Source organism: Pseudomonas sp. AC211 (genome assembly GCF_979258055.1).
Window position 1 is genome coordinate 571,738 of the sequence record NZ_OZ409830.1, and the last position, 57,671, is coordinate 629,408.

The window sequence follows — 57,671 nt, forward strand, 5'->3', positions numbered from 1 at the left end:
GCGCATCGCGTGCAGCGCGTGCCGGAAACCGAGTCGCAGGGGCGCATTCATACGTCCGCTTGCACCGTCGCGGTGTTGCCGGAGCCGGATGAGCAGCAAGCGATCGAAATCAATCCGGCAGACTTGCGCGTCGACACGTACCGTTCTTCCGGCGCGGGCGGTCAGCACGTAAACAAAACCGACTCGGCGATCCGCATTACCCACCTTCCGTCCGGCATCGTTGTCGAGTGCCAGGAAGAACGGTCGCAGCATAAGAACCGCGCCAAGGCCATGGCCTGGTTGTCGGCCAAGCTCAACGATCAACAGGAAGCCGCGGCGCACAAAGAAATCTCGGACACGCGTCGCTTGCTCGTTGGCTCGGGTGATCGCTCCGAGCGCATCCGTACGTACAACTTTCCCCAGGGGCGCGTCACAGATCACCGTATCAACCTCACGCTCTATAACCTGGACGACGTGTTGGCCGGTGGCGTTGACGCCGTTATCGAACCGTTGCTCAGCGAATACCAGGCCGACCAACTGGCCGCGCTGGGGGACTGACGGTTGAGTGGCCAAGGCGGCGCCTCAAGCATTCAGCACCTGCTGGCCAGCGTGACGTTGCCGGGCTCAGACACCGCGCAATTGGACGTCGAGCTTTTGCTTGCCGCAGCGCTGGGCAAGCCGCGCAGTTACTTGCGCACGTGGCCGGAGCGCGAACTCGATGCTGAGCAATTGCAGCGCTTTCACGCCGCCATTGCCCGCCGCCAGCAAGGCGAACCCGTCGCCTACATTCTTGGCCAGCAAGGCTTCTGGAGCTTGGACCTGGAAGTAGCGCCGCACACCCTGATTCCTCGCCCCGATACCGAACTGCTGGTTGAAACCGCCCTTGAGTTGTTGCCGCATAACCCTATCGCGGCGCTCGATCTAGGCACGGGTACCGGCGCTATCGCCTTGGCCCTCGCGACCGAACGACCGGGCTGGACGGTAACGGGCGTTGATCGCGTGCCCGAAGCGGTGGCGTTGGCCGAGCGCAATCGGCTGCGCCTCAAACTCACCAATGCGGGCTTTCGCCACAGTCACTGGTTCAGCGCCGTCGCTGCTCAGCGCTTCGCCCTGATCGTCAGCAACCCTCCTTATATACGCGCCGACGACCACCATCTGGACGAGGGCGACGTGCGCTTCGAGCCGGCCAGTGCGCTGGTGTCGGGTCAGGATGGGCTGGACGATATTCGCTTGATTATTCAGCACGCCCCCGCGCATTTGGTTGCCGGCGGCTGGCTGTTGTTGGAACACGGTTTTGACCAGGCTGCCGCCGTCCGTGAGCTGCTGGCAGCACAAGGCTTTAATGCCATTGAAAGCCGTCGCGATTTGGGCGGCCATGAACGAATCAGCCTGGGGCGTTACGACAATGCATGACTCGCTTACGGATGAAGAACTGCTGCGCTACAGCCGGCAGATTCTGCTCAGCCAGATCGACATCGACGGCCAGCTACGGCTGAAAAACAGCCGCGCGCTGATCGTAGGGCTAGGTGGCCTCGGTTCGCCGGTGGCGCTTTACCTGGCGGCAGCGGGCGTCGGAGAGCTGCATTTGGCAGACTTCGATACCGTCGACGTCACCAACCTGCAACGCCAGATTGCCCACGACACCGCCAGCGTCGGCCAGAGCAAAGTCGACTCCATGCAATCCCGATTGCGGGCGATCAATCCCCACGTGAGCCTGCACGCACACCGCCGAGCGCTGGATGCCGACAGCATGAGCGCGGCCGTTGCAGCGGTGGATCTGGTGCTGGACTGCTCCGACAATTTCGGCACGCGCGAAGCGGTGAACGCCGCCTGCGTCGCGGCCGGGAAGCCGCTGGTGAGTGGCGCGGCGATCCGTCTTGAGGGCCAGTTGTCGGTGTTCGATCCGCGTCAGACCAGCAGTCCTTGCTACCACTGCCTATACGGGCATGGCAGCGAGGCTGAGCTGACTTGCAGTGAAGCCGGCGTCGTCGGCCCGCTCGTTGGTCTGGTGGGCTCGCTGCAAGCGCTCGAGGCCCTGAAGCTACTCGCCGGCTTTGGTGAGCCGCTGGTGGGTCGACTGTTGCTGATCGATGCCGTGGGCTCGCGTTTTCGCGAGCTACGGGTTAAACGCGACCCCGCCTGCGCGGTGTGCGGGTCTCGCCCATGAGCAAGTCGGCGCCGGTCGGCGTGTTCGATTCGGGCGTTGGCGGGCTCTCTGTGCTGGGCGAGATTCAGCGCCTGTTGCCTAACGAAACCTTGCTGTACGTCGCTGACAGCGGCCACGTTCCCTACGGCGAGAAAACGCCTGAGTTCATCCGTCAGCGCAGCGCCGTCATCACCGACTTTTTAATGGAGCAGGGCGCCAAGGCGCTTGTGGTGGCGTGCAATACCGCCACGGCGGCGGGCATCAACGAGCTGCGCGAGCAATATCCGCAGTTGCCCATCATCGGCATGGAGCCCGCCGTGAAGCCGGCTGCGGCGGCAACGCGAAGCGGCGTGGTCGGTGTGCTGGCCACGACCGGCACCTTGCGGAGCGCCAAGTTCGCCGCCTTGCTCGACCGTTTCGCCAGCGACGTACGGGTTATTACGCGGCCCTGCCCGGGGTTGGTTGAATTGATTGAAGCGGGCGAGCTGCACAGCGAAGTCACTCGTGAGCTGCTGCGCAGTTACGTCGAGCTGCTGCTGGCGCAAGGGTGTGACACGTTGATTCTGGGCTGTACCCATTACCCGTTTATCAAACCCTTATTGCTGGAATTGGTACCGCCCTCGGTGACCCTCATCGACACCGGCATGGCGGTCGCTCGGCAGCTGCAACGGCTGCTCAGCGAACAGAATTTGCTTGCCGATCGCCCCGGTTCCGCCACCCGTTTGTGGTCGAGTGGAAATTTATCGAACCTAATTCAGGTACTGCCGCTCCTAGTTGGCAGAGAGGCCAGCGTTGCGCCGCTAGGGCGGTAGAGTCACCGGCACCTGGAACCGTTTCCCACGAACATGGGTGAGTTTTCAATGCTGTTTAATGCGGGTTGAGTCTTTCGTTTATAGCCAAAATTTCTATAATTCAGCCGTTACGCAGATATCTGTGATCAACCTGATACAAAGGACGTTGCGATGAAGTTGATTTCCTTGGTTGCGTCTGCAGCCCTTTCCCTTGGTTTGTCCCTTTCCGCGCATGCCGCCGATGTCACCGTGGCCATTGGTCAAACAGGTGATTCGACGATGGTTTACCGCTTGGGTACTCAGTTCGATTTCGGCACCAGTTGGTGGCAGAGCGACGTCGGTCGTCTGACCGGCTACTGGGATGCGGGTTACACGTACTGGGATGGTGATAAAACCTCCAGCAACCACAGTGTGTCGTTCGCCCCGGTGTTCGTTTACGAGTTCGCCGGCGAAAACGTTCGCCCGTATGTAGAAGCCGGTATCGGCGTGGCGCTGTTCGCCAACACCGAACTTGAAACCAACGACCTCGGTTCCTCTTTCCAATCCGAAGACCGCCTGGGCTTTGGCCTGCGCTTCGCCGGCCAGGAAGTGGGCCTGCGCGCCATTCACTATTCGAACGCCGGCATCAGCCAGCCGAACGATGGTGTAGAGGCGTACACCGTGCACTACCGCGTCGCCTTCTAAGGCCACGCTGCAGGCATAAAAAAAGCCCGGCTCTTGGCCGGGCTTTTTCGTTTCTGCGCCTTCGTGAATAAAGGCAGCGCTTGAGCTTATTTGCCGTAAACCGGCAGCTTGGCGCAGATGGCTTTGACCTTCTCACGCACGGCGTCGATCACCACTTCGTTGTTCAGGTCCGCCAGGATGTCGCAGATCCAGCCGGCCAACTCGCGGCATTCTGCTTCCTTGAAGCCACGGGTGGTGACGGCCGGGGTCCCGAAGCGCAGACCGGAGGTCACGAACGGCGAGCGTGGATCGTTAGGCACCGAGTTCTTGTTCACGGTGATAAAGGCTTTGCCCAGAGCGGCATCGGCGTCTTTACCGGAAATGTCCTGCTTGATCAGCGACAGCAAGAACAGGTGGTTTTCAGTGCCGCCAGACACCACGTCAAAACCGCGCTCGATAAACACGCCGGCCATGGCTTTGGCGTTTTTCACCACTTGCTGCTGGTAGGTTTTGAATTCCGGTTGCAGCGCTTCTTTGAAGCAGATCGCTTTGGCGGCGATCACGTGCTCCAGCGGGCCGCCTTGGCCGCCCGGGAATACGGCGGAGTTCAGCTTCTTCTCGATTTCGGCGTTGGCCTTGGCCAGGATCAAGCCGCCACGTGGGCCGCGCAGGGTTTTGTGCGTCGTGGTGGTGACCACGTCAGCGAACGGCACCGGGTTGGGGTAAACGCCAGCGGCAACCAGGCCGGCGACGTGGGCCATGTCCACGAACAGGTAGGCGCCCACTTTGTCTGCGATGGCGCGGAAGCGAGCGAAGTCGAGAATTTGCGAGTAAGCCGAGAAGCCGGCCACGATCATTTTTGGCTTGTGCTCAACGGCCAGGCGCTCGACTTCGTCGTAGTCGATCAAGCCGTTGCCGTCGATGCCGTACTGCACGGCGTTGTAGAGCTTGCCCGACGAGCTAACCGACGCACCGTGGGTCAGGTGGCCGCCGTGGGCCAGGCTCATGCCCAGAATGGTGTCGCCTGCATTGAGCAGGGCCAGGTACACGGCGCTGTTGGCCTGCGAACCCGCGTGCGGTTGCACGTTGGCGTAGTCGGCGCCGAACAGCTCCTTGGCGCGGTCGATAGCCAGTTGCTCAACGATATCCACGTACTCGCAGCCACCGTAGTAACGCTTGCCCGGATAGCCTTCGGCGTACTTGTTGGTCAGCACCGAACCTTGCGCTTCCATCACCGCCGGGCTGGTGTAGTTCTCCGAGGCGATCAGCTCGATGTGCTCTTCCTGGCGCTGAGCTTCTTGCTCCATGGCGGCAAAAAGTTCGGCGTCGTAGGTGGCGATAGTCGTGGAACGGCTAAACATGGCGGACTCCTGTAAAGGTCATTAACGATCTTCCGGTCGTCGGCCAAACTGCCTGACCTTAGCCCAGCAGCGGTTGTGCTGGCCCGAAGATTGGAAGCGGGCGATTCTACCGGAAACGTCGGAAACAGGCACATGACGGTCGGTCATGTGCCCGACAAGTGCGGCTCATTGTGCTTTCAAATTTTCGGGCAAGCCCGCAGCAGACCTTTAGCTCAGCATAAACAGTGCGTTGCCGCTGAACTGTGCCGCCAGTTGGTGGGCGGTCATGGGCTTGCCGAGCAGGTAGCCCTGCACTTCGTCGCAGCCATGCTCGCGCAGGAAGTCGAGCTGTTCCTGGGTTTCGACGCCTTCGGCGATCACCGCGAGGTTGAGGCTGTGGGCCATGGCGATAATGGCGCGGGCAATTTGCGCGTCCTGCTCGCCGCTGGGCAGGCCATCGACAAAACTGCGGTCGATTTTCAGCACGTCGATGGGGAACTGCTTGAGGTAATTGAGCGAGGAATAACCGGTGCCGAAGTCGTCCACGGCAATGCTCAGCCCCAGCTGCTTGAAGCCCACCAGCACCTGCATGGTTTCTTCCACGTCGCGCATCAGAATGCTTTCGGTCAGCTCCAACTCCAGGCAGCTCGGGCTCAAGCCACTGGTTTTCAGAATGTGCGCGATGCGTTGGCCGAGCTGGCCTTCGGCGAATTGCCGGGCCGACAGGTTGACCGACACTTTCGGCACCTTCACGCCCTGTGCATGCCAGGCGTTCATTTGTCGGCAGGCTTCCACCAACACCCAGTCGCCCACGTCGACCACCAGGCCCAGTTCTTCGAGCACCGGAATAAATTCATTCGGCGCCACCAGGCCGCGGTGCGGATGCTGCCAGCGCAACAACGCTTCCGCGCCAATAAGCCGTTGGCCGTTGGCGCTGAATTGCGGCTGGTAATAGAGCACGAATTGCTGCTGATCAAGGGCGTGGCGCAGGTCGCTTTCCAGTTCCAGGCGTTCCAGCGCCGTGGCGTTCATGGCGGCCTGATAAAACTGGAAGTTGTTTTTGCCGCGCTCTTTGGCGTGGTACATGGCGGTGTCGGCATTCTTCATCAATTGGCTCAGCTCGTCGCCGTCTTGCGGGCTGAGGGCAATGCCGATACTGGCGGTGACGAAAAACTCGCGCCCTTCAAGAATGAACGGCTGCGACAGGCTGGCCAAAATCTGTTCGGCCACGTGAATGGCGCGGGTGAGGGCGCCGTCGCGGGTGTCGCGTGCGCGCAGCAGCAAGGTGAATTCGTCACCGCCCATACGCGCGACGGTGTCCTCGACCTCCACGCAGGCGGCCAGACGCTGCGCCACGTCTTTGAGCATACGGTCGCCGGCGGCGTGGCCGAGCGAGTCGTTGATGGGCTTGAAGCGGTCGAGGTCGAGGAACATCAGCACCACCCACTCCAGATGCCGCTCGGCATGCTGCAAGGCGGTGTGCAGACGGTCCTGGAACAGCGTGCGGTTGGGCAGGTTGGTCAGCGCGTCGTAATACGCCAGGCGGTGAATGCGTTGCTCGCTGGCTTTACGTTCACTGATATCGCTAAAGAAGCTGACGTAGCTGACCAGGTCGCCTTCATCGTCGTGCACCGCCGTAATGCCCACCCAGGCCGGGAAGTTTTCCTGATTGCGACGTTTGAGCCACACCTCGCCTTCCCAACTGCCGTTCTGCCCGAGCTGACTGAGGATGTACGCCTGGTGGCTGGTCTGTTGCCCATCGGCCATCAACATGCCCGGCTGTTGGTCGAGCACCTGAGCGCTGGTGTAGCCGCTGACCCGACAAAACGCTTCGTTGACCTGCACGATATAGCCGGCCGGGTCGGTGACCAGAATGGCTGCCGTGGAGTGTTCGAACACCGTGGCAGCCATGCGCAAATCTTTCTCGGCGCGGCGCTGCTGGCTGATATTGCGACCCACGCCGAGCATGCCTTCGAAGCGGCCGTCCTGGTCCCACATCAAGGTCAGGCGCATTTCGGTGGGCAGTTTGTGGCCGTCGGCGCGCACGCAATCGACCATAAACAACCGCGTCGCCAATTGCTGACGCAGGTCGCGCAGGCGCTGCGGGTCGCTTAATGCCGCGCGCACCCGCAGCAGCAACTGGTCGACATCGGCCAGCTGGCGCGGGTTGGCCGCCAGCGGGTGGAAGCCGTTGCTGATAATCCATTCCGGCGTATAGCCGAACATGGCCAGCGCCGATGGGCTGACGTAGTCGAGCTGCAGGTTGTTGTCGGTGGTGAAGATAACGTCGCTGATGTTCTCGGCCAGTAAGCGATAACGTCGCTCGTTGTTGCGCATCAGCTCGCTGGCTTCGATCTGATCGGTGACATCTTTGGCCACTCCGATCAGGCGATGCACGCGACCCTCGGGTGTGCGGCTCAGGGCTTGTTCGCGAATATCGAACCAATGCCAACTGCCGTCGCGGTGGCGCCAGCGCAGGTGGCATTGCAGCAAGTGACCGTCGCCCACCACCTGTTGCAGGCTGCGCATGCGCGCGTATTGCTCGGCGTCGTCAGGGTGCAACACCACTTCCCAGAAATGCCCCGGCATTTCGCGCAGCTCTTTGCCGCTGTAGCCCAACTGCTGGCCGAGGCGGTTATTGCTGAACAGAACGCGGCGGTCAGTCATGTCGTGCACGTACAACGTATCGGGCACAGCGCGCGCCACATCCGACCAGAAACGTTCGCGCTCAATCAGCGACAGCTCGATGCGTTTGCGCGCGGTGATGTCGCTCATGCTCACCGTCACCGCATGGAAATCATCGTTCTGCTCGGGCAGACGCAGCACCAACCACAGATGACGCTCGTGGCCTTGCGGCGTAAGAATCTGGCTTTCCATCTCGATTTGCCGCTGCTTGCTCAGCACCGCGCCAATCAATTGGTAGCGCACGTTCTCCGGCACGATGGGGCCCACATCTACCAAGTGATCCCACAGCTCGCGCGTGGACTCGACGCCCAGGAGTTGCTGCGCCACTTGGTTGAGTTCGGTGATATGCAGGTGCTGAATCAGCTCCTCGTGCAAATGAGGGTAGGTCTGCAGCCAGTGGTCGAACTCGCTCAGGCTGTTGATGTTGTGAATGTGCAGATAGGTGCGCAGATCGGCCAGGTCGAGCACGCAGTGGGCCACGCCGCTGCCTTCGAAAATGTCCTGATAACGGCGGCGCGTGTCTTCAAGAATGTGCAGCGCCATCTGCTGCTCGGTGGCATCGCGCAGCACCCACACGTGCCCTGGCTGGCTGTGTTCCTCGCCGTCTTTGAACAGGCTGCGGGTGATGCTGAACACGCGCACCTGGTCGTGCTGCTCCAGCTCAATCCACTCGGGGTTGCCGTCCTCGAACTGCTCAGCGTCTGTCAATAACGCCGGGTCCAGCCCTGGCAGCAGATCGAGCAAATGCCGGCCGCGCGCTTCATACGTTTTCATGCCAAACAGCACGGCCGCTTGTGGGTTCAGGTAGCGCACATGGCCGGTCACGTCCGTCACCACTACGCGTTCTTCAATGGCGCCAAGCGCGGTCGCGGCGTCGCGCAGCTCACGCCGCGAGGCGGTGGTCATTTCCCGCAAGCGCCGCTGTTCGCGCAGCAACCGCACCAGCGCCAGCAAGGCCAGGAAGGCGCACGCCATAAACAGCAGGAACTTGCCGGTGATCGCCGACAATTGTTCCGACCAGCCGAGCTGGCGGTCGAACAGGCTGCGCACCATCAAGTCGGTGCCGGGCAAGGGAACCAGATGCACGGAATCGGCTATTTGCAGCGGGCCAGTCAGCTGCGTACCGCCGCCGCTGGGGATAGGGTGTTCCGCCACGACGCGGTGGCTTTGATGGTCGATCAGCTGCCAGCGGTGCTCGCCGGTGTACAGCTCGCCCAACGTACGGCGTACTTGCTCCAAGCCAATACGAACCACCCAGTCGCCGGAGTCGTCAGCCTTGTGCAAATAGGCGTAGATCATTCCCTCGCCAACCGGGCTGAACACGTATTGATAGGACTGGCCCTGATTGCGCTGGTGCAGAGCGGCAATGAACGCCGCGTCGGTGGCATTGGGCTGAGTATCTGCCAGCGAACGCCCGTCGGCGTCCAACCAGACGATGCTCTGTAACGACGGAAAGATGGCCCGCAGGTTGTCCAACAACTCACCGGTTTGCTCGGGGGCAGGCGGCTGTGCGGCGGTCTGGCTCAGCAACGCGAGGGCAGCGTCGGCGCGCAGTTTAATGTTCAGCCCAATGTGCTCAGCCAACTGCTGGCTGTACTCATGCTCACGCTTTTCACGGTTGTCGGTGCTCTGTTGCACCTCGTGATACAGCTGCCAGAACAGCAGACCCAGCATCAACACAACGAGCGCCACCAATGCGCCCTTTACCGAATTCGGCAAGGAAGCGGCGAGTGGATCGCCGGGGACGCGCTTATGGGTGAGAGATCGAGGCACTGGCGAAAATCCTGCGCTGACGGCTACTACAGATGTAGCAGGTTAACGGCTGCCAACGGCGGCAGGTCGTCCAAAACGGCTAAGAATGCCTACATGTGTGGCAAAGTGCCAGCTATGCCGACGAGTGCCGGTTTGCCCTGTTCGGCACATTACGGTAGCTTTGCGGCACACGCGTGAGCCCGCTCGACCGGTTGCCTTGCAGGCACTTGGCTCTGCGCCCAAGCGATGACTAGGCTGACCTACTTATCGCTGCGCATAAGCCCTTCGGCTTGTGCCTCCCCTTATCAAGACACCTCTCATAGAAGCTGGGTTCCTCATGGCTCAATACGTCTACACCATGCATCGGCTGGGCAAAGTAGTGCCGCCGAAGCGGGAAATTCTTAAGAATATTTCTCTCTCTTTCTTCCCCGGCGCCAAAATCGGCGTGCTCGGCCTCAACGGTTCGGGTAAGTCCACGCTGCTAAAAATCATGGCGGGCGTCGACACCGAATTTAACGGCGAAGCCCGCGCGATGCCGGACCTGAACATTGGCTACCCGCCGCAAGAGCCGCAGCTGGACCCAGAAAAAACCGTCCGCGAAGTCGTCGAAGAAGCCGTGAGCGTGATCAAAAACGCCCAAGCGCGCCTCGACGAGGTATACGCCGCTTACGCCGAGCCAGACGCCGACTTCGACGCCCTTGCCGCGGAACAAGGCAAGCTGGAAGCCATTCTGCAAGCCTCCGACGGCCACAACCTCGAGCGTCAGCTGGAAGTGGCTGCCGACGCCTTGCGTCTGCCGGCCTGGGACGCAAAAGTCGTTCATCTCTCCGGTGGTGAGAAACGTCGCGTCGCCCTGTGCCGCTTGCTGCTGTCCGCGCCGGACATGCTGCTGCTCGACGAACCGACCAACCACCTGGACGCCGACTCGGTGGCTTGGCTGGAGCACTTCCTCCACGACTTCCCTGGCACCGTGGTTGCGATCACGCACGACCGTTACTTCCTCGACAACGTCGCCGGCTGGATTCTGGAACTCGACCGCGGCGCCGGCATTCCGTACGAAGGCAACTATTCCGGCTGGCTGGAGGCTAAGTCCGACCGCTTGGCGCAAGAGTCCAAGCAGCAGTCGGCTCATGAAAAGGCCATGAAAGAAGAACTGGAGTGGGTGCGCAAAGGCGCCAAAGCCCGCCAGTCGAAATCCAAGGCCCGTCTGCAACGCTTCGAAGAAATGCAATCGCAGGAATTCCAGAAGCGCAGCGAAACCAACGAAATCTACATCCCCGCTGGCCCGCGCCTGGGCGACAAGGTCATCGACTTCGTCAACGTCAGCAAAGGCTACGGCGACCGCGCGCTGATCGACAACCTGTCGTTCAGCATGCCCAAAGGCGCCATCGTCGGCGTGATCGGTGGTAACGGTGCCGGTAAGTCGACCCTGTTCCGCATGCTCATGGGCAAGGAAACGCCGGATTCGGGCAGCATCGAAGTAGGCGAAACCGTGAAGCTGGCCTGCGTCGACCAGAGCCGCGACGACCTCGACGGCAACAAAACCGTGTGGGAAATGGTTTCCGACGGCTCCGGACATGATCAAGATCGGCAACTACGAAGTACCGTCGCGTACCTATGTGGGTCGCTTCAACTTCAAAGGCGGCGACCAGCAGAAGTTCGTCAAAGACCTTTCCGGTGGTGAGCGTGGCCGCTTGCATCTGGCGTTGACGCTCAAAGAGGGCGCCAACGTGCTGCTGCTCGACGAACCGTCCAACGACCTCGACGTGGAAACCCTGCGTTCGCTGGAAGAGGCACTGCTCGACTTCCCGGCGCTGCCATTGTGATCTCTCACGATCGGTGGTTCCTGGACCGCGTAGCGACTCACATCCTCGCGTACGAAGACGACTCGCAAGCGGTGTTCTTCGAAGGCAACTACACCGAATACGAAGCCGACCGCAAAAACGCCTCGGCGACGCAGCCGCCCAGCCGCATCGGGTACGGCACAAGAAACTGGCGCAGTAAGCGTTGGGTTGAACAAAAAAACGGAGCCGCGAGGGCTCCCTTTTTAATGTAGGAGCGACCTTGGTCGCGAACCCTGGAAACGGCGATACAGGGGGCAGGTCGCAAAACCATGACGCACATCCAACTCTGGAGATCTGCTCATCGGTCTGCCGCAAACAGCTTCGGGCCTTGGATATACTTCGCACTTATCTAAGCGGCCGGATCGATTGTGCGCGGTTGCTGTCAGAAGCGGTTACGTGCCGCCTGGCGCGATACAGAGGGATCTACACATGAGTCGCATCGCAGCCTCTATGGCAATGCTTCTATTGGGACTATTGGTACAGGGACACGCAATGGCATTTTCCAAGACGCTGTATTTGTTTTCCGAGGTCAACGGCATCGTTCTGCTTGATGGCAAACCCGTGCAAGGGGTTGAAGTGACGCAGGAGTACGACTGGCACTGGAAGGACGAAAAAGGCAGCAAGGTCGCCGTCACCGACGCCGAAGGGCGTTTCCACTTTCCGGTTATTACCGGCAAATCGCTAACCGCCGGCTTGCCGCATCAGCCGGTCATCGAGCAGAAGATGCGCCTGTCTTATCAGGGCAAGGACTACAAAGGCTGGTTGCACGGTAAGGACAACTACGACGAAAACGGCGAACTCAAAGGGCAGCCACTGAATCTGGTGTGCGACCTCAATGATGAGCCAGTCGGCCATCCGGAAATTCGCAGTTTCGGTATTTGCGTGCCGCAAAAATAATCACGGCATTAGTAGCTCGGCTATTAGTGACTTCATTGTTTCAGAGCCAGAAGGGAATCAGGTTTGAGTTCTTTATCTCCTAAACAAGCAGCCAGCGTCGCCTTCCACGTGTATTACGCCAAAGGCATGGGGTCGACGGAAACCCTGCAGGATTACGCCTCGGCCGAGGGCTTGGGCGGCCTGTTCGATTTCAAGAATGCGCAGCAGTCTGCCGGCACCAGTGGCGCGATCATTCGCAAGACCACCGGTTTCACCTATGGCGTTGAAGGCTTGGGCACACGACAAGGCGAAGTGCTGCTGGGCTTTCGCGGTACCGACATCACTCAGGATTGGCTCACCGATGCCAACTGCGGCCTGCAACAGGGCCCAAGCGCCTGGCCGGTGCACGCCGGTTTCAACGAAACCTTCAAATCGTTTCGCGATGACCTCGACCGCTTTATGCGCGGGCGCAAGCCAAGCACCATTCACTGCGTAGGGCACAGCCTGGGCGGCGCGCTCGCCTCATTGGCGGCGGATCACCTCAGTCAGGCCGGCATTGGCAACGTCAGGCTGTACACCTTCGGCGCGCCACGCGTGGGCGTAGCTGGTTTTGCCCGTAACCTGACGAGCAAGTTGGGTTCGGAAAATATCCATCGCGTGTACCACTTGGCCGATCCGGTCAGCATGATTCCCATCTTCCCCTTCGCCCACGCGCCCGATGACGGTCCCGTGTGTCAGCTTCCGTGGGGCAGCTCGTTTTCGTTCGACGCGCACAAAATGCGGCAACTACCGCACCACCATTGGCGATGCGACCTGGAGCGGGCTGCGCCGCGTGCAGCAAACGACCCTGGAACGCGATGTGCAGGCTTGGTTGAAAAACGCCAACGGCAGCGTGCTGATGCTGTCGGCGACGTCGCTGATGATGATTTCCCAGGCCATGCAGTACGTGATCGGCAAGGCGCTCGGTGTGGTCGCCGGCACGGCAATTACCGGGACCATGACGGTGCTCGACCAGATTGCTGGGCTATTGGTTACGGGCGCCAATGCGTGCGCGGCCATTGGCGATTCGCTGAACAGCCTGATCGTGCAGATATTCCGTTTCCTCGGCCGGCCCTTGCCGTCTGCGGCCAACCTGACCGTGGCGTTTTTGCGTTGGGTGCTGGAGCTGCTGAGCACGACCGTGCTTAACCTGGCCCGCCGCGCCATCGACGTGGGTATGCGCCTGTAACAACAGGCGTTAGTGGGAGCGCATCGCCTTGGCCATGGCTTGGTCGGTGTCGTGCTCCCACTTCTCGTCGCGGTCGCTGTTGCGATGCTCCTCATACGCACGCAACTGCGCGCTCTCGGCTTCGGCCTGGCACTGGCGGAAACCATCGGTCCAGCCTTCCGCGTACTGCGCGCTTTTCAGGTAGCGCGGCACGTCTTTTTTAAAGCCACCACTGATAGCGCCCGCCGCTTGACGACCACTGCCGCAGCCGTCGGAATATCCGGCGGCGAACGGCTCGGGGTAGCCCTGGCCGACTAAATAGTCGTAGCTGCTTTGGCAGGCACCGAGCAGCGCCAGAATGGGGATTACCAACAGGAACGGGCGCACGGGAACTCTCCTCAACGGGTAGGGCGAGTGTGCGCGGGGTTCTGTGAGAAAAACGTCAAAACGGCGTAAAGCTTGTGTGGAAGCGGGGGCGCCGTTGGCTTCGCTGGCTCACCGAGCGCGGACCGACCCAACCTACGGATCAGTCGTAGGTTGGGTCGGTCCGCGCTCGGTGAGCGAAGCGAAGCCCAACAAGCGTCAGCCGCCACGCTCAATAGTGGTACCACTTCACTTCCAGGCTCACTTCGTTCTCAGGCGAGGCGAGCTGGCTGAATTCGCGTTTGGCCGATAAGCGCAGGCCCAAATTCGTCGATATTTCCCATTGCTGATTAAGGCTCAGGCTGCGCCGCACCTCGCCATTGGCGAAGTAGTCCCCGCGTGCTTCCACGCTCAGGTTGCCCACCGGGTTGTTCCACAGCAGCCCGGTATTAAAGCCGGCGGCCGGTGACACGAAGGCAGCAAAATCACTGTTGTGCTCGATGCGCACGGTGCCGAGGGCAAAGCCCAGCGTGTCGTCGGTTAACGCCCAGGTGCCGCCCACGCCACCGTTGAGGTGGGTGGACCAGGCGCTCGTCGCCGTCTTCTCCCAGCACCCGCTCAAGCCCGCTCGCCACTTGCCAGGACCACGGCTGCAAAAGCTCGTTGCGCGGCGTCAGCGAGCGGATGTTAGCCAGGTCGAGCCGTTGCAGCTGCCAATGGTTGCCTTCGTACTGGCGCAGTTTGAGTTGCAGAATTTCGATTTGCGCGCCAAGGGGAAATCCATAGAGGTTGTCGTTGAGGTCGTGATAGGCCATGCGCAAGCCGTATTCGGCGAACGCGCGGTCGTCACGGCTGCCGGCGCCCAATTGCCAGGTTCGCGACTCGTGGCCCTGCTCCGGCAAGCCGGGACGGTCGACCGTCAGCGGCGGCGGCGGGTTGCGGTTGATGCTTTTCAACAAGGCATAGCTGCGTTGAGCACTGCCGCTGTCTCGCTCGCCGCTAGCGCTGCGGTAGCGTTGCAGGCGAAAGGCGGCGTCCTGAATCAAGGCCTGGCGATCAATGGCCAGCTGCATGAATGCCGGGCTTTGCAGCTGCGCCGGGTCATCGGCCACTTTCAGGGCCCAGTGTTGTTCGTCGCTACTCAGCGGCTTGGCGCGCTCCAGCAATTCACGCTCTCGCGAAGGGCGATAGTCGATGCTGTTAACTAGGCCGGCGTTTTTTACCGCTCGCACGGTGTCGGTCGGAATGGCGGTGATCGGGAATTGCTCGGTCAGCTCCAGCCCAGGGCGGGCGATTTCCAGCAGTTCGAGCAAGCGGAAGGAGCAGTTTTCGTCGAAGAAAAAGTAGTCGAAGCGGATCTGTTTGAGCTCCCACACATGCTCGACCATGCGCGCGGTTTCGGTGGGCGTCAGGTTCAGCCGGTATTCCCATAAATCACGGTTTTCCAGGCTGCGGTATTCGGCGAGTTTCTCCCGGTAGGGCACCAGCGCGAACAGGCCGGGGTAGCCGCCCATCAGGCCCTTCCAGGCATAGAGAATGCTGTTGTCCATGCCCTCGATAAACGCGCCGAAGTTCAGGGCGTAACTGAGCAGGGCAGTGTTGTCGCTGTCGATGTCGGCCTGGTCGATCCGCAGCAAGGTGTGGCCGAACATGGACGACGGGCTGTTGAGGTACGCCGCCGGAAAAATCAACACAGCGCTGTGCGGGGCGACGTCTTTGAACCAGGCGTTAAATTCGCTGCAATTGGGCGTCGGCAGGTCGTTGAGCTGCAACTGCTCGCGCAGCCACCGGGTGCGTGCCGGGTACACGCACTGCGCATGTTTATCGCCGTTGTCGGGCGCGGCGTAAACAGCCGCCAGGGTGGCGGCCAGCTCGGCGTCCGGGTGGCTCTCGCCGTTGGGCGCGAGGAAGAAATGCGGGTCATCCACATAGCTGCGCCAGCCGCCGAGCTTGCCGGTTTCATAGTGGTTGAGCGCAATCCAGTACGGATCGTTCGCCAGCGTTTGCAGGCGCTGCTGGCGTCAGCGTCGGGGCGGCATGGGCCAGACCTGCGAGGCTTAACGCCAGAGCGAATAAAGTCCGTTTCAAGGTGGTTGTTCTTCTTCTAACGCGGTGCACGGAGCTTTGTAGGGCGGGGCGTTGGTGTCAAGGAAGAACGCCTTGCCAGACAGAATCGGGCGGCGCCAGAATGGCCGCGAACGATGACTGCCCATCTGAACTAAGGATTTTCGATGCCTGATCCCGTTGCCAATGGCTTGCGCTTGGCGCCCGACGCGCTAACCCGTCCCTTCGATGCTAGTCAGTTCAAATTCACCATCACCGACGATCTGGAACCGTTTCGCGGCGTACTCGGCCAGGAACGCGCGGTAGAAGCATTGCAGTTCGGTGTGGCCATGCCGCGCCCCGGTTACAACGTATTTGTTATGGGCGAGCCGGGCACCGGCCGCTTCTCCTTTGTTAAGCGTTACCTCAAGGCTGAAGGCAAGCGTTTGGAAACGCCGTCGGACTGGGTGTACGTCAACCACTTCGATGAAACCCGCGAGCCCCGCGCGCTTGAATTGCCGCCAGGCACCGCCACGGCGTTCATCGCCGATATCGAAGGCCTGATCGACAACCTGATGGCCACCTTTCCGGCCGTGTTTGAGCACCCGGCCTACCAGCAAAAAGAGCGCCATCGACCGCGCCTTCAATCAGCGCTACGACCGTGCGTTGGATGTGATTGAGCGGCTGTCGCTGGAAAAAGAAATCGCCCTGTACCGCGACAGCACCAATATCGCCTTCACCCCAATGAAGGAAGGCAAGGCGCTGGACGAGGCCGAGTTTGCGCAACTGCCTGAAGCCGAACGCGAGCGTTATCACGCCGACATTTCGGCGTTGGAAGAGCGCCTGAACGAAGAGCTGGCCAGTCTGCCGCAGTGGAAGCGTGAGTCGAGCAACCAACTGCGCCAGCTCAATGAAGAAACCATCACCTTGGGCCTGCAGCCGTTGCTGGGGCCGCTGTCGGAGAAGTACGCGGAAAACGCCGGTGTCTGCGCCTATTTGCAAGCAGTGCAAGTCAACCTGCTGAAGACCGTGGTCGAGCAGTTGGTGGATGTGGATAAAGTCGACGCCGAGGCGCGCAAATTCCTGCAAGAGCAGTACCGCCCGAGCCTGGTGGTCGGCCATCACGCCAGCGGCGGCGCGCCGGTAGTGTTCGAGTCGCACCCCACCTACGACAACCTGTTTGGCCGCATCGAATACAGCACCGACCAAGGTGCGCTCTACACCAGCTATCGCCAGTTGCGCCCAGGCGCTTTGCACCGGGCCAACGGCGGTTTTCTGGTGCTGGAAGCCGAAAAGATGCTCGGTGAGCCGTTTGTGTGGGACGTGCTCAAGCGCGCCCTGCATGCGCGCAAATTGAAAATGGAATCGCCGCTCGGTGAACTGGGCCGCCTGGCCACCGTGACGCTGACGCCGCAAGTGATTCCGCTGCACATCAAAGTGGTGATCATCGGCTCCCGCCAGCTGTACTACGCCCTGCAAGACCACGACCCGGACTTCCAAGAGATGTTTCGCGTACTGGTGGATTTCGACGAAGACATTCCCCTGCACGACGACAGCCTCGAGCAGTTTGCCCAGCTGTTGAAAACCCGCACCTCGGAGGAGGGTATGGCGCCGCTGACCGCCGATGCGGTGGCGCGCTTGGCGACCTACAGCGCGCGCCTGGCCGAGCATCAGGGGCGGCTATCGGCGCGCATTGGCGACTTGTTCCAGTTGGTTAGCGAGGCAGACTTTATCCGCCAGCTCGCCAACGACACGGTCACCGACGCCGGCCATATCGAGCGCGCGCTGAAAGCCAGAGCCACGCGCACCGGGCGCGTCTCGGCGCGGATTCTCGATGACATGTTGGCGGGCATCATTCTGATCGACACCGCCGGCGCGGCCGTCGGCAAGTGCAACGGCCTCACCGTGCTGGAAGTGGGCGACTCGGCCTTTGGTGTGCCGGCGCGTATTTCGGCCACGGTGTATCCGGGCAACAGCGGGATTGTCGACATCGAGCGCGAGGTCAATCTCGGTCAGCCGATTCACTCCAAGGGCGTGATGATTCTCACCGGCTACCTCGGCAGCCGCTACGCCCAGGAATTCCCCCTGGCCATTTCCGCGAGCATCGCGCTGGAGCAGTCGGTACGGTTACGTGGACGGCGACAGCGCCTCGCTGGGCGAGGTGTGCACCTTAATTTCCGCGTTGTCGCGCACGCCGCTCAAGCAGTGCTATGCGATCACCGGCTCCATCAACCAGTTCGGCGAAGTGCAGGCGGTCGGCGGCGTTAACGAGAAAATCGAAGGCTTCTTCCGGCTCTGTGAAGCGCGCGGGCTGACGGGCGAGCAGGGCGCGATCATTCCGCACGCCAACGTGGCCACGTTGATGCTCGACGAACGCGTGCTGCAAGCCGTGCGTGCTGGGCTGTTCAACGTGTACGCCGTTCGGCAGGTGGACGAGGCGCTGGGGCTCTTAGTTGGCGAGGCAGTGGGCGTGGCAGACGAGAACGGCGAGTTCCCCGAAGGCAGCGTGAATGCGCGGGTAGTGGAGCGCTTGCGTGAAATTGCGGAAATGGGGCTCGAAGAAGAGGAGGAGAAGAGCGTCGAAGCGGAAGCAGCCGCTGTGTTGACCGGCAAAGCGGGGTCAAAAGCCGACGTCAAATGATCGAATGATCGCCCGATGGCTGGTCAGTCATTGAGCAGTTCGAGCCCGGCCACAGCGGATGGTGGCTGGGCCGGCTTCCCCACGGTCCATCCACAGAGTTATCCACAAGTGGCGGGGATAACCCGCAGGCTTCCCTGAACCGCCGGGCCAGGTGTAGTCTGACCCCACACCACAAGAGGGCCGCCGTGATGCCGCGCCGCCTCTGCCTCACCCGTCATTGTCTTGGCCTGATCACCCGTATCGAATGCGTGATCCGCCCGCTGGCAGGCGAAAACGGGCTGTGGGTTCTCATTTGCGGTGCTGGAATGGCCGCCTCCCAACCTTCTGCGATTAAAACGCAAGGCCCATTCCACGGGCCCTACGTGGCTGAAGAGGTGCTCGCAGTAATTGCCGCAAACCTCGCCGAGCTCGGTTACAGCGAGAGCGATGAACCGGCTATCTGGTGCCTGCATTTACAAGCCGAATTACGCCGTGTGAATGCTGACCGTGGCCGCCACTTGGGCGATTACCAAGTCGGGCCGGAAACTTAGAGAGTCATCTTTGCTCAGCTTTTGAGCGTTCCCGTAGGAGCCCGACGTGGCGCTTGCTGGAGCCGTCTATCCGAAGGCCGTCCACAATGTTATCCACAGAACGTGTAGATAAGATTCGGCCGTTCAATTCCGTTACTTTTTGCGCTCGGTTCGCACCTTGTCTCGTCAGGTGTGCTGGGTATACTCGCGCTCACTTTCGACCTGCTGTGAGCGACCATGGAACGCATTATTGAAAAACGCGATGTACGCCTCCCGTTGGCTGCTGGCGCCGATCTATTTCGGTTTGTCGCTGGGGTTGCTGGCGTTGGCGCTGAAGTTCTTCCAGGAAATTTTCCATGTTCTGCCGAATGTGTTTGCCCTGGCAGAATCCGAGCTAATTCTCGTGCTGCTGTCGTTGATCGACATGGCGCTGGTAGGCGGCTTGCTGGTGATGGTGATGATTTCGGGCTACGAGAACTTCGTTTCCCAACTCGACATTGACGAGGGCAAGGAGAAGCTCAACTGGCTGGGCAAGATGGATTCTCAGCTCGCTGAAGATGAAAGTGGCAGCCTCCATCGTGGCCATTTCCTCCATTCACCTGCTACGGGTGTTTATGGATGCCAAGAACATCGAGCCGGAATATTTGATGTGGTACGTGATCATTCACATGACCTTCGTGGTGTCAGCCTTTGCCATGGGTTACCTGGACAAGCTGACCAAGCACTGAGCGGTTCGCTGCACATCGGCCAGCCAACGCTTCTGTGCTAGGCTGGCCGACCTTTTTTGGCCTCAGCGGAGTTAGCGCCATGTCCGAACAGAATATCGATACCTTCACCACCGATGAGAGCCGCGTCAGCTACGGCATCGGCCGCCAACTGGGCGACCAACTGCGCGACAAACCGCCGCCGGGCGTGAGCCTCGACGCCATTCTGGTTGGTCTGGACCGACGCATTCCGTGGCCACGCCAGCCGCGTTAGCCAGGAAGACATGTCGGCCAGCTTCAAAGTGATCCGCGAAATCATGCAGGCCGAGCAAGCTGCCAAAGCTGAAGCCGCTGCTGGCGAAGGCCGTGCGTTCCCTGGCTGAGAACGCCAAGCGCGCCGGCATCGTGACCCTGGAATCGGGTCTGCAATACGAAGTGCTGACCGCTGGCGACGGCGCCAAGCCAACCCGCGACAGCACCGTGCGTACCCACTACCACGGCACGCTGACTGACGGTTCGGTGTTCGACAGCTCGTACGATCGTGGCCAACCGGCTGAGTTTCCGGTGGGTGGCGTGATTGCAGGCTGGACCGAAGCGCTGCAACTGATGGGCACTGGCAGCAAATGGCGCCTGTACGTACCGAGCGAGTTGGCCTATGGCGGCCAGGCTGTTGGCAGCATCCCGCCGCACAGTGTTTTGGTGTTTGACGTAGAGCTGCTGGAAATTCTGTAAAAACCTACTGCGCTCGGTTTAGCGGCGTTAAAAACAGACTCTCAATGCTCATTGGCTACAGCCAACTCCGCTTGCTCCCCTGTTTTTGCCTTGCTACACCGTCGCTCGTTACGGTTTTGGAGTAGGCGGCTTGCGGTAAGCGAGCAGGTTGCCCAGAACGCAAAAGGCCGAGAGTGAATGTCTCGGCCTTTTGTTTTTCGGGGCAGGTGCGTCAACGGTCTGGGCTCCTGGTCAGTGCAGGTCGGAAGAAGGGCGCAGCGCGCGGGTAGCAGAACAGGAAAAGGTTGCGTACCAACTCCTTGAGTACCGTCGGCTCGCTGGAGCTCAGGCCGGACAGATCCAGGTCGCCCTGCTCGCGCAATTCGTCCAGCGCTTCTTCTTCCAGTACGGCACAAACCTTCCCGGTATCGCGGTGCAGAATCCGCAGGTACGGGTGCGGACGGTCTAGCCAAGCATCAATCAAATAGGTCATGGCTCATCTCCTTCTTTGGTTTGATGAGAATAATTCCTATTGAGATAATAGCAAGGTCTAATTTGTGCCGGTTCGTATTGCACGATTGTCGGCAATAAAAAAGCCCGGCGCTGGGCCGGGCTTTCGGGGTTGCGTGAAAATTAGTGGGTGCGGGCGACAGCGAATTCGCTGAGCTCAATCAGCGCGTCTTTGTATTCGCTGGCTGGCAGCACGTCCAGGCAGGCGATGGCGCGAGCGGCGTAGTCACGGGCCTGGTTGGCGGTGTAATCCAGCGAACCGGACGCCTCGACAGCCGCGCGGATACTTTCCAGGTCTTCCAGGCCGCCTTTCTGAATGGCGGTGCGGACCAAGCTGGCTTGCTCAGCGGTGCCTTCGCGCATGGTGTAGATCAACGGCAGCGTCGGTTTGCCCTCGGCCAGATCATCGCCCACGTTTTTGCCGAGGGTTTCGGCGTCGCCGCGGTAGTCGAGCAGGTCGTCTACCAACTGGAACGCCACACCAAGGTTGTCGCCAAACGCTTGCAGCGCGGTGGACTGTTCAGCGGTCGCGCCAATTAAGGCAGCGGCGCTGTGGGTCGAAGCCTCGAAGAGCATCGCGGTTTTGCCGCGGATGACTTCCATATAGGTTTCTTCGGTGGTGCTGGCGTCGCGCACTTTCGACAGCTGCAGCACTTCGCCTTCGGCAATCACGCGAGTGGCGCGTGAGAGAATCTGCATCACCGGTAGCGAACCGAGCTCGACCATCATTTCGAACGAGCGTGAATAAAGGAAGTCGCCGACCAGCACGCTGGGCGCATTGCCCCACAACGCATTGGCGGTCGAGCGGCCACGGCGCATGCCCGACATGTCGACAACGTCGTCATGCAGCAGGGTCGCGGTGTGAAGAAATTCGATGGTGGCAGCCAACAGACGCAGATCATCACCTTGGCCGCCCAGCGCTTTGCCGCAGAGCAGAACCAGCAGCGGGCGCAAACGCTTGCCGCCGGCGGAAATGATGTAGTCGCCTATTTTCTCTACCAGAGGAACGCGGGAGACCAGTTGTCGTCTGATAATGCCATCGACGGCGGTAAAATCGTCCGCCACCACGTTATAGAAGGCCTGTGGTTGCATCAGTGACACGTGCTCCTCGAAGGTTGCGCGGCATGCTAGGGGGCAGGTGTAAGGCTGTCAAGGCAAGTGCTGCGGGTGCTTGCGCGGGGCCAAAGCCTTGCGTACAATCGCGGCCCCTGAACTTCCCTGGGCAGCACCTGCCTTACGCAATTGCAAGGGCGTCCTTCCGGCCCCAAGCAGCCATGCCAGCCGACGACTATTCCTATAAAGCGCTGGGTGAGCAGGATTAACGGAGCAAAATTATGTACGCAGTAATTGTTACCGGTGGCAAGCAATACAAAGTCGCCGAAGGTGAATACCTCAAGATCGAAAAGCTCGAAATCGCCACTGGCGAACCCGTTACTTTCGATCGCGTTCTGCTGATCGGCAATGGTGACGACGTGACTATCGGCGCACCGGTTGTTGAAGGCGCTAAAGTTGTAGCCGAAGTGATTGCACAAGGCCGCCACGATAAAGTGACCATCATCAAGTTCCGCCGTCGCAAGCACCACATGAAGCGTCAGGGCCACCGTCAGTGGTTCACTGAGATCAAAATCACTGGTATTTCGGCCTAATTCTTTCGGCCCAAATCCTTATTAGGAGTATTGACTCATGGCACACAAAAAAGCTGGCGGTAGTACCCGCAACGGTCGCGACTCAGAATCTAAACGCCTTGGCGTGAAGATGTATGGCGGCCAGGCTATCAAAGCAGGCAACATCATCGTGCGTCAGCGCGGTACCCAATTCCACGCTGGCTACGGCGTTGGCATGGGTAAAGATCACACTCTGTTCGCTAAAGTCGAAGGCGTGATCAAGTTCGAAGTTAAAGGCGCCTTCGGTCGTCGCTACGTGAGCGTCATCGCGGCTTAATCGCGGTGTTGCTGGAAAAGCCCTGTCTCGCGACGGGGCTTTTTTGTTTCTGAAAGCTTGAGGCTTTTGCAAAATAAACCGGGAGCTGTTTCGCTGGGTTTTGCAAAAGTCTTATGTTCCTTGTGTTATCTAGCCCGCTTTTGCGGCGGGAGGCGTGCCGATGAAATTCGTCGATGAAGTATCGATTTTTGTAAAAGCAGGTGATGGTGGTAACGGCTGCATGAGCTTCCGTCGTGAGAAGTTCATCGAGAACGGTGGACCGAACGGCGGCGATGGCGGCGACGGTGGTTCCGTGTACATGGTCGCGGACGAAAACCTGAATACCCTGGTGGATTACCGCTACACCCGGCGTTTCGACGCCGAGCGCGGCTCCAATGGCGGCAGCGCCGACTGCACCGGGCGCAAGGGTGAAGATACCGTGCTGCGCGTGCCGGTCGGCACCACCATCATTGATGCCGCTACCCAGGAAATCATCGGTGACCTGACCAAAGACGGTCAGCGCATCATGGTCGCCCACGGCGGCTGGCATGGTCTGGGCAACACCCGTTTCAAATCCAGCACCAACCGTGCGCCGCGTCAGACCACCCTGGGTAAGCCGGGCGAGTCCCGCGACCTCAAGCTGGAATTGAAAGTGCTGGCAGACGTGGGTCTGCTTGGCTTGCCGAACGCCGGCAAAAGTACCTTTATTCGCTCGGTTTCGGCCGCCAAGCCGAAGGTGGCCGACTACCCGTTCACCACGCTGGTGCCAAACCTGGGCGTGGTCAGTGTCGATCGCTACAAGAGCTTCGTGGTTGCCGACATTCCCGGCTTGATCGAAGGCGCTTCCGATGGCGCCGGCCTGGGCATTCGCTTCCTCAAGCACTTGGCGCGCACTCGTTTGCTGCTGCACCTCGTCGACATGGCGCCGTTGGACCTTTCCGATCCGGCCGAAGCAGCCGAAACGATTGTGTCTGAGTTGGGCAAATTCAGCCCGTCGCTGGCTGAGCGTGATCGTTGGTTGGTGCTGAACAAGTCCGACCAGATTCTTGAAGAAGAGCAAGACGCTCGCATTAAGGAGATCACTGATCGTCTGCAGTGGACCGGTCCGGTTTATGTGATTTCGGCGATTGGTAAAGAAGGCACAGAAAAGCTCTGCTTCGATATCATGCGTTACCTCGAAGAGCGTTCCGTGCGTATCGCCGAAGAGCCACAGTACGCTGCTGAGCTGGCACAGCTTGATCAGCGCATCGAAGATGAAGCGCGTGCGCAGCTGCAGGCCCTGGACGACAAGCGCGCCTTGCGTCGCGCTGGCGTCAAGGTGGCCGGTACGGACGATAACGATGACGGCTTCTGGGATGAGGAAGATGACGATGATGGTCCAGAGATCATCTACGTCCGAGACTGAGGTAAACCACAACGCCGCTAATTAGCGGCGTTGTGCTGACTAATTCGCACGAGCGGCGCGGCGCCGCTCTTCTGGCCAAGGTTGGATGACCATGCGGGACAAGGTGACTGGCGCTCAGCGCTGGGTGGTGAAGATCGGTAGTGCGCTGTTGACCGCTGACGGGCGCGGCCTGGATCGCGGTGCGATGGCGGTGTGGGTCGAGCAGATGGTGGCCTTGCGTGAGGCTGGCGTTGAGCTGGTGTTGGTGTCGTCGGGTGCGGTGGCGGCCGGCATGAGCCGGTTGGGCTGGGCGTCGCGACCGAGCGCTATTCATGAGCTGCAAGCGGCGGCGGCGGTGGGGCAGATGGGCTTGGTGCAGGCTTGGGAATCGAGCTTTGCGCAACATGGCCGGCATACCGCGCAAATCTTGCTGACCCATGACGACCTGTCTGACCGCAAGCGTTACCTGAACGCCCGAAGTACGCTGCGTACCCTGGTTGATCTGGGGGCCATTCCGGTCATCAACGAAAACGACACCGTGGTCACCGACGAAATCCGCTTTGGCGATAACGACACCTTGGCGGCGCTGGTCGCCAACCTGGTGGAAGCGGATCTGCTGGTGATTCTCACGGACCGCGACGGCATGTTCGACGCCGACCCGCGCCATAATCCTGATGCTCAGCTGATTTTCGAAGCGCGTGCCGATGATCCTGCATTGGATGCAGTGGCCGGCGGTGTCGGTGGTGCGCTGGGTCGTGGCGGCATGCAGACCATGCTGCGCGCCGCACGGCTGGCGGCGCGCTCGGGTGCGCACACCATTATTGTCGGCGGCGCCATCGAGCAAGTATTGGCGCGGCTGAAGGCGGGGGAGCGGCTCGGTACGTTGCTGGCGCCTGAGCGCGGTTTGCTCGCTGCACGCAAGCAATGGCTCGCCGGGCATCTGCAAACCCGCGGTACGCTGCAGCTCGATGCTGGCGCGGTGAAAGCGCTGCTGGAAAGCCACAAGAGCTTGTTGCCGGTTGGCGTGAAAAGTGTGCAGGGCAACTTCCGTCGGGGCGAAATGGTGGTGTGTGTCGATCCGCAGGGTCGCGAAATCGCTCGCGGTCTGGCGAACTACAGCGCGGCTGAGGCGCAGAAAATTGTCGGTCAGCCCTCTGATACCATTGAGCGTCTGCTGGGTTATGTGGACGAACCTGAGTTGGTCCATCGCGATAACTTGATTCTGGTGTAAGTGCGCCTTTTGGGCGGCTGCGTCTTTGGCTGAGAGGGAGAGAGCGGTGCGAATGATCAATGGATGGTTGGGCACGTTACTGCTGCCTTTGGCGTTTGTGGCATCGGCGGAAGAAATAGGCCAGGTGTCGACGGTATTCAAATGGGTTGGGCCGAACGACAAAATCGTCGTCGAGGCGTTTGATGACCCGAAAGTTGAAGGCGTGACTTGCTACTTGTCGCGCGCCAAAACCGGCGGCGTCAAAGGTGGGTTGGGGTTGGCGGAAGACCGTGCCGAGGCGTCGATTGCCTGCCGTCAGGTCGGGCCGATTCATGTTCCTGACAATTTGAAAGATGGTGAAGAGGTGTTTAAAGAGCGCACTTCGCTGGTGTTCAAGACCATGCAGGTAGTGCGGTTCTTCGACAAGAAGCGCAACACGCTGGTCTACCTCGTCTATAGCGACCGCGTAATCGAAGGCAGTCCGCAAAACGCGGTGACCGCCATTCCGATTCTGCCCTGGGTGCAGCAGCCCTGAACTGAAAAGGCGAACCGCAAGGCTCGCCTTTTTTATCGGCCCAAGTTTTCCCGGGCAATAAAAAACCGGCCCTGAGGCCGGTCTTTTCAACGCATCACACTTAGGCAGCAGCGGCTTGGCTGAGATCCTTGATGTGACCGTTCAGACGGCTCTTATGACGAGCTGCTTTGTTCTTGTGGATGATGCCTTTGTCGGCCATACGGTCGATTACAGGAACAGCCAGGGTGTAAGCCTTTTGTGCAAGTTCGAGGTCTTTGGCGTCGATAGCCTTGACCACGTTCTTGATGTAGGTACGAACCATGGAGCGCAGGCTGGCGTTATGGCTACGACGCTTCTCAGCCTGTTTAGCGCGTTTTTTGGCAGAAGGTGTATTGGCCACCGTCGAGCTCCTTGAAACTTTGAGGAAATGACTAAACAAATAAGGCCGCGAATCATGCCGATGTGTCGAAGGCTTGTCAAGCGCGGTTCAGTGTTGCGGGTGAAGGATCGGCCCGCTGTCCGACGGGCGTGCTCACCCTGCAAGGGTGATTTATTTGCCGGCCGGTTCTACACTCGCCGCCTTTGCCTTGCGGCCCATAGGGCGGCGCCGACATTTGCGGTGGCGCAGCTTACTTGATGCGGTAGAACGAGCGTTATGAATTTACTCAAGTCGCTGGCTGCGGTCAGCTCGATGACCATGTTGTCCCGGGTGCTGGGCTTTGTTCGCGACACCATCGTCGCGCGTATTTTCGGCGCCGGCATGGCCACAGACGCCTTCTTCGTTGCGTTCAAACTGCCCAACCTGCTGCGCCGCATTTTTGCCGAGGGTGCGTTCTCGCAGGCCTTCGTGCCGATTCTGGCGGAATACAAAACCCAGCAGGGCGAGGAAGCGACCCGCACCTTTATTGCCTACGTATCCGGGCTGCTGACATTGGTATTGGCGGTCGTCACCGCGCTGGGCATGATCGCCGCCCCTTGGGTTATCTGGGTAACGGCGCCAGGCTTTGTCGACTCGCCGGAAAAGTTCGAGCTGACCTCATCACTCTTGCGGGTGACCTTTCCTTATATATTGCTGATCTCGCTGGCTTCCCTGGCCGGCGCGATTCTGAATACCTGGAATCGCTTCTCCGTACCCGCTTTCGTGCCGACCCTGCTCAATATCAGCATGATCGTGTTCGCGCTGTTCCTGACCCCGTATTTCAACCCGCCGGTCATGGCGCTCGGTTGGGCGGTGCTGGTCGGCGGTCTGCTGCAGTTTCTTTATCAACTGCCGCACGTTGAAAAAGATCGGCATGCTGGTTCTGCCGCGCCTAAACCTGCGTGATGCAGGTGTGTGGCGCGTGATGAAGCAAATGGGGCCGGCCATTCTCGGCGTATCGGTCAGCCAGATTTCGCTGATCATCAACACCATTTTCGCCTCCTTTCTGGTGGCCGGTTCCGTGTCGTGGATGTACTACGCCGACCGCTTGATGGAGCTGCCGTCCGGCGTATTGGGCGTGGCGCTTGGCACCATTTTGCTGCCGGCGCTATCACGCAGTTTCTCCAGCAAAAACACCGAGGAATACTCGCGCTTGCTCGATTGGGGCCTGCGCCTGTGCTTTTTACTGGCGCTGCCGTGCGCTCTGGCGTTGGCCATTATTTCCGAGCCATTGACCGTTTCGCTGTTTCAGTACGGAAAGTTCAGCGCGCACGATGCGCAAATGACTCAGTTCGCCCTTATCGCCTATTCGATGGGCCTGCTCGGCATCATTCTGGTGAAAGTGCTGGCGCCCGGTTTCTATGCGCGGCAGAACATCGCCACGCCAGTGCGTATCGCGCTGGTCACCTTGGCAGCCACTCAGGCGATGAACCTGGTGTTCTTCTTCACCTTGCCTTACCCGCACGCCGGGCTGGCGCTGTCGATTGGCTTGGCGGCCTGTCTGAATGCAGGCCTGTTGTTCTGGCAGTTGCGCAAGCAGCAGTTGTTCACGCCGCAGCCGGGCTGGTCGCTGTTTCTCATCCGGCTGGTCGTCGCCGTGGTGGTGATGGCCGCTGTGCTGCTTGCCGTGATGCACTGGATGCCCGCGTGGGATCAGGGCGACATGCTGATTCGCCTGCTTCGTCTGGGTGCTTTGGTGGCCAGTGGCATTGCCGCGTATTTCGGCGTGCTGCTGTTGGGCTTCCGTTTGCGTGATTTCGCCCGCCGTACGCTGGCGTAATCCCTACGTAAAACGCAGATTTATTCGCCTGTACATCCGCATCCGCTGTCGCCTGTTGTCCGGCGTCGGGTGTGCGTATAATCGCCCACTTTGTGAGCAAGAAGCGTCCTATGCAGCTGGTTCGAGGGCTTCAAAACTTGCAGCCTCAACACCGAGGCTGTGTTGCCACTATCGGCAATTTTGACGGCGTGCACCGTGGCCACCAGGCCATCCTGGCGCGGCTGCGCGAGCGCGCGGACGAATTGGGCGTGCCCAGTTGCGTGGTGATTTTCGAACCACAGCCCCGTGAATTTTTCGGCCCCGACACCGCGCCACCGCGCCTGACGCGTTTGCGGGACAAGCTCGTCTTGTTCGCCGAAGCCGGGGTTGATCGGGTGTTGTGCCTGTCTTTCAATCGCCGTTTGCGTGAACTCAGCGCCGCCGAGTTTGTGCAGACGGTGCTGCTTGAAGGATTGGGCGTGCAGCATCTCGAAGTGGGCGATGACTTCCGCTTCGGCTGTGACCGCGCCGGCGATTTCGCTTTTCTGCAAACCGCCGCGCAGGTTGAAGGGTTCACCCTGGAAGCGGCCAGCACCGTTGAAATCGACGGGCTGCGTGTGAGCAGTACGCGGGTTCGCGAGTCGCTTGCAGCCGCCGATTTCGCCTTGGCTGAACGTCTGTTGGGCCGTCCGTTTCAAATCTCCGGGCGCGTGCTGCACGGCCAGAAGCTGGCGCGCCAATTCGGTACGCCAACGGCGAACGTACAACTCAAGCGGCGTCGTGTGCCGTTGACAGGCGTGTACTTGATAACCGTCGAGCTCGACGGCAAACCCTGGCCCGGCGTCGCCAATATTGGCGTGCGGCCCACGGTGCAAGGCGATGGCAGTGCGCACCTGGAAGTGCACCTTTTGGATTTTGTCGGCGATCTCTATGGCCGACGTTTGACGGTGGCGTTCCACCACAAGCTGCGCGATGAGCAGCGTTTCGCCTCCCTGGAGGCGCTGAAGACGGCGATACACGCGGATGTCGCCGCCGCCCGTGCCCTTTGGCAGGGTCAACCGCTTAAGTGAAGAGCCTGAAATGACCGACTACAAAGCCACGCTAAACCTTCCGGATACCGCCTTCCCAATGAAGGCCGGCCTGCCACAGCGCGAACCGCAGATTCTGCAGCGCTGGGACAGCATTGGCCTGTACCAGAAGCTGCGTGAGATTGGTAAGGACCGGCCCAAGTTCGTGCTGCACGACGGCCCGCCCTATGCCAACGGCACCATTCACATCGGTCACGCGGTTAACAAAATTCTCAAAGACATGATCGTGCGCTCGAAAACCCTGTCCGGGTTCGACGCGCCGTACGTGCCTGGCTGGGACTGCCACGGCCTGCCCATCGAGCACAAAGTGGAAGTCACCCACGGCAAAAACCCGCCTGCCGACAAAACCCGCGAACTGTGCCGCGCCTATGCCGCCGAGCAGGTAGAAGGGCAGAAAGCCGAGTTCATTCGTTTGGGCGTGTTGGGCGATTGGGCCAACCCGTACAAAACCATGGACTTCGCCAACGAAGCCGGCGAAATCCGCGCCCTGGCCGAAATGGTCAAAGGCGGTTTCGTATTCAAAGGTCTGAAGCCGGTTAACTGGTGCTTCGATTGCGGCTCGGCCCTGGCTGAAGCCGAAGTTGAATATCAGGACAAAAAATCCTCGACCATCGACGTCGCGTTCCCGATTGCCGACGACGCCAAACTGGCCGCTGCATTCGGTCTGCCCGCGCTGAGCAAGCCCGCCGCCATCGTCATCTGGACCACCACCCCGTGGACCATCCCGGCCAACCAGGCGCTCAACGTCCATCCCGAATTCATCTACGCCCTGGTCGATGTCGGCGACAAGCTGCTGATCCTGGCTGAAGAACTGGTGCAAGCCTGCCTGACCCGTTACGGCCTAGAGGGCACGGTGATTGCCACGGCGCCCGGCGCTGCGCTTGAGCTGATCAATTTCCGTCACCCGTTCTACGACCGCCTCTCGCCGGTATACCTGGCCGAGTACGTCGAGTTGGGCGCTGGCACCGGCGTGGTTCACTCCGCCCCGGCCTACGGCGAAGACGACTTCGTGACCTGCAAACGCTACGGCATGGTCAACGACGACATCCTCACGCCCGTGCAGAGCAACGGCGTGTACGTTGAGTCGCTGCCGTTCTTCGGCGGTCAGTTCATCTGGAAAGCCAACCCCGCCATCGTTGAGAAACTCAGCGAAGCGGGCGCGCTGATGCACACCGAAACCATCAGCCACAGCTACATGCACTGCTGGCGCCATAAGTCCCCGCTGATCTATCGCGCCACCGCGCAGTGGTTTGTCGGCATGGACAAACAGCCCAACACCGGCAACACCCTGCGCCAACGCGCGGTTAAAGCCATCGAAGACACCCAGTTCGTACCGGCCTGGGGCCAGGCGCGCCTGCATTCGATGATCGCCAACCGCCCGGACTGGTGCATCTCGCGTCAGCGCAACTGGGGCGTGCCCATCCCCTTCTTCCTCGACAAAGCCACGGGTGAATTGCACCCGCGCACTGTCGAGCTGATGGAAGAAGTGGCCAAGCGCGTCGAGCACGAAGGCATCGAAGCCTGGTTCAAACTCGACCCGACTGAACTGCTGGGCGACGAAGCCGGCAATTACGACAAAATCAGCGACACCCTCGACGTCTGGTTCGACTCTGGTACTACGCACTGGCACGTGCTGCGGGGTTCGCACCCGATGGGCCACGCTTCCGGCCCGCGCGCCGACCTGTACTTGGAAGGTTCCGACCAACACCGCGGCTGGTTCCATTCCTCGTTGCTGACCGGCTGCATGCTGGACGACCACGCCCCGTACCGCGAACTGCTGACCCACGGGTTCACCGTCGACGAAAACGGCCGCAAAATGTCCAAGTCGCTGGGCAACGTCGTCGCCCCGCAAAAGGTCAACGACACCCTGGGCGCCGACATAATGCGTCTGTGGGTTTCGGCCACCGATTACTCGGGTGAAATGGCCGTCTCTGACCAGATTTTGCAACGTAGCGCCGATGCTTATCGCCGCATCCGCAACACCGCGCGCTTCCTGCTCTCCAACCTCAGTGGCTTCAACCCGGCCACCGATCTGCTGCCGGCCGAAGACATGCTGGCGCTGGACCGTTGGGCTGTAGACCGTGCCCTGCTGCTGCAAAACGAGTTGCAGGAACACTACGGCGAGTACCGTTTCTGGAACGTCTACTCCAAGGTGCACAACTTCTGCGTGCAGGAGCTGGGCGGCTTCTACCTGGACATCATCAAAGACCGCCAGTACACGACCGCCAGCGACAGCCAGGCGCGCCGTTCGTGCCAGACCGCGCTGTTCCACATCGCCGAAGCGCTGGTGCGCTGGATCGCGCCGATCCTGGCGTTCACCGCCGACGAGCTGTGGGAATACCTGCCGGGCGAGCGCAACGAATCGGTGATGCTCAACACTTGGTACGAAGGGCTCACAGCACTGCCGGATGGCTCCGAGCTGGACCGCGCTTACTGGGAGCGCGTCATGGCCGTGAAAGTGGCCGTGAACAAGGAAATGGAAAACCAGCGCGCCGCCAAAGCGATCGGCGGCAACCTGCAAGCCGAAGTGACCCTGTACGCCGAAGACGCGCTGGTCAGCGACCTGGGCAAACTCAGCAACGAATTGCGCTTCGTGTTGATCACCTCGACCGCTGCCGTAGCGCCATTAACCAGCGCGCCAGCTGACGCCGTGGTGACCGAGGTCGCCGGCCTGAAACTCAAAGTGGTGAAATCAGCTCACGCCAAGTGCGCGCGCTGCTGGCACTGCCGTGAAGACGTCGGCGTGAATCCGGAGCACCCCGAAATCTGCGGTCGTTGCGTCGACAACATCAGCGGCGCTGGCGAGGTTCGTCACTATGCCTAACGCCCGTCTTGGCCGGTTGTCCTGGCTGTGGCTGAGCCTGGTGGTGCTGATCCTCGATCAGGCCACCAAGCTCTACTTCGAAAACAGCCTGAGCCTGTATCAGCAGATCGTGGTCATTCCCGACCTCTTCAGCTGGACGCTGGCCTACAACACCGGCGCTGCCTTCAGTTTCCTGGCCGACAGCTCTGGCTGGCAGCGCTGGTTGTTTGCCCTGATCGCCGTGGCCGTCAGCGCCACGCTGGTGGTCTGGCTCAAGCGCCTCAAACCTGAAGAAACCCTGCTCGCCGTGGCCCTGTCGCTGGTGCTCGGCGGCGCGCTGGGCAACCTGTACGACCGGATCGTGCTCGGCCACGTCATCGACTTTATCCTCGTGCACTGGCAGAACCGCTGGTACTTCCCGGCCTTCAACATCGCCGACAGCGCCATCTCGGTCGGCGCCGTGTTGCTGGCCCTGGACATGTTCAAAAGCAAAAAAGCCGGAGAGCCCGCCCATGACTGACGACGCCCTGCGTATCGGCCCGGACAAACAAGTCACCCTGCACTTCGCCCTGAACCTGGAAAACGGCGACGTGGTCGACAGCACCTTCGACAAGAAACCGGCCACCTTCAAAGTGGGCGACGGCAACCTGTTGCCCGGCTTCGAAGCCGCCTTGTTCGGCCTCAAGGCTGGCGACAAGCGCACCCTGCAAGTGGAACCGGAGCACGGCTTCGGCCAGCCCAACCCGCAAAACGTGCAAGTGATGCCGCGTTCGCAGTTCGAAGGCATGGAGTTGTCGGATGGCCTGCTGGTGATCTTCAACGACGCCGCCAACACCGAACTGCCTGGGGTGGTCAAAGCCTTTGATGACAGCCAGGTCACCATCGACTTCAACCACCCGCTGGCCGGCAAGACCCTGAGCTTTCAAGTCGAAATCATCGAGGTCAAACCGGCCTGACCCGCCGGTGACCTGGCACCTGCCCTCGGGGCGGAAGAGAGAAGCCCCATGCAAGAAGTAGCCATGCAAATCAAACTCGCCAACCCGCGCGGCTTCTGCGCCGGCGTTGACCGCGCGATTGAAATCGTCAACCGCGCCCTCGAAGTCTTCGGCCCGCCGATCTACGTTCGCCACGAGGTGGTTCACAACAAATTCGTCGTCGAAGACCTGCGCGCCCGCGGCGCCATCTTCGTCGAAGAACTGGACCAGGTGCCCGACAACGTCATCGTCATCTTCAGCGCCCACGGCGTTTCCCAAGCCGTACGCAAAGAAGCCGAATCGCGCGGCCTGAAAGTATTCGACGCCACGTGCCCGCTGGTGACCAAAGTGCACATCGAAGTCGCCCGCTATAGCCGCGACGGCCGCGAATGCATCCTCATCGGCCACGCCGGCCACCCGGAAGTCGAAGGCACCATGGGCCAATACGACGCCAGTAATGGCGGCGCTATTTACCTGGTTGAAGACGAAACCGACGTCGCCAACCTCCAAGTGCGCAATCCCGAAACCCTGGCCTTCGTCACCCAGACCACGCTGTCGATGGACGACACCAGCCGCGTCATCGACGCCCTGCGCAGCCGCTTCCCCAGCATCGGCGGCCCGCGCAAAGACGACATCTGCTACGCCACGCAAAACCGCCAAGACGCTGTCAAACAGCTCGCCAGCGAGTGCGACGTGGTGCTTGTCGTCGGCAGCCCCAACAGCTCCAACTCCAACCGCCTGCGCGAGCTTTCCGAGCGGCTCGGCACCCCGGCTTACCTGATAGATGGCGCCGAGGATTTGCAGCAAGGCTGGTTTGAAGGCAAAGCGCGCATCGGCATTACCGCAGGGGCTTCGGCGCCTGAGGTGCTGGTGCTTGGCGTGGTGCAGAAGTTAAGAGAGTGGGGCGCTACCGGCGCTGAGGAACTGGAAGGGCGGCCGGAAAATGTGACGTTTTCGATGCCGAAGGAGTTGCGGTTGAAGGCTGTCTGACCGGCCTTTTCGCATAAAATAAAACGCCCCGACAATCAGCTTGCCGGGGCGTTTTTTTGCAGCGGTGATTACCGGCGCCAGCAATCGGCGCTGGTGACAACCGCTGCCGCTCTGGCTTCTCAGTCCTGTGTTGGTCAGCGTCAGGCTGGCGCATTTGTCATTCGCCATTACCTTTCCTGCAACTGGTGCGGCTTGCAGGGTATAGCTGTTCTTACCGATAGCGCTAAGGGTCAGGTCGTAAACCGCTGAGCCACCTTTAGGCGAAGTGCTGAAAGGCAGTGTTGGGTAATCCGTGCCGGCAGCGGTGGCAGAGTAGAAGCCTTTAACGGTGTACTGCTGCTCCATCCACTGTGACAACTCCACCAATGCTGACTGAGCATCTGCCCGATTGGCCTTTCGCACATGCTCGGTATATTGCGGATAGGCAACGGCCGAAATAATCGCAATAACCGCTACAACTACCATCAGCTCGATTAGAGTAAAGCCGCGCTCCCGAGCGCGGCGGTGCAGGTTGAGTACTGGTTTCATATCAATCCTTATCTAATTTCGCGCCAGGAAACACGGTCAGATGTTCGGGTGCCAGACGGAACGGGGCTGCACTGGATCGCGCCGGAAGAGCTAGCGAAGCAGATCAGGTCTTTGCCGGTGCCGCTGGTGTCGGTAGACGGGCCATTAAAGAACGTTGGAGTTTTAATGGCGCCTTCGGTTGTATTTGAGCGCCCCGAATAGGGGATCTTCTGTCCCGTAACCGGATCGGTATAACTATCGGCGGCGGTCAGGTTGCCATCGCCATTCATGTCGAAATAATCAGACGCCAGCCGGCCACCGCTAAACAAATCTATAGACATAATCCAGCTAGTAGCTCCCCCTGTGCATACGTCGCTGGAGGGGGTCATGGTGGCAAACGTCACTACGCCACTACGGACCGCCGCCCGAGATACCACTCGTTCGCCCGTCGGGTCGTTGGGGATGCCTGAGCGCTTCCATAGAAGGTCGAGATACCAACCCTTGGAGCTGCTCCCCATAGTTGTATTACTCAAGATTCGTCCAAGCAGCGTGCCGCCTACGGTTACCTGCTGCAGGATAGTTTGCTCCTGTAGCGTTGACCGATTGCTTGCAATCTGAGCTCCACTATCAATGATGCCGTAGAAGCTATCGATACGTTGGTTGGTAGAAAGATCTTTGTCGCCGGTTTGGTAAAAGCTACCAGTGCCAAACAGGATGATTGGGTTGCCGTCCGTATTCAGTGCAGCGGAGAGCGGCGCTGTGATCGGTTGCACGCGAGGAGTCGACACATTCGTATCGCGGGCTGTGAACAATGGGATAGGTGAGCCGCCGGTAACCAGAGAGCTAGGCGCGCCCCAATCGCCCACAGTGGCGCTGTTCACGTCCAAGCGCCAAAGGTTGCCTTGGGTGTCACCGACGTAAATGCGGTCCGTCATTCGGTCGTTGTTAATGTCCACGGCCAGCGGTTCGCCCAGGTAACCTGTAGTAGGCAGCGAAAATTTCTTGATCACCGAGCCATCAGCGGCATCGAGAATCCAAACTTTGCCGGCGGTAACTGCCGTGTCTGAGTAGCCGCTACTCACCACCACGCCAAACTTACCGTTAGCCAGCGCGACGACAGCAGGCTGTTGGATAGTGCTGCCTAGATCTGGTGCGGTGAACTCCCAAAGAACTTTTGAACTGTCCATGTTGTCGGGGGTGGTCACATCGAGCGCGAAGACGCTTGGGCCTCCCGCTCCGGTGGTGCCGACTACGATCGATTTCCAGGTATTGTTGATATAAGCATCGGAAACGGTAGGAGTGCCGTCGACGTAGTAACGGTGGGTGTAGTTGGGGTCTGTCAGCTCATAGAGACTGGCGGCAATAGTTCGCGGTACATAGGCAAACAGCTCAGTACCTCCGCCTGCCCCAGCTATGGCACTGAAGCCGTGGAGCATGCCGTCGTTCGCCCCGACCACAATTAGCGGGGTGCGCGCTTGATAGGGCGCGCTGGCGCGATAGGTTAGGTAAGCGCTGCCTGCGGAGCCCCAGGCAGCGGTACGCAGCAGGTTGTATCCGTAATCCTGTTTGGCAATGTACTGGGGGTCAGAGTTAACGATGTCACCCAGTCGGCTGTCTCTCTGGCGGAACGGGTGAGTGGTATCGGCACCGCTGGTACGTTCTTCGCTGCGGTCGCCGCGAAGGAAGTTGACCCTGGCCTCGCCAACGGAGTCATCTACTCCTGAACCGCTGGCGGTGGCTTTCAGAGCTGTTTTAGTACCGACATCCAGTGTGCCCCAGGCGAAATTGACGCCCGTTGTCGAAGTTGAATACAGGCTGTCAGCGCTGGCCGCCAGAGTGTTACTGGTAAATATTTTTCGCTCGGTTACGCCTGCCCGAGCGTCTAGCAATGCGGCCGCGTTCCAACTTGGTGTGCCCGAAACCACACCAGTTTCGCTCACGGTTTTCATCAGTAAGTCGCCGCTCCATTTCGCACTGTCGAACTGCGACTGAAATACCGCACTCCCGGTTTCCAGTTGCGTCGAGTTAGTGGCGAGCGAAGTTGTAGTTCCACGTACTTCGGTTGCGATTTGGGCGAAAGCGGACTTCAAGCTTTCCACCATATTCGTCGCGTCGCTTGCCACAAAGAAGTTGGTCGGGCGTTTGTCACCGGTGGAGAGCGTAGCTTCGCCAGTTTTTGTCCACCATGAGTCAGGCAGTCGAGCAGTACGGGTGTACGGGTCACCATAGTCGCTCGGAACAGTGAAACCACCGTATTTTGCTGCTAGCCAGTACTGGTTTAGGTTGCGGGGCTTTAACACCGCACCTTCCCGAACATCGACCCAGTAGGTGGAGATAGTCTGTTTTCCTGACCAGGCTCGAGGGCCTGCAGCGCCTTCGGCAAGAGGCGGGCGAATGTCCATAGTGTGGGAGTCGTAGGCGAGGGCGGCAATGTAGGAAGAGTTGTCGAGACCGTTAAACGAGTTTCCGGTCGCTTTCATATCCAGGTTGTTCGTATCGTTCCTTTCCAGCACCTGAACTCTGTTTGCGGCAGTCACCACATTAACCGATGTGTCGGCAATGACGGCCGCAGGCTTTGTTGGCTCATTGGTCGTATTGGTGTTGTTGCTGCCACTCGGCAGGTTTTTATCCTTATGCGCGTTCGTGTCACCAATACCGAGGATCACATTTTTCTGGCAAGAGGCGGTGATAGGGTCCAGGCCAGTCCAATCAGAGATTACCGGGAATTCATCAGCGTAACGAGCGTTCTCTGCTGCTCCTGCGACGTAGCTAGAGTAGCTAGGAACAGCGGACATACCCTTGAAATAGCGAGTGGCAGCGTAATAGAGCTCGCTGACAGGGTCGATACCTTTGTGCTGGTTATTGGTTAACTCGCCAAACTTGTTGATGTAGTTAATTACACCGCTATTGGTAATGGCTACACCCATGCTAGTGGTAGCCCCATCCGGGTTTTTCACCAGTATGCCGGTGTTTGGATCCCATTCCTTATTAGTATTATTCGTGTCATCGAAGTTTTTAGGTCCGACGTACTTTTGTGCTGCACGTAGTACTCCCCCATCCCTATTTTGATCTGAGTCGTTCAGATAACCGAAAACGCTGTACCGCAAGTTTCGATTATAAGCCTGAATCAACCCTTCAGGTTTAAAATTACTTCCGTACGCAACGCAGTTAGCCTCTGGCATGGTCGATTTGCAAACTTCAACACGGGCGTTAACTTCATAGATGACGCCAAGTTCGATAGTGGACCCGTCATACGTGGCGTTAGTTTTATTAGTGTTATCGCAACCGTTTTTCCGAGGTTTGCACCAAGTAGCCCACGCGCTACCAAGAGTAAACTGCATCTTGTTGCCCAAACCCTGAATGCGCGTTCTCAAAGTCTGCTCGCCGAGTGGGTCGCCGAAATTCCTTAAGACTGTGCGTTCGGGGTTGGTGCTCTGGCCGGTATTTCGAGCCTTTTGAAGTACAGTCATTGTCTCGGTATCAACAACACGATAACCGCCGGTAAGCGCAGACCGGAATGGGTCAATCGTTTGCGTGACCGCCCAGTTCAAATAGTTACCGCTCCAACTATTCGCGCCTGTACAGTTTCTATCGGTGGTCGTGCTTTGCGGAACAAAGCGACTTACGTTTTCGCTGGTTTCGGAAGATACCCGCGTATACGAGTAGCATTTTCCGGAGTCAAAATAACCGGAGAACAACGTCGTGCTTGCGTAGTCTTCAATGTTCGCCGTCGTCAGAATAGTCGGATATTCCACCGATGGCGTGAGCGCCAAACTCCCGGGCACATTCCCGCCCCCAACTAATAATGGAGTCTGGGAAATTGCGGCAATCGCCTGGTTTGTGCTGGAAAACATTGCCAGCGCTACAACGAAATAAGCGCTGAAGCGTTTGAATGATTTAATCGAAGGCTGGAGGACCATAATGCTGCTCCGCGGTAAACGAATGAAATTATCTTCTGATGTATATGGAGCGCAAATTAACGGTTGAGCCAGCCGAGTTGTCGTCATTGGTCGTTACGCCATAACCTTCGGCTTCCACGCGCATTACCGCCATCTCGATCGGTGTGCCACTTTTCAAGGATTCGCCGGCTTTAATCAGGCTTACCCCCGGAATGGGCGTCATCAAATACTTCGGCGCTGTCGGCAGGTCGGTAATGGCATCCGAGTTGGTCCATGTCGGGGAGGTGGTCAGGTTTTGCAATTCGGAGACCGTTTTCCCACGGATCGCGACCTCACCTTTACGCAGCGCAGACTCCGCCGCCTGGAACGCCTGGCTTTGATCACGCATGTTGCCGGCCATACGTTCTTGCATGGTGGTACCACGCATACTGCTGATACCGATGATGGTCAACAGCAGGAGCATCACCAGCGCAACGATCAACACCGCGCCTTTCTGCTTGCCACGATTAAGGGCTCTGGGAAACTTGTTCATGGCAGGCGATTCCGAATTCCTAAGGTCGAGGTAAAGACTTGCGCAAACCGGCGATTGGAGATCGTCACGTTTGAGCCTTTAAAGGAAATGACTTGGTTCTGCGGCACTACGTTAGTGTCACTGCTGACAACTAGCAGGTGAAATTGCACCGAAACCACCTTCGACCAATCAGTGATGCTCTGTGCGTCAACATATTCCCCGGTTATCACTCCATTGGTGCCGACCGCATACTGGATTTGCATGTCTTGCACGCCTTCCACCAGTTGTTCTGGGGTCATTCCGGTAGTGCCAACGTTGTAGCGGATTCTCCACAGCGAAGGTGGCTGGCCAGTGCCGCCGGCTTTGATGAAATAAATCGCGCTTTGATAAGCCAGGATTTCCATTTCATTGTTGTAGTTATGGCTAAACGTCCCCGCCGTGGGTTTGCTGACGGCTGAGACAGTTGCGTTGCTCTGGTTCTGAAAGAGGTCGCAGCCAATTGGGTCTGCTGCCACCAGCAGCGTGCCCGTAGCAATGCCGCTTGCCTGTGTCAGGGTAAATGTCGTACCTGAGGAGGCGGTGACGTTGTTGTTGGCAATGATGGCCGTCGAAGGATTTACCGCATGCTTGACGAGGATCATGTCGGTGCCACCGAGCCGATCGGCCGCGGTAAACCAGGTTGGCAGCGTGGTTTCCGAGTTGTCCCAGCCTTTCAAACCCATATCAAGCAAAAAGCGGTCATCGGTCAGCGACGTCAGGTTTTTGATGGGGGCCACGCACTCGCCCTTGTAGCCGACATTGCGGATATCAAAGGCTAGAAATTCCGAGGCAAAACGCCCGTTTTCCTGAACGCGGGATAGCGCCGAGGTGGTGACGTAGGTTTGCTTGCTGGACAGAAATATCTGCAGCACGCCTGCAATCAAGAGCAAGCTCAAGGCCATGGCGATAAGCAGCTCAATGAGCGAAAGCCCCTTTTGCGGGGTTAAACGGAGTGCGCTCATAGTCTTGCTCTGTAGGTGAATTGCGAAAGGTCGCCGGTGGTATTCGCGTCTGCAGCTTTGATGCGGCCTCGACGGTCATTCCACTGAATGGTGACGGTAAACACGTTGCTCGCCAGAGCTATGGTGGCGGTACCGTCGGGCAGCGAGAGCGCCAGTTGGTTTTTCCATTGCGCCAGATCTTTTTGGACACGTGTGCCGGCAACGCTGTTTGAACTCGACGACGTGGGGAAACTGGCGATGTTGTAGTCGCCCGCAAGCGCGACCGTGCGGTTGGCGCGCATGCGGTCGACGATATCGGCTGCTAGCAGCGTTGCCTGCGAGCGATAGGCCGCGCTCTGGTTTGCCTGCACGCTGGTGGTTTGCATGCCTGCAATGCCCAGTAGCCCAATGGCGAGAACAATCATGGCTACCAGCACTTCAATCAGGGTGGCGCCTTTTTGGCGCGAACTCATAGGTCTCATGATGGCGTACACGTTGTTTGGCTAAGGGTGCTGTTGCCTGTAACCGCAACGGTGATGGCGCGTCTTTTTCCGTCTTTGCAACTGGTCACGTTGACGTTGAATGTCGCCGCACCGCTGCCCAGTCCGTTGCTCTGGAAGGTAATGCCAGCGTTAGGCCCAGACACCACGCTATCGGGCGTGGCGTCCCAGATGCGCAGAATGTCTCCACTTACTTGACGGATGAGCCAGCCGCCGGACCAATCCGTACCGTCCTCGCACGCTGTTGAGTTCGAGTTTTTCCGGCAGATGATCACGCTTTTGCGTCGTTTCAGTGCTTCGGAGCGAGCGAGTTGAATGGCAGTATCCAGCTCATTAGTCACCGCTTGAGTGCGGTTGCTCTGGACCATGCTGTTAAAAGCTGGGATCGCCATGCTCATAAGGATCCCTAACACGACCAGTGTCATAAGCAATTCGACGAGAGTGAATCCACGGGAGTGACGCATAACGGACCTCTGGAGTTTCGTGAGCGGATCCTCTCAGCTTCGTTAATTCCTACAAACATGTAGGAGATGTCCGGTCAGTTATTGGGTTTATACGGCTAGGCGCCGTTAGCTTTCAGTCGGATGCGGCATTGCTGACCTTGCCGTCAGTTTTAAAACTGCGCATTCTTCGCGGCTTATGTCTTGCTGGCTAAGTGGGGAAGTGATGGCGTGTAGAACTGTTGTGGTAGGCGGCGGGGCAATCGGTTTGATGTCCGCGTTCAATCTGGCGAAGCAGGGACAATCCGTGGTTTTGCTAGACCGCTCTACCGCCGGCACCGAATCCTCCTGGGCCGGCGGCGGCATCGTTTCTCCCCTCTACCCGTGGCGCTACACCTCGGCCGTAACAGCGCTAGCCCACTGGTCTCAAGACTTCTATCCAGGTTTGGGCAATCAGTTGCTGGAGCAAACCGGCATTGATCCCGAGGTCTTCGTCACCGGACTGTATTGGCTGGATCTTGACGACGAAGCCCAAGCGCTGGCCTGGGCGCGAGCGCTCGGTCGGCCATTGGCGTCGGTGCCGATGAGCCAGGTGTACGGTGCCGTTCCGGTTCTCGGTTCGGGCTATCAGCACGCGGTGCACATGAGCGGCGTTGCCAATGTCAGGAATCCTCGTTTGGTCAAAGCGCTGCGTGCCGCGCTGATGCAAATGCCCAACGTCACGCTGCGTGAGCAAACGCCGGTTACCGGGTTTATTCGCGAGGGTGACAAGATTGTTGGCGTGCACACCGCCGAAGGCGACATCCATGCCGAGCGTGTAGTGCTCACGGCTGGCGCCTGGAGTGGCGAATTGCTCGGCACGCTGGGGCTTGCGCTGCCCGTAGTGCCGGTAAAAGGTCAGATGATCCTGTTCAAGTGCGCTGCCGACTTTTTGCCGAGCATGGTGTTGGCTAAGGGGCGTTACGCCATTCCGCGCAAGGACGGCCACATTCTGGTCGGCAGCACGCTGGAGCATTGCGGTTTCGACAAGACGCCTACCGATGAGGCACTCGCCAGTTTGAAAGCGTCGGCCATCGAGTTGCTACCGGCTTTGGCAGACGCCGAGGTGGTGGGGCATTGGGCGGGGTTGCGGCCGGGTTCGCCGGAGGGCGTTCCGTTTATTGGGCCGGTGCCGGGGTTCGAGGGGTTGTGGTTGAATTGCGGCCATTACCGCAATGGGCTGGTGCTGGCGCCGGCGTCCTGTCAGTTGCTGACGGATTTGATGCTGGGCAACCCGCCCATCATCGACCCCGCGCCTTACGCGCCGCAGGGTCGACTCGAAGCGCTGTGATCAGTCGATGCCGAGCTTTTTCAGGCGGTAGCGCAGGGAACGGAAGGTCAGCCCCTAGGCGCTGGGCCGCCGCGGTGCGGTTCCAGCGGGTTTCTTCGAGCGCTTGCATGATCAGGTTGCGTTCGATGTTTTCGAGGTAGTCCTCAATATTGTCGATCTGCGCCAGGCTCGCCTCGCCGTTTTCACCGGAGCCACTGGCGTCGGCCAAGCGCAGGTCGCTGGCTTGGATGCGGTCGTCTTCGCACAGGGTGTACGCGCGTTCCAGCATGTTTTCCAGTTCGCGCACGTTGCCGGGGAAGCGGTAGTTTTTCAGCCTTTCCAGGGCGTCGGGGTCGAGGGTGGCGGCGGCTAGGCCTGTGCCCTCGGCGAGGCGCTTGAGCATCACGTCGCACAGCTGGGCGATGTCTTCGCGGCGCTCGCGCAGGGCCGGCACCCGCAGCTCGATCACGTTCAGGCGGTAGTACAAATCCTGGCGGAAACGGCCGGCGGCCACTTCGGCGGCGAGGTCTTTGTGGGTGGCGCTGAGGATGCGCACGTCCACCACCACTTCTTGCTGGCCGCCGACGGTGCGGACGGCTTTTTCCTGAATGGCGCGCAGCAGTTTCACTTGCATGGCCAGCGGCAGGTCGGCCACTTCGTCGAGGAACAAGGTGCCGCCGTTGGCGGCCTGGAACAGGCCTTGTTTGTCTTCGATGGCGCCGGTGAAGCTGCCTTTTTTGTGGCCGAAGAATTCGCTTTCCATCAGCTCGGACGGAATCGCGCCGCAGTTCACGGGCACGAAGGGCAGTTCGGCGCGGGGGCCTTGTTCGTGGATCAGGCGCGCTACCAGTTCCTTACCGCTGCCCGATTCGCCGCTGATGTAAACCGGCGCCTGGCTGCGCGCCAGTTTGAAGATTTGTTTGCGCAAGGCGCGCATGGGCGGCGAATCGCCGAGCAGGCGGTTGTCGACGGTCACTTCCTCGCCGTCGTTGCTGCGAATTCGCAGGGCGGTGGCGACCAGTTCGCGCAGGCGGCCTAGGTCCACTGGTTTGGTCAGGAAGTCGAAGGCGCCGGCTTTGAGGGCGTTGATCGCCGTGTCGAGACTGCCGTAAGCCGTGATCATCGCCACGGGCACTTGCGGGTGGCGCTGGAGAATGTGCTGCACCAGTTCCAGCCCCGTGCCGTCGGGCAGGCGCATGTCGGTGAGGCATAGGTCGAACGGCTCGCGGGCCAGCCATTCGCGGGCTTCTTTGACGTTGCGCGCGCTGCGGGTGTCCAGTTTCATGCGGCCGAGGGTAATTTCCAGCAGCTCGCGGATATCGGGCTCGTCGTCGACGATCAGGGCTTTTTGCCGGGCGGTCATGGTCAGCTCAATTTGCGCGGGTGGGCGAAGGTTATGCGGAAGCAGCCACCGCCGGCATCGCGGGTTTTGTAGTCCAGACGGGCCTGGTTGCTTTCACAGAGTTCGCGGGAAATGTACAGGCCGAGGCCCGTGCCTTTGTTTTCGGTAGTGTAGAAGGGCTCGAAAATATTCTGCATATGTTCGGCCGGAACGCCGGCGCCGTCGTCCAGCACTTCCAGAATCGGCAGGTCGCTGTCCGGGTCGCGGAACAGTTTCAGCCACACCTGGCCTTGCTTGTTTTTGATCGCACTGTGGCGCAAGCCGTTTTCCACCAGATTGGTCAGCACCTGGGTGAGCTGGTTGGGGTCCATGCGCGTCTGAATGGTGCTGCCGGACGTTTCCAGATGCAGCAGCTGGCTTTCGCTGGTGGTGGTGCGGAACTCGCTGGCGAAGCGGTGCAGCCAGTATTTGAGATCGAGCAACTGCGGCTCGGCCTGGCGCCGGCGTGACAGCTGCAGCACGTTTTCGATGACCAGATTCATGCGCCGCGAATGGTCCTGAATGATCTGCGCCAGGCGCAGGTCGGGGCCATCGAGGTCTTCGGATTCTTGCAGCAGCTGCGCGGCGTGGCTGATGGCGCCCAGCGGGTTACGAATTTCATGGGCGATGCCGGCGGTCAGGCGGCCGAGGGAGGCTAGTTTGAGTTGCTGTGCCTGTTGGGCGATTTGAGAGATGTCGTCGAGGAACACCAGCGTGTCTTGTTTCTCGCCGCGCTGCAGGGTGACAAAACTGGGCTGCAGCACCGGGCCGTCGTTCACGGCTTGCATGCTGGAGGGGCGCAACGTGGGTTGCGCTGCCAATGCTGGAGGCGTTTGACCAGCTCGGGACTGTGGGGGTCGAGGATTTTGCCGGCCAGCTCGTCGCGGCCAAGCAGGCTGAGCGCGCCCTGGTTTGCCAAGAGCACGCGGTGCTGACCGTCGAGCACCAGAATGCCGGTGCGCATGCGCTGCAGAATCAGGGCGTTGAGGGCTTCGAGGTTAGCAACGTCGGCCGCCCGCTTTTCGGCCAGGGTTTCGCTGACTTGCAGGCGGCGGGTTACGCCTTGGACGAATAAAGCGGCTGCAAAGCAAAGCGTGCCGAATGCCCCGGCTTGCACGTACTGGCTTGATGCGGCTGGATTGCTCAGGCTCAGGTAGAAGGTCAGGTAGATCATGCCGATTGCAGCAACCGCTGCGATCAGCAGGCCGATGCGGCCACGCAGCAGAATATTGGCAATGGCTACCGCGACGATGAGCAAGGTGCCGATGCCGCTTGGCGTGCCGCCTGCGGCGTAGAACAGGCCGGACAGCAAGATTACATCGACCATGCTCAGGCTGAACACCTGCGCCAGGTGTTGCGGTCGGCGTACGCCCAAAGTAATGAGCGCGTTGAGGATCAGGTACAACCAGCTGCCGTATTTGAACAGGCTGTCGTTGGCCATTTGCAGCAGCTGGTTATCCAGCTCGCTGTAGATCAGTACCACCAGCAGCACGCCGATCGCGACGCGGTACAGGTGGTAGATCTTGAGAATTCGCTGCCCTTGCAGGCTGCTCAGGGTCAGAGTTTCACCGGTCACTGCGGGTAGCGCCCTGCTCGAGGTGGACCTGACTGCAGAACCACTGCGAGCCTTGGTTGACGGCGCTCACGCGAGGCGTGTGCACGCCGCAATGGGCGCAGCGCACCATCGGCGCGGCTTCTTCAAGGCCCGGTTTAGCCGGGGCGGGGCGCGTTGCGCGGCGCCACAGCCAGTACACGGCACAGATTAAACCGATCCAGATTAACAAGCGTCCCATAATTGACTCTTCGTTTCGTGAGGCTGGCAGTTTAGCCAAGCTGGTGGCGCCCGCACAGCCGGGAAATGGCACGGTGTGCGTTGTGTCCGTGAGTTCCGGCTGTGAAGCTACGCCGGCAAAAACGCGGGCAACAAAAAAGGAGGCCTAAGCCTCCTCTTTATTAACCCGTTGCTTGTTCAGTCGAACACGCCAAAGGTCATGTAGCTGAACCAGGAACGGTCGGTGTTGTTGCCTTCCGCTTCGTGTTCTTCCTCGGCTTCGCTGTTTTCGTCTTCAGGCGGCAGCAAGTCTTCCGGGATTTCCTGTTCGGCATCCTGGTACTGCTTGATCACGTCTTGGCTGGCGCGGGTTTCGCCTGGTGGCAGCGGCGCGTCGCTTTCGATCAGGCCCAGGGTGGCTTTGCTCAGCCAACTGCGGTTGTCCGCTTCGTCTTCCTGGGGCACGAACTTGCCGTCCACCAGGCTCGGGTGGTCGGGGTAGTTGAGCTTCAGCGTTTGCAGACTGGTGTCAGCCAAGTCGTTCAGGGCCAGGCGCTGGTAGGCCTCGGTCATGATCGCCAGGCCATCGCCGACGGCTGGGGTTTCCTGGAAGTTCTCAACTACATAACGACCGCGGTTGGCGGCGGCTACGTAAGCCTGGCGCGTCAGGTAGTAGTGGCCCACGTGTACTTCATAGGCCGCCAGCAGGTTGCGCAGGTAAATCATGCGCTGCTTGGCGTCGGGGGCGTAACGGCTGTTGGGGAAGCGGCTGGTGAGCTGGGCAAACTCGTTGAAGGAGTCGCGGGCGGCGCCGGGGTCGCGCTTGGTCATGTCCAGCGGCAGGAAGCGCGCCAGCAAGCCCACGTCCTGGTCGAACGAGGCCAAGCCTTTCAAGTAATAGGCGTAGTCAACGTTCGGGTGTTGGGGATGCAGGCGGATAAAACGCTCGGCGGCGGACTTGGCGGCTTCCGGCTCAACGTTTTTGTAGTTGGCGTAAATCAGTTCCAACTGCGCCTGTTCGGCATAGCGGCCAAACGGATAGCGGGACTCCAATGCCTTCAGCTTTGTGACGGCGCTGGTGTAGCTCTTGTTGTCCAGATCGGTCTGTGCCTGCTGGTACAGCTCGGACTCACTCAGGTTTTCGTCTACAACTTCATTAGAAGAACAGGCAACGTTGAGAGCGAGGATGGCGATCAGCAGCAGGTGTTTCACTTGCATGGCGGCTTGCGTCCCTGTGACGGCTGGCTGTCTTGAGCAGAGCCGTCCTGTTATGATGAGCGCCCCGGTTACCCCGGGACAAAGACGCCGTATTTAACCACAAGCGCGTAGCCGAAACCAAAGCCTACGCCGCGCCGTTACCGAGCATTCCTCCAATTAATAAGTTAGCCATCCAGATGCGCGCCGAGGTTCCGTCCGAATTGGGCGGCCAGCGCCTCGACCAAGTCGCCGCCCAACTCTTCAGTGAACACTCGCGTTCGCGCCTTACCGCCTGGATCAAAGAAGGCCTGTTGACGGTGGACGGCGAGGTGGTGCGCCCCCGTGACATCGTGCACGGCGGCAGCGTCCTGGAGCTCAATGCCGAGCAGGAAGCACAAGGCGAATGGGTGGCCGAAGACATCGAGCTGGACATCGTCTACGAAGATGACGACATCCTGGTCATCAACAAGCCGGCGGGTTTGGTTGTTCACCCAGCCGTGGGCCACCAGAGCGGCACCTTGCTCAATGCGCTGCTGCACCATGTGCCCGACATTATTAATGTGCCCCGCGCCGGCATCGTCCATCGCCTGGACAAAGACACTACCGGCTTGATGGTGGTGGCGAAAAATATTCAGGCGCAAACGCAACTGGTCGACCAGCTGCAAAAACGTTCGGTCAGCCGCATTTATGAATGCATCGTCATTGGCGTGATTACCGCCGGTGGCAAGATTGACGCGCCGATCGGCCGCCACGGTCAGCAACGTCAGCGCATGGCTGTAATGGAAGGCGGCAAACAAGCCATCAGCCATTACCGCGTGCTGGAGCGCTTCCGCTCGCACACCCACGCCCGGGTCAAACTCGAAACCGGCCGCACCCACCAAATTCGCGTACACATGGCGCACATCAACTTCCCGTTGGTGGGCGACCCGGCGTACGGCGGCCGCTTCCGTATTCCGCCAGCCGCTAACCCGACCATGCTGCTCGCGTTGAAAGAATTCCCGCGCCAGGCCCTGCACGCGCGTTTCCTCGAGCTGACTCACCCGGTATCGGGCCAGCGCATGAAGTGGGAGTCGCCACTGCCGGAAGACTTCGTCTGGCTGCTGTCACTGCTGCGCCAGGACCGCGAAGCTTTTGTCGGCTGAATTGGTGTCGGCTGAGCAAACTTCCCTGTGGCTAACGCCGGATTGGCCTGCGCCAGCGCAGGTCAAAGCCTGTGTCACCACCCGCGCCGGTGGTGTCAGCCAAGCCCCGTTCGACAGCTTTAATCTCGGTGACCACGTCGGTGATGACCCTGGCGCCGTCGCTGCCAACCGCCATTCCCTCATCGCCCAACTGCACTGTCAGCCTGCCTGGCTGAAACAAGTGCATGGCGTTGCCGTGGCCGCTGCCGATCCCGCTCAGGTAGCCGAAGCCGATGCCAGCTGGACCGCCACGCCCGGCATCGCCTGCACGGTGATGACCGCCGATTGCCTGCCCGCGCTGTTCTGCGACCGCGCTGGCACCCGTGTGGCGGCGGCACACGCCGGCTGGCGCGGGCTGGTTAACGGCGTGCTGGAAGCCACGCTTGACTCGCTCGCCGTACCGCCAAGCGACGTACTCGTCTGGCTCGGCCCCGCCATCGGCCCGCAAGCCTTTGAAGTGGGCGCCGAGGTGCGCGAGGCGTTTATGGCCGTGCAGCCCGAAGCCGAACAAGCCTTTGTGCCGAGCGCCAATGCCGGGAAATACCTTGCCGACATTTATCAGCTCGCCCGCCTGCGCCTGGCCGCTCGTGGCGTAACGGAGGTGTACGGTGGCGGCTTATGCACCGTCAGCGATTCACGCTTTTTCTCCTACCGCCGCGCCGCCCGCACCGGCCGTTTCGCCTCATTGGTATGGCTCGCACCCTGAGCTGAGCCCGGCGCCACGCCGTCCTTGCAACTACAGTCAATTCAAATGCCGGTCGGCCGCCTTGTCGGCCCGTTCGTTCGCGTTCGCCGTCAGCGCACCTTGAATCCCGAACAATCGGCCTCACTTACTTGAGCATCCCGGCAGACATTTTTTATCAGGTGCGTTCATTGCGCCGGCTGCCCTCTAAAGGAAGGTAAACCTATGCGTATCGATCGTTTAACCAGCAAATTGCAATTGGCGTTATCCGACGCCCAGTCTCTGGCCGTGGGCATGGACCACGCCGCCATCGAGCCATTGCACCTGATGCAGGCCTTACTGGAACAGCAAGGCGGCTCGATCAAATCGCTGCTGATGCAGACCGGTTTTGACGTAAATGTCCTGCGTCAGGCGCTGACCAAAGAGCTCGATCAACTGGCCAAAATCCAGAACCCCACGGGCGACGTTAACCTCTCCCAAGACCTGGCGCGCCTGCTCAATCAGGCCGATCGCCTGTCGCAGCAGAAGGGCGACCAGTTCATTTCCAGCGAACTGGTGCTCCTCGCCGCGTTGGACGAAAACACCAAGCTCGGCAAGCTGCTGCTGGGTCAGGGCGTCAGCAAAAAGGCTCTTGAGAACGCGGTAAACAACCTGCGCGGTGGCGACGCGGTCAACGACCCGAACGTGGAAGAGTCGCGTCAGGCACTGGACAAATACACTGTCGACCTCACCAAGCGCGCTGAAGAAGGCAAGCTTGATCCGGTGATCGGCCGTGACGACGAAATTCGCCGCACCATACAAGTGTTGCAGCGCCGCACCAAAAACAACCCCGTGCTGATCGGCGAACCCGGCGTAGGTAAAACCGCCATCGCCGAAGGCTTGGCGCAGCGCATCGTCAACGGCGAAGTGCCCGACGGCCTTAAAGACAAACGCCTGCTGTCGCTGGACATGGGCGCGCTGATTGCCGGCGCCAAGTTCCGTGGCGAGTTTGAAGAGCGCCTGAAAGCGGTGCTCAACGAACTGTCCAAACAGGAAGGCCGCGTCATTCTGTTTATTGACGAGCTGCACACCATGGTCGGCGCCGGCAAGGCCGAAGGCGCTATGGACGCCGGCAACATGCTCAAACCGTCGCTGGCCCGTGGCGAGCTGCACTGCGTGGGCGCCACCACCTTGAACGAGTACCGCCAGTTCATTGAAAAAGACGCGGCGCTGGAGCGTCGCTTCCAGAAAGTGCTGGTCGATGAGCCGAGCGAGGAAGACACCATCGCCATTTTGCGTGGCCTGAAAGAGCGCTACGAGGTTCACCACAAAGTGGCGATCACCGACGGCGCCATCATCGCTGCAGTAAAACTCAGCCACCGCTACATCACCGACCGCCAGCTGCCCGACAAAGCCATCGACCTGATGGACGAGGCCGCCAGCCGCATCCGTATGGAAATCGACTCCAAGCCGGAGGTGCTCGACCGCCTGGAACGTCGCTTGATTCAACTGAAAGTTGAACGTGAAGCGCTGAAAAAGGAAAGCGACGACGCGGCGCTCAAACGCCTCGACAAATTGCAGGAAGACATCGCCAAGTTCGAGCGCGAATACGCCGATCTGGAAGAAATCTGGAAGTCGGAGAAAGCTGAAGTACAGGGCTCCGCGCAGATTCAGCAAAAAATCGAGCAAGCCCGGCAAGAGCTGGAAACCGCGCGCCGTCGCAGCGATCTGGAGCAAATGGCCAAGCTGCAATACAGCATCATTCCTGATCTTGAACGCAGCCTGCAGATGGTCGACCAGCACGGCAAAACCGAAAACCAATTGCTGCGCAGCCGCGTGACCGAAGAGGAAATTGCCGAAGTCGTCTCGAAGTGGACCGGCATTCCCGTGGCGAAAATGCTCGAAGGCGAGCGCGACAAACTGCTGAAAATGGAAAGCCTGCTGCACCAACGTGTGATCGGCCAGAACGAAGCCGTGACCGCCGTGGCCAGCGCCGTGCGCCGTTCCCGTGCCGGCCTGTCCGACCCGGATCGGCCGAGCGGTTCGTTCCTGTTCCTCGGCCCGACCGGGGTGGGTAAAACCGAGCTGTGCAAAGCCTTGGCCGAGTTCCTGTTCGACACCGAAGAAGCACTGGTGCGCATCGACATGTCGGAGTTTATGGAGAAGCACTCGGTTGCCCGCCTGATCGGCGCACCGCCAGGTTACGTCGGCTACGAAGAGGGCGGTTACCTCACCGAAGCCGTGCGGCGTAAACCTTACTCGGTGGTGCTGCTCGACGAAGTGGAGAAGGCGCACCCGGATGTGTTCAACGTGCTGCTGCAAGTGCTGGAAGACGGCCGCCTAACCGACAGCCACGGCCGCACTGTGGATTTTCGCAACACCGTGATCGTGATGACCTCAAACCTCGGTTCCGCGCAGATTCAGGAATTGGTCGGCGACCAGGAAGCGCAGCGTGCGGCGGTGATGGACGCGGTGAGCAACCACTTCCGCCCAGAGTTCATCAACCGTATCGACGAAGTGGTGATTTTCGAGCCGTTGGCCCGTGACCAGATTGCCGGCATCGCCCAGATTCAATTGGGCCGCCTGCGCAAACGCCTGGCCGAGCGCGAGTTGAACCTGGACTTGAGCGACGAGGCGTTGGACAAGCTGATCGCCGTGGGTTACGACCCGGTCTACGGCGCGCGGCCGCTGAAACGAGCCGTTCAACGCTGGATCGAAAACCCGTTGGCGCAACTGATCCTGAGCGGCAAGTTTGCGCCGGGGTCGACCGTGACCGGCGTGGTCGATGGTGACGAGATTACGTTTGCGTGATCGTCACTGCTGGGCTTCATCCCTGCGATAAGTTGGGGTGTGTCCCAGCCTACGTCCAGTCCACCGTCATTCCCGCGCAGGCGGGAATCCAGGTTTGCATGACGAGCGCATTTACCTGCGCCAGCCTGGATTCCGAGTCGTAGGCTCGCCGCTTTCGCGGGAATGGCGCGGTTTTGAAACCGTTACAGTTACCTTGATCTCCTACTCATCCCCGCTGCCGAACCACTTCCTGCGGATCGGCATGCACCAACACCTCAGCCCGTGGATAAGCCGCAATAATCGCCTTCTCCACCTGCTCGCACAGGTCATGAGCCACCGTCAGGCTCAGCTCTCCTGGCAACTCTAAATGCAACTGCACAAACCAATGCGTGCCCGAGATGCGCGTGCGCAAGTCATGGGCACCCAGCACCCCGGGCACCTGGCAGGCCAGCTCAAGCATGTTGGCGCTGACGTCGGTCGGCAGCTCTTCATCCATCAACACCGCCACCGACTCACGGGCAATCTGCACCGCGCTCCAGAGGATGTAAGCGGCGATGCCCAGCCCGAACAGCGCGTCCAACTGTTGCCAGCCAAACCAGGCCAACACCAATGCCAGCAGAATGCTGCTGTTAAGCAGCAAGTCGGAGCGGTAGTGCAGGGAGTCGGCGCGAATGGCCGTGGAACCGGTGATGCGGATGACGCGGTATTGGAAAGCCAGTAGCGCCACTGTCAGCGCCAGCGACAGCACCATCACGGCAATGCCGAGTTCGGGTGAACCGAGCGGCTCTGGATGACGCAAATGCTCAATGGCTTGCACCGCCACCAACACCGCACTCACCGCAATAAACAACGCCTGGGCAATCGCCGACAAGGCTTCGGCTTTGCCGTGGCCGTAGCGGTGGTCATCGTCGGCGGGGCGTAGCGAGTAGTGCACCGCCAGCAAGTTAAGCAGCGAGGCGGCGCCATCGAGCAGCGAGTCGGTCAGGCCAGCCAGCAAACTCACCGAACCGCTTAACCACCACGCCACGCCTTTGGCCACGATCAGGGTGATCGCTACTGCCAGCGAAGCGAAGGTGGCCTGGCGCAGCAGGCGCTCGTGCGCCGCGCTCAATTTCATGCGGCGGGACGCAGACCAAAAGCGGCCAGTTGTTGCAGGCTGCCGGTGTGCTGAATCAGGCGCGGATCATCCAGCGGCAGGGTGCGGCCGGTTTCCTGTTGAATGAGGGCTTTGAGGCGAACCGGGTCGGCCTTGCCGTCGGCGCCGAGGGTGTCTTGCAGTTTTTGTGGATCGATTTGCGCGCTCTGGCCTTCGGGGAAATAGATGGCGCCGGTGGCGAAGTCGATGCCGAACGCGATCAGGCCGGGAATCACATAGAACAGCAGGCCGATGGCGTCGAGGCCGGCGACCACCGGGTCGATTTTGCCTTCAATCTGGCCACGACGATCCGGGAAGAAAATGCTGCCGCACGCGCTCAGTTGAGTGAGCAGGGCAACGATCAATGCACCACCAATTACACGAGACTTTACGGGCATCGCAAACACTCCTTTGAGATAAACATTGTGCGCGGCGTTGGGGCCGTTTCGCGGCCGACCTTCGCTCGCTGAATCTGGAAAGTGGGCAACTATACAAGCCATGCACGCTCGCCGCAGCAAGCGCTGCCCAGCTAAGACCACAGGTAGCGACTGGCCGTTCGCCGGTATACTCGCCGCCCCACTGTGAACGCCGCCAATGACCTTTCCATGTCCATGACTCCGCTGCCCATCGACGCTGTTTTGCCTGCCCTGCGCGCGGCCCTAACCGAGCGCCACGAAGCCGTGCTGGAAGCGCCGCCCGGTGCCGGTAAAACCACGCGCGTGCCGCTGGCGTTGCTCAACGAAAGCTGGTTGGCCGGGCAGTCGATCATCATGCTCGAACCGCGCCGTCTCGCGGCACGCGCCGCCGCCGAACGGCTGGCCAGTGAACTGGGCGAAGCGGTGGGCGGCACCGTCGGGTATCGCATTCGCCTGGAAAGCAAAGTGAGCGCGGCCACCCGCATTGAAGTGGTGACCGAGGGTATTCTCGCCCGTCGCCTGCAGGACGACCCGGCGCTGGAAGGCGTGGGCTTGGTCATCTTTGACGAATACCACGAGCGCAGCCTCGACGCCGATCTGGCCCTGGCCCTCACCCTTAACGGCCGCGCCTTATTGCGCGAAGACCCGCCGCTAAAAGTGCTGCTGATGTCCGCCACGCTGGAAGGCGAGCGCTTGTTAGCGCTGTTGGACAACGCGCCCGTGGTGCGCAGCGAAGGGCGCATGTTCCCCGTGGAAACCCACTGGGGCCGTCCGTTCCAGCCGGCCGGCCCGTATGCCAAAGAAGGCATCGAACCGCGCACCGTGCAAACGGTGTTGCAAGCGCTAACCGACGAACCCGGCAGCGTCTTGGTGTTTTTGCCGGGGCAGGGCGAGATCCGTCGGGTTAACGATCAACTGGCCGAAGCGCTGCAAGGCCGCAGCGACATTCTGTTGTGTCCATTGCATGGCGATCTGGACCTGCGCGCCCAACGCGCCGCTATCGAGCCGGCGCCCGAGGGGAAACGCAAAGTGGTGCTCGCCACCAACATTGCCGAAACCAGCCTGACCATCGATGGCGTGCGCGTGGTGGTGGACGCCGGTTTTGCCCGCGTGCCGCGTTTCGATCCTGGTAGCGGCATGACCCGCCTCGACACCCAACGCATCTCCCGCGCCAGCGCCACCCAGCGCGCCGGCCGCGCCGGGCGTTTGCAACCGGGCGTGTGTTATCGCCTGTGGTCCCAGGCTCAGCATGAACAGATGGCCGCCTACGGCAGCGCTGAAATTCTGCAAGCCGACCTCGCCGGCCTCGCCTTGCAACTGGCGCGCTGGGGCGTGACGCCGCAGGAGCTGGCCTGGCTCGACGCGCCGCCCAGCGCTTCGTATGCCCAGGCGCAGGACCTGCTCATGCGCCTCGGTGCCTTGCAGGAAAACGGTCAGCTCACGCCCCACGGTCAGGCCATGGCCGAGCTGCCGGCTCATCCGCGCATCGCCCATTTGCTGCTGCGCGGGCAGGCCTTGGGACTTGGCGACTTGGCCTGCGACATCGCTGCGTTGCTCGGCGAGCGCGACATCCAACGCGGCGGCGGGGCGGACTTGCACAGCCGCCTGGCCCTGCTCAGCGGCGAAGAGCGCGGCCAGCGAGGCGGGCAGGGCGGCGTGCAGCGGGCTCGGCAACTGGCTAAACAATTTCGTTCGTACCTGCGCGGCAAACCCACCGAACCGGTCAGCGACCCCGAGCATTCACGCTGGCTGGGCGCACTGCTGGCGTTTGCCTATCCCGACCGTGTTGCCCAGCAACGCCGGACTGGCGGCGGCGAATACCGCTTGGCCAATGGCCGCGCCGCGCAGTTCGGTGAGCCGGATGCACTGATGAAACAGCCGTGGCTGGTGGTCGCCGAATTGGGCAGTCGCCAGGGCCAGCGTGAAGAACGCATCTACCTGGCCGCCGAACTTGACCCGGCGCTGTTCGACAGCGTGCTTCGCGAGCAGGTAACGGTGCGCGAAGAACTCGAGTGGGACGAACGCCAGGGCGCGCTGAAAGCCGAACGGCAATGGCGCGTCGGCGAGCTGGTGCTCAACCGCGAGCCGCTGACTGACCTCGATGAAGCCACCCGCAGCCGCGCCTTGCTCGGCCTGGTCCGCCGCAAAGGCCTGGAACTGTTGCCCTGGACGCCCGAACTGCGCCAGTGGCAAGCGCGCATCGCCTTGTTGCGTCGCCTCGACCTGGCCCAGAACGCCAGCAGCGAATGGCCCGACGTCAGCGACGCGGCCTTGCTGACGAGCCTGGAAACCTGGCTGCAACCTTATCTGGGTAAGGTCACGCGCTTGAGCCACTTCGGCACGCTGGATGTGCACAACATGCTGCAAACCCTGCTGCCCTGGCCGCTGCCGCAGCGCCTGGAACAGCTCGCACCGAAAGCCATTGAAGTGCCGTCCGGCTCGCGCATCGGCATTGATTACAACGACGAGCCGCCCGTGCTGGCGGTGCGCATGCAGGAGCTGTTCGGCCTGGCCGACACCCCGCGCATTGCCGATGGCCGCCAGGTGGTGAAACTCCATCTACTCTCACCAGGGCGCAAGCCGGTGCAAGTCACGCAAGACCTGGCCAACTTCTGGCGCAGCACCTACGCCGAGGTGAAGAAAGAATTGAAGGGCCGTTATCCCAAACATTACTGGCCCGACGACCCTCTTATCGCCGAGCCCACCGCCCGCGCCAAACCTCGCCGCTGAGCGGCACTCATGCAATGCCCAGGGCAGCCGATAGCTGCCCTTCAACCGTTTCGCCGAACACCCTGGAGAATGATGGTATGGCGCTCAATCTGAAGTTTCGCCACAAGATTTTGTTGGCGGCAGGTTTAACCGTGGTGTTTGCCTTCACCGTGTTTGTGCTGTTCAACGACTACCGACAACGGCAAACCCTGCGCGTCGATGCCGAGCGCTCAATGGGTGAGTTGGGCGCGTTGACCACCTCCAATATCCAGACCTGGCTGCGCGGCAACATGGCGTTGGTCGACTCCATGGCGCAGCAAATCAGCGCGCAAGGCGCAGCGCCCGACACGCTCAAGCAAATCGTCGGCCTGCCGGTGTATGGCACGGCGTTTCAGCTCAGCTACTTCGGCGGCGCCGACGGCCTGATGTTCTCGGTGCCGGCCGGCTCACGCGCCGCAGACTACGACCCTCGGGCGCGTGGCTGGTACAAAGCCGCCACGGCCGCCGGGCAGACCGTGGTCACCGAACCCTACATCGCCGCCTCGTCGGGCAAGCTGGTAATTACTGTCGCCACGCCGGTCAAACAAGGCGGGCAAGTGATCGGCGTGGCCGGGGCCGACATTGATCTGGGCAGCGTCAGCGCCACCATCAACTCGCTGGACTTCGACGGCCACGGCCACGCGTTTATCGTCAGCAGCGACGGCAAAATCCTCATTCACCCGAACAAAGACCTGATCCTCAAAACCCTCGGCGAAGCCTTTCCGGGCAGCGGTCTGGTGGCCAAAAGCGGGCTCAGCGATGTGACAGTCAATGGCGAAGACATGCTGGTGCAGTTCACCCCGATGCAAGGCGTCGCCTCGGCGAACTGGCAGCTGGGCTTGGCACTGGAGCAGTCCTTCGCCTTCTCGATGCTCAAGGAATTTCGCGTAACCGCCACCTTGGCCACCGTGATTGCCGTAATCGCCATCATCACCTTGCTCAGCATCCTGATCCGCGTGCTGATGCAACCGTTGTTTGTCATGGGCAAGGCCATGCAGGACATTGCCGAAGGCGAGGGCGACCTGACCCGGCGGCTGGTGGTATTGCGCCAGGACGAGTTCGGCCAGATGGGCACCTCGTTCAACCGCTTCGTTGAGCGTATTCACCAGTCGATCAAAGAGGTGTCGTCGGCGACTCAGCACGTAAACGAAGTGGTGTCCCGCGTGTTGGCCGCCTCCAATGCCTCGTTGCAGAACTCCGACCAACAGGCCTCGCGTACCACCAGTGTGGCGGCGGCCATCAACGAGCTGGGCGCTGCTGCCCATGAAATTGCCCGCAATGCGGCCGTCGCTTCGGAAAGCTCGGCCGACGCCAGCGCCTTGTCCGCCGAAGGGCAGCAAGTGCTGGGCCAGTCGATTAGCTCCATGCGCGAGCTGTCGCAAAAAATCAGCGAGTCGTGCGGCACCATCGAAACGTTGAACGCCAAGACGGCCAACATCGGCCAGATTCTCGAAGTGATCACCGGCATTTCCCAGCAGACCAACCTCTTGGCGTTAAACGCCGCCATCGAGGCTGCGCGTGCCGGTGAAGCGGGGCGCGGCTTTGCCGTGGTGGCCGATGAAGTGCGCAACCTGGCGCACCGCACACAAGAGTCGGCGCAGCAGGTTCAGCAGATGATCGACGAACTGCAAACCGGCGCCCGCAGCGCCGTGAGCACCATGGAAGAAAGTCAGAAACAGAGCGACAAAACCGTGCAGGTCGCCAATCTGGCCGGCGAGCGGTTGGGCAGCGTGACCAGTCGCATCGACGAAATCGACGGCATGAACCAGTCGGTCGCCACCGCCACCGAAGAACAAACCGCCGTGGTTGAAACCATCAACATGGACATCACCGAAATCAACACCCTCAACCAGGACGGCGTCGAAAACCTGCGCACCACCTTGCAGGCGTGCAAAGAGTTGGAACAGCAGGCGGCGCAGCTAAGCCAGTTGGTGCGCAGTTTCAGGATTTAAACAAAGCGAGCCCGGCTTCTGTTGATCGGCTGGGCGGCATTCCGATTAGCCGCGATGCTTTTGCATTACGGCTGCGCCTTTTCCGGCAACAAAAACCGCGCCACCAGCGGCAGGTGATCGGAGATTCGCAAGGTATCCACCTGCCGCACATTCGCCGCTACCCGCGCCAGCATCGGGCTGTGGAAGAGGTAGTCGAGGGTGCGGTCGGGGCCGGTGGCCTGCGGGTCGTTGGGGAAATGGGTGTACCACGCGGCTTGATTCGCGCCGCCGGTTTCTTCAAGGCTCGGAATCATCGGGTACTTGCCTGCCAACACCTGCAGCTCGCTTTGCGGCGCATACCAACTGCGCTGACGCTCGGACAACCGTTCGTACTGGCCTGGCGGCAACAGGTTGAAATCCCCACCGATCAACCACGGCGTATTGGCGACGTTCAAGGCGTGCAGCTGCTCGTCGATCATCGCCACTTGCC

At 60.3% G+C, this 57,671-nt stretch carries 42 protein-coding genes and 10 pseudogenes (2 of these 52 only partly in view); 31 read left to right on the forward strand and 21 right to left on the reverse strand.

Translation table 11 applies throughout. The features are described from left to right. From prfA to ACZZZP_RS02805, 5 genes are all read left to right on the forward strand, one after another. Positions 1-537, forward strand: the 3' end of a protein-coding gene (gene prfA / locus ACZZZP_RS02785; RefSeq protein WP_463381728.1) for a peptide chain release factor 1. It extends 546 nt beyond the left edge of the window; only the last 537 of its 1,083 coding nucleotides appear in the window; its start codon lies off the left edge, out of view; the stop codon is at positions 535-537. 3 nt (positions 538-540) lie between these two features. Beyond that, positions 541-1,392, forward strand: coding sequence for a peptide chain release factor N(5)-glutamine methyltransferase (gene prmC, locus ACZZZP_RS02790; protein ID WP_463381729.1), 852 nt, complete (start codon positions 541-543; stop codon positions 1,390-1,392). Next, positions 1,385-2,146: a molybdopterin-synthase adenylyltransferase MoeB gene (locus tag ACZZZP_RS02795; protein ID WP_463381730.1), complete on the forward strand. Its 762-nt coding sequence runs from the start codon at positions 1,385-1,387 to the stop codon at positions 2,144-2,146. The genes prmC and ACZZZP_RS02795 overlap by 8 nt, the downstream gene beginning before the upstream one ends. Then, on the forward strand, positions 2,143-2,937 hold the full coding sequence (gene murI, locus ACZZZP_RS02800; protein WP_463536242.1) for a glutamate racemase: 795 nt from the start codon (positions 2,143-2,145) through the stop codon (positions 2,935-2,937). The genes ACZZZP_RS02795 and murI overlap by 4 nt, the downstream gene beginning before the upstream one ends. A gap of 150 nt (positions 2,938-3,087) precedes the next feature. Beyond that, complete coding sequence (locus tag ACZZZP_RS02805; protein WP_463536243.1) at positions 3,088-3,600, forward strand: acyloxyacyl hydrolase; 513 nt, start codon at positions 3,088-3,090, stop codon at positions 3,598-3,600. Between the two features lie 86 nt (positions 3,601-3,686). On the opposite strand, the gene glyA is transcribed toward ACZZZP_RS02805, so the two are convergent. Both glyA and ACZZZP_RS02815 read right to left on the reverse strand, forming a co-directional pair. Next, the gene (gene glyA, locus ACZZZP_RS02810) at positions 3,687-4,940 is read right to left on the reverse strand and encodes a serine hydroxymethyltransferase (RefSeq protein WP_463381733.1); all 1,254 of its coding nucleotides are present in this window, start codon (positions 4,938-4,940) and stop codon (positions 3,687-3,689) included. A 207-nt stretch (positions 4,941-5,147) separates the two neighbouring features. Next, a complete protein-coding gene (locus tag ACZZZP_RS02815) occupies positions 5,148-9,278 on the reverse strand; it encodes a sensor domain-containing protein (protein ID WP_463384632.1) in 4,131 nt (1,376 codons plus the stop codon). A 415-nt stretch (positions 9,279-9,693) separates the two neighbouring features. On the opposite strand from ACZZZP_RS02815, the pseudogene ettA reads away from it, so the two are divergent. Then, positions 9,694-11,360 (forward strand): annotated as a pseudogene (ettA, locus tag ACZZZP_RS02820) (energy-dependent translational throttle protein EttA). A gap of 332 nt (positions 11,361-11,692) precedes the next feature. Next, positions 11,693-12,097 (forward strand): DUF6795 domain-containing protein, encoded by a 405-nt coding sequence (locus ACZZZP_RS02825; protein WP_463381734.1) that lies wholly within the window; start codon positions 11,693-11,695, stop codon positions 12,095-12,097. Between the two features lie 72 nt (positions 12,098-12,169). Here the strand turns inward: ACZZZP_RS02825 and ACZZZP_RS02830 are convergent, their stop codons facing one another. Continuing rightward, entirely contained in the window at positions 12,170-12,565 is a 396-nt protein-coding gene (locus ACZZZP_RS02830) for a hypothetical protein (RefSeq protein WP_463536991.1), read from the reverse strand. Here ACZZZP_RS02830 and ACZZZP_RS02835 point away from each other — a divergent pair. Both ACZZZP_RS02835 and ACZZZP_RS02840 read left to right on the forward strand, forming a co-directional pair. After that, positions 12,452-12,712: pseudogene (locus ACZZZP_RS02835) on the forward strand (lipase family protein); the annotation flags it as partial. The gene ACZZZP_RS02830 and the pseudogene ACZZZP_RS02835 overlap by 114 nt on opposite strands. An 82-nt stretch (positions 12,713-12,794) precedes the next feature. Then, complete coding sequence (locus ACZZZP_RS02840) at positions 12,795-13,304, forward strand: hypothetical protein (protein WP_463536992.1); 510 nt, start codon at positions 12,795-12,797, stop codon at positions 13,302-13,304. 9 nt (positions 13,305-13,313) lie between these two features. Here the strand turns inward: ACZZZP_RS02840 and ACZZZP_RS02845 are convergent, their stop codons facing one another. Together ACZZZP_RS02845 and ACZZZP_RS02850 are read right to left on the reverse strand one after the other, a co-directional pair. Beyond that, positions 13,314-13,670 (reverse strand): hypothetical protein, encoded by a 357-nt coding sequence (locus ACZZZP_RS02845; RefSeq protein WP_122492963.1) that lies wholly within the window; start codon positions 13,668-13,670, stop codon positions 13,314-13,316. 208 nt (positions 13,671-13,878) lie between these two features. Further along, positions 13,879-15,734, reverse strand: a pseudogene (locus tag ACZZZP_RS02850) (Lnb N-terminal periplasmic domain-containing protein). Positions 15,735-15,877: 143 nt separating this feature from the next. Here ACZZZP_RS02850 and ACZZZP_RS02855 point away from each other — a divergent pair. The 4 genes and pseudogenes from ACZZZP_RS02855 (at position 15,878) to ACZZZP_RS02870 (ending at position 20,275) form a co-directional block, all read left to right on the forward strand. Then, positions 15,878-18,330 (forward strand): annotated as a pseudogene (locus ACZZZP_RS02855) (Lon protease family protein). 188 nt (positions 18,331-18,518) lie between these two features. Then, positions 18,519-18,860, forward strand: coding sequence for a PA4575 family protein (locus ACZZZP_RS02860; protein WP_463536927.1), 342 nt, complete (start codon positions 18,519-18,521; stop codon positions 18,858-18,860). Between the two features lie 241 nt (positions 18,861-19,101). Then, a pseudogene (locus ACZZZP_RS02865) lies at positions 19,102-19,567 on the forward strand (TIGR00645 family protein). A gap of 79 nt (positions 19,568-19,646) precedes the next feature. Then, positions 19,647-20,275, forward strand: a pseudogene (locus tag ACZZZP_RS02870) (FKBP-type peptidyl-prolyl cis-trans isomerase). Between the two features lie 211 nt (positions 20,276-20,486). Here ACZZZP_RS02870 and ACZZZP_RS02875 read toward each other — a convergent pair. Both ACZZZP_RS02875 and ACZZZP_RS02880 read right to left on the reverse strand, forming a co-directional pair. Continuing rightward, the gene (locus ACZZZP_RS02875; protein WP_463536244.1) at positions 20,487-20,747 is read right to left on the reverse strand and encodes a PA4570 family protein; all 261 of its coding nucleotides are present in this window, start codon (positions 20,745-20,747) and stop codon (positions 20,487-20,489) included. Positions 20,748-20,887: 140 nt separating this feature from the next. Continuing rightward, entirely contained in the window at positions 20,888-21,856 is a 969-nt protein-coding gene (locus ACZZZP_RS02880) for a polyprenyl synthetase family protein (protein WP_463381738.1), read from the reverse strand. 242 nt (positions 21,857-22,098) lie between these two features. Between ACZZZP_RS02880 and rplU the strand changes: the two genes are divergently transcribed. From rplU to ACZZZP_RS02905, 5 genes are all read left to right on the forward strand, one after another. Next, entirely contained in the window at positions 22,099-22,410 is a 312-nt protein-coding gene (rplU, locus tag ACZZZP_RS02885) for a 50S ribosomal protein L21 (protein WP_463381739.1), read from the forward strand. A gap of 37 nt (positions 22,411-22,447) precedes the next feature. Next, complete coding sequence (gene rpmA / locus ACZZZP_RS02890) at positions 22,448-22,705, forward strand: 50S ribosomal protein L27 (protein WP_122450171.1); 258 nt, start codon at positions 22,448-22,450, stop codon at positions 22,703-22,705. A gap of 160 nt (positions 22,706-22,865) precedes the next feature. Next, positions 22,866-24,089, forward strand: coding sequence for an Obg family GTPase CgtA (gene cgtA / locus ACZZZP_RS02895; protein ID WP_463381740.1), 1,224 nt, complete (start codon positions 22,866-22,868; stop codon positions 24,087-24,089). A gap of 91 nt (positions 24,090-24,180) precedes the next feature. Then, positions 24,181-25,299, forward strand: coding sequence for a glutamate 5-kinase (gene proB, locus ACZZZP_RS02900; protein ID WP_463536245.1), 1,119 nt, complete (start codon positions 24,181-24,183; stop codon positions 25,297-25,299). Positions 25,300-25,351: 52 nt separating this feature from the next. Then, entirely contained in the window at positions 25,352-25,813 is a 462-nt protein-coding gene (locus ACZZZP_RS02905) for a CreA family protein (RefSeq protein ID WP_463381742.1), read from the forward strand. A 100-nt stretch (positions 25,814-25,913) separates the two neighbouring features. Here ACZZZP_RS02905 and rpsT read toward each other — a convergent pair whose 3' ends face one another. Then, on the reverse strand, positions 25,914-26,192 hold the full coding sequence (gene rpsT, locus ACZZZP_RS02910; RefSeq protein WP_122450168.1) for a 30S ribosomal protein S20: 279 nt from the start codon (positions 26,190-26,192) through the stop codon (positions 25,914-25,916). A gap of 255 nt (positions 26,193-26,447) precedes the next feature. Between rpsT and murJ the strand changes: the two are divergent. The 6 genes and pseudogenes from murJ to ispH all read left to right on the forward strand — a co-directional run bounded on the left by murJ (position 26,448) and on the right by ispH (position 33,824). Beyond that, positions 26,448-27,990: pseudogene (gene murJ, locus ACZZZP_RS02915) on the forward strand (murein biosynthesis integral membrane protein MurJ). A 110-nt stretch (positions 27,991-28,100) separates the two neighbouring features. Then, positions 28,101-29,039: a bifunctional riboflavin kinase/FAD synthetase gene (gene ribF, locus ACZZZP_RS02920; RefSeq protein ID WP_463381744.1), complete on the forward strand. Its 939-nt coding sequence runs from the start codon at positions 28,101-28,103 to the stop codon at positions 29,037-29,039. 10 nt (positions 29,040-29,049) lie between these two features. Next, a complete protein-coding gene (gene ileS, locus ACZZZP_RS02925) occupies positions 29,050-31,881 on the forward strand; it encodes an isoleucine--tRNA ligase (RefSeq protein WP_463536246.1) in 2,832 nt (943 codons plus the stop codon). Beyond that, positions 31,874-32,380: a signal peptidase II gene (lspA, locus tag ACZZZP_RS02930; RefSeq protein WP_122492952.1), complete on the forward strand. Its 507-nt coding sequence runs from the start codon at positions 31,874-31,876 to the stop codon at positions 32,378-32,380. The genes ileS and lspA overlap by 8 nt, the downstream gene beginning before the upstream one ends. Continuing rightward, positions 32,373-32,816: an FKBP-type peptidyl-prolyl cis-trans isomerase gene (locus ACZZZP_RS02935; protein ID WP_122492951.1), complete on the forward strand. Its 444-nt coding sequence runs from the start codon at positions 32,373-32,375 to the stop codon at positions 32,814-32,816. The genes lspA and ACZZZP_RS02935 overlap by 8 nt, the downstream gene beginning before the upstream one ends. Positions 32,817-32,879: 63 nt before the next feature. Further along, positions 32,880-33,824, forward strand: a complete 945-nt coding sequence (gene ispH, locus ACZZZP_RS02940; protein ID WP_463384633.1) for a 4-hydroxy-3-methylbut-2-enyl diphosphate reductase — start codon at positions 32,880-32,882, stop codon at positions 33,822-33,824. Here the strand turns inward: ispH and ACZZZP_RS02945 are convergent. The 6 genes from ACZZZP_RS02945 to ACZZZP_RS02970 are packed head-to-tail and all read right to left on the reverse strand — an operon-like array spanning position 33,726 to position 40,685. Beyond that, on the reverse strand, positions 33,726-34,352 hold the full coding sequence (locus ACZZZP_RS02945) for a type IV pilin protein (RefSeq protein ID WP_463536247.1): 627 nt from the start codon (positions 34,350-34,352) through the stop codon (positions 33,726-33,728). The genes ispH and ACZZZP_RS02945 overlap by 99 nt on opposite strands. Positions 34,353-34,360: 8 nt before the next feature. Then, the gene (locus ACZZZP_RS02950; protein ID WP_463381747.1) at positions 34,361-38,251 is read right to left on the reverse strand and encodes a pilus assembly protein; all 3,891 of its coding nucleotides are present in this window, start codon (positions 38,249-38,251) and stop codon (positions 34,361-34,363) included. A 28-nt stretch (positions 38,252-38,279) separates the two neighbouring features. Beyond that, positions 38,280-38,762, reverse strand: a complete 483-nt coding sequence (locus tag ACZZZP_RS02955; RefSeq protein ID WP_463381748.1) for a pilus assembly PilX family protein — start codon at positions 38,760-38,762, stop codon at positions 38,280-38,282. Beyond that, complete coding sequence (locus tag ACZZZP_RS02960) at positions 38,759-39,742, reverse strand: PilW family protein (protein WP_463381749.1); 984 nt, start codon at positions 39,740-39,742, stop codon at positions 38,759-38,761. Before ACZZZP_RS02960 ends, ACZZZP_RS02955 begins: the two co-directional genes overlap by 4 nt. Continuing rightward, on the reverse strand, positions 39,739-40,194 hold the full coding sequence (pilV, locus tag ACZZZP_RS02965) for a type IV pilus modification protein PilV (protein WP_463536248.1): 456 nt from the start codon (positions 40,192-40,194) through the stop codon (positions 39,739-39,741). Before pilV ends, ACZZZP_RS02960 begins: the two co-directional genes overlap by 4 nt. Positions 40,195-40,199: 5 nt before the next feature. Then, positions 40,200-40,685, reverse strand: a complete 486-nt coding sequence (locus ACZZZP_RS02970; RefSeq protein WP_463381751.1) for a GspH/FimT family pseudopilin — start codon at positions 40,683-40,685, stop codon at positions 40,200-40,202. Between the two features lie 202 nt (positions 40,686-40,887). On the opposite strand from ACZZZP_RS02970, the gene thiO reads away from it, so the two are divergent. Next, positions 40,888-41,991, forward strand: coding sequence for a glycine oxidase ThiO (gene thiO / locus ACZZZP_RS02975; protein WP_463381752.1), 1,104 nt, complete (start codon positions 40,888-40,890; stop codon positions 41,989-41,991). On the opposite strand, the pseudogene ACZZZP_RS02980 reads toward thiO, so the two are convergent. The 4 genes and pseudogenes from ACZZZP_RS02980 to ACZZZP_RS02995 all read right to left on the reverse strand — a co-directional run bounded on the left by ACZZZP_RS02980 (position 41,992) and on the right by ACZZZP_RS02995 (position 46,340). Continuing rightward, a pseudogene (locus ACZZZP_RS02980) lies at positions 41,992-43,333 on the reverse strand (sigma-54-dependent transcriptional regulator). A gap of 2 nt (positions 43,334-43,335) precedes the next feature. After that, positions 43,336-44,927: pseudogene (locus ACZZZP_RS02985) on the reverse strand (sensor histidine kinase). Next, positions 44,917-45,144, reverse strand: coding sequence for a PP0621 family protein (locus ACZZZP_RS02990; protein WP_122492942.1), 228 nt, complete (start codon positions 45,142-45,144; stop codon positions 44,917-44,919). The pseudogene ACZZZP_RS02985 and the gene ACZZZP_RS02990 overlap by 11 nt, the downstream one beginning before the upstream one ends. 176 nt (positions 45,145-45,320) lie before the next feature. Then, positions 45,321-46,340, reverse strand: coding sequence for an outer membrane protein assembly factor BamD (locus ACZZZP_RS02995; RefSeq protein WP_122492941.1), 1,020 nt, complete (start codon positions 46,338-46,340; stop codon positions 45,321-45,323). Between the two features lie 176 nt (positions 46,341-46,516). Between ACZZZP_RS02995 and rluD the strand changes: the two genes are divergently transcribed. From rluD to clpB, 3 genes are all read left to right on the forward strand, one after another. Then, positions 46,517-47,461 carry a 23S rRNA pseudouridine(1911/1915/1917) synthase RluD gene (gene rluD / locus ACZZZP_RS03000; protein ID WP_463381755.1) on the forward strand — a complete coding sequence of 315 codons (945 nt, stop codon included), beginning with the start codon at positions 46,517-46,519 and terminating at the stop codon, positions 47,459-47,461. 25 nt (positions 47,462-47,486) lie between these two features. Continuing rightward, a complete protein-coding gene (gene pgeF / locus ACZZZP_RS03005; protein ID WP_463384634.1) occupies positions 47,487-48,206 on the forward strand; it encodes a peptidoglycan editing factor PgeF in 720 nt (239 codons plus the stop codon). Between the two features lie 201 nt (positions 48,207-48,407). Further along, positions 48,408-50,972 (forward strand): ATP-dependent chaperone ClpB, encoded by a 2,565-nt coding sequence (gene clpB / locus ACZZZP_RS03010; protein ID WP_463381756.1) that lies wholly within the window; start codon positions 48,408-48,410, stop codon positions 50,970-50,972. 205 nt (positions 50,973-51,177) lie between these two features. Here clpB and ACZZZP_RS03015 read toward each other — a convergent pair whose 3' ends face one another. Continuing rightward, entirely contained in the window at positions 51,178-52,068 is an 891-nt protein-coding gene (locus ACZZZP_RS03015) for a cation diffusion facilitator family transporter (protein WP_463381757.1), read from the reverse strand. Continuing rightward, positions 52,065-52,484 carry a polyribonucleotide nucleotidyltransferase gene (locus ACZZZP_RS03020; protein WP_122492937.1) on the reverse strand — a complete coding sequence of 140 codons (420 nt, stop codon included), beginning with the start codon at positions 52,482-52,484 and terminating at the stop codon, positions 52,065-52,067. The genes ACZZZP_RS03015 and ACZZZP_RS03020 overlap by 4 nt, the downstream gene beginning before the upstream one ends. A 213-nt stretch (positions 52,485-52,697) precedes the next feature. Here ACZZZP_RS03020 and hrpB point away from each other — a divergent pair, with 213 nt between their 5' ends. From hrpB to ACZZZP_RS03035, 3 genes and pseudogenes are all read left to right on the forward strand, one after another. Continuing rightward, positions 52,698-55,232: an ATP-dependent helicase HrpB gene (gene hrpB, locus ACZZZP_RS03025; RefSeq protein WP_463384635.1), complete on the forward strand. Its 2,535-nt coding sequence runs from the start codon at positions 52,698-52,700 to the stop codon at positions 55,230-55,232. A gap of 212 nt (positions 55,233-55,444) precedes the next feature. Next, positions 55,445-56,347 (forward strand): annotated as a pseudogene (locus ACZZZP_RS03030) (HAMP domain-containing protein); the annotation flags it as partial. Between the two features lie 129 nt (positions 56,348-56,476). Next, the gene (locus tag ACZZZP_RS03035; RefSeq protein ID WP_463384636.1) at positions 56,477-57,202 is read left to right on the forward strand and encodes a methyl-accepting chemotaxis protein; all 726 of its coding nucleotides are present in this window, start codon (positions 56,477-56,479) and stop codon (positions 57,200-57,202) included. Positions 57,203-57,267: 65 nt separating this feature from the next. Here the strand turns inward: ACZZZP_RS03035 and ACZZZP_RS03040 are convergent, their stop codons facing one another. Beyond that, positions 57,268-57,671 carry the final stretch of an endonuclease/exonuclease/phosphatase family protein gene (locus tag ACZZZP_RS03040; protein ID WP_463381758.1) on the reverse strand. 700 nt of this gene lie beyond the right edge of the window, so only the last 404 of its 1,104 coding nucleotides appear in the window; its start codon lies beyond the right edge, outside the window — the gene reads right to left on this strand; its stop codon occupies positions 57,268-57,270.

What these genes read in the sequence shown, in the direction of transcription:
- ACZZZP_RS02795 (WP_463381730.1), top strand. Translation starts at nt 1,385, where the DNA reads ATGCATGACTCGCTTACGGATGAAGAACTGCTGCGCTACAGCCGGCAG.
- murI (WP_463536242.1), top strand. Translation starts at nt 2,143, where the DNA reads ATGAGCAAGTCGGCGCCGGTCGGCGTGTTCGATTCGGGCGTTGGCGGG.
- ACZZZP_RS02805 (WP_463536243.1), top strand. Translation starts at nt 3,088, where the DNA reads ATGAAGTTGATTTCCTTGGTTGCGTCTGCAGCCCTTTCCCTTGGTTTG.
- glyA (WP_463381733.1), bottom strand. Translation starts at nt 4,940, where the DNA reads ATGTTTAGCCGTTCCACGACTATCGCCACCTACGACGCCGAACTTTTT.
- ACZZZP_RS02815 (WP_463384632.1), bottom strand. Translation starts at nt 9,278, where the DNA reads ATGCTGGGTCTGCTGTTCTGGCAGCTGTATCACGAGGTGCAACAGAGC.
- ACZZZP_RS02825 (WP_463381734.1), top strand. Translation starts at nt 11,693, where the DNA reads ATGGCATTTTCCAAGACGCTGTATTTGTTTTCCGAGGTCAACGGCATC.
- ACZZZP_RS02840 (WP_463536992.1), top strand. Translation starts at nt 12,795, where the DNA reads ATGACGGTCCCGTGTGTCAGCTTCCGTGGGGCAGCTCGTTTTCGTTCG.
- ACZZZP_RS02860 (WP_463536927.1), top strand. Translation starts at nt 18,519, where the DNA reads ATGCCGCGCCGCCTCTGCCTCACCCGTCATTGTCTTGGCCTGATCACC.
- ACZZZP_RS02875 (WP_463536244.1), bottom strand. Translation starts at nt 20,747, where the DNA reads ATGACCTATTTGATTGATGCTTGGCTAGACCGTCCGCACCCGTACCTG.
- ACZZZP_RS02880 (WP_463381738.1), bottom strand. Translation starts at nt 21,856, where the DNA reads ATGCAACCACAGGCCTTCTATAACGTGGTGGCGGACGATTTTACCGCC.
- rplU (WP_463381739.1), top strand. Translation starts at nt 22,099, where the DNA reads ATGTACGCAGTAATTGTTACCGGTGGCAAGCAATACAAAGTCGCCGAA.
- rpmA (WP_122450171.1), top strand. Translation starts at nt 22,448, where the DNA reads ATGGCACACAAAAAAGCTGGCGGTAGTACCCGCAACGGTCGCGACTCA.
- cgtA (WP_463381740.1), top strand. Translation starts at nt 22,866, where the DNA reads ATGAAATTCGTCGATGAAGTATCGATTTTTGTAAAAGCAGGTGATGGT.
- proB (WP_463536245.1), top strand. Translation starts at nt 24,181, where the DNA reads ATGCGGGACAAGGTGACTGGCGCTCAGCGCTGGGTGGTGAAGATCGGT.
- ACZZZP_RS02905 (WP_463381742.1), top strand. Translation starts at nt 25,352, where the DNA reads ATGATCAATGGATGGTTGGGCACGTTACTGCTGCCTTTGGCGTTTGTG.
- ribF (WP_463381744.1), top strand. Translation starts at nt 28,101, where the DNA reads ATGCAGCTGGTTCGAGGGCTTCAAAACTTGCAGCCTCAACACCGAGGC.
- ileS (WP_463536246.1), top strand. Translation starts at nt 29,050, where the DNA reads ATGACCGACTACAAAGCCACGCTAAACCTTCCGGATACCGCCTTCCCA.
- lspA (WP_122492952.1), top strand. Translation starts at nt 31,874, where the DNA reads ATGCCTAACGCCCGTCTTGGCCGGTTGTCCTGGCTGTGGCTGAGCCTG.
- ACZZZP_RS02935 (WP_122492951.1), top strand. Translation starts at nt 32,373, where the DNA reads ATGACTGACGACGCCCTGCGTATCGGCCCGGACAAACAAGTCACCCTG.
- ispH (WP_463384633.1), top strand. Translation starts at nt 32,880, where the DNA reads ATGCAAATCAAACTCGCCAACCCGCGCGGCTTCTGCGCCGGCGTTGAC.
- ACZZZP_RS02945 (WP_463536247.1), bottom strand. Translation starts at nt 34,352, where the DNA reads ATGAAACCAGTACTCAACCTGCACCGCCGCGCTCGGGAGCGCGGCTTT.
- ACZZZP_RS02950 (WP_463381747.1), bottom strand. Translation starts at nt 38,251, where the DNA reads ATGGTCCTCCAGCCTTCGATTAAATCATTCAAACGCTTCAGCGCTTAT.
- ACZZZP_RS02955 (WP_463381748.1), bottom strand. Translation starts at nt 38,762, where the DNA reads ATGAACAAGTTTCCCAGAGCCCTTAATCGTGGCAAGCAGAAAGGCGCG.
- ACZZZP_RS02960 (WP_463381749.1), bottom strand. Translation starts at nt 39,742, where the DNA reads ATGAGCGCACTCCGTTTAACCCCGCAAAAGGGGCTTTCGCTCATTGAG.
- pilV (WP_463536248.1), bottom strand. Translation starts at nt 40,194, where the DNA reads ATGAGTTCGCGCCAAAAAGGCGCCACCCTGATTGAAGTGCTGGTAGCC.
- ACZZZP_RS02970 (WP_463381751.1), bottom strand. Translation starts at nt 40,685, where the DNA reads ATGCGTCACTCCCGTGGATTCACTCTCGTCGAATTGCTTATGACACTG.
- thiO (WP_463381752.1), top strand. Translation starts at nt 40,888, where the DNA reads ATGGCGTGTAGAACTGTTGTGGTAGGCGGCGGGGCAATCGGTTTGATG.
- ACZZZP_RS02990 (WP_122492942.1), bottom strand. Translation starts at nt 45,144, where the DNA reads ATGGGACGCTTGTTAATCTGGATCGGTTTAATCTGTGCCGTGTACTGG.
- ACZZZP_RS02995 (WP_122492941.1), bottom strand. Translation starts at nt 46,340, where the DNA reads ATGCAAGTGAAACACCTGCTGCTGATCGCCATCCTCGCTCTCAACGTT.
- rluD (WP_463381755.1), top strand. Translation starts at nt 46,517, where the DNA reads ATGCGCGCCGAGGTTCCGTCCGAATTGGGCGGCCAGCGCCTCGACCAA.
- clpB (WP_463381756.1), top strand. Translation starts at nt 48,408, where the DNA reads ATGCGTATCGATCGTTTAACCAGCAAATTGCAATTGGCGTTATCCGAC.
- ACZZZP_RS03015 (WP_463381757.1), bottom strand. Translation starts at nt 52,068, where the DNA reads ATGAAATTGAGCGCGGCGCACGAGCGCCTGCTGCGCCAGGCCACCTTC.
- ACZZZP_RS03020 (WP_122492937.1), bottom strand. Translation starts at nt 52,484, where the DNA reads ATGCCCGTAAAGTCTCGTGTAATTGGTGGTGCATTGATCGTTGCCCTG.
- hrpB (WP_463384635.1), top strand. Translation starts at nt 52,698, where the DNA reads ATGACTCCGCTGCCCATCGACGCTGTTTTGCCTGCCCTGCGCGCGGCC.